This window comes from Microbacterium arabinogalactanolyticum, from assembly GCF_030268005.1.
In the GTDB taxonomy this organism is placed as follows: Bacteria; Actinomycetota; Actinomycetes; order Actinomycetales; family Microbacteriaceae; genus Microbacterium; species Microbacterium arabinogalactanolyticum.
In genome coordinates this window covers 169,098-225,265 of record NZ_BRZC01000003.1, presented here as the reverse complement: position 1 = coordinate 225,265, position 56,168 = coordinate 169,098, and the positions used below count along the sequence as shown (strand labels likewise).

The following is a 56,168-nucleotide window of genomic DNA, read 5'->3' as shown; positions in this document are numbered from 1 at the left end:
AGCATCGAGGGCAGGTAGAACGCCGACCGGTAGAACGACATCCCCCGCATGCCACGGTCCAGCAGCATCGCGAGGCCGAGCGCCACGACGAGCTGGAGCGGGACGGCCGTGACCACGTACGTGAAGGTCACGCCCAGAGAGTGCTGCAGGCGCTCGTCCTGCAGCATCTGCTCGTAGTTGCGCGTTCCGATCCACGTGGGCGGCTGCAGCAGGTTGTACTTCGTGAAGGAGAGCACGAACGAGGCGATCACGGGGCCGATGGTGAACGCGAGCATGCCGATGATCCACGGAGCGAGGAACCCATAGGCGGCGAGGGATTCCCGCATCCCCCGCCGCGCGCGGACACGGCGGGGGATGCGGGGGGCGGAAGTCGCAGTCATCGTTCCGTCAGCCCGCAGCGGCGAGAAGATCGGTCAGTTCCTTGTGGACGCGTTCCGAGGCCTGTGCCGGGCTGATCGTGCCGAACAGCACGTCGGAGATGGCGCGCTGGACGACCTGGTCGTACGTGCCGCCGCCGACGGCGGGCACAGCCGGAGCCTTTCCGAAGTCGTCGGCGTGGTCGACGGTGAAGGCGATCAGGCGCTGCTCGGGCTCGCTCACCTTGTCGGCGATGTACTCGCGGTTGCCGCTGTTGAGCGGCAGACCGCGCTCGGCCAGCAGTTCGTCGGCCGCAGCCTTGTCGTTGAGCAGGAAGTCGATGAGCTTGGCCGCCTCGGCGGGATGCTTCGAGGTCGCCGCCATCGAGTAGTACATCGCGCCGCGGAGGTAGAGGCCCTTGGACTTGCCGTCCGAGGGAAGTCGCAGCAGCTGCAGGTCGGAGCCGAGGGATCCCTCGATCGTGGTGAGGAGGTTCGACCAGGCGAAGCCCATGGCGCTCTTGCCGGTGGCGATCCCCCACTGATCGGGGGAGAGCACCATCTGCTCGGTGATCACGGATGCCTTCGGAGCGGCGCCCGACGTGCTCAGCTCGGACACCTCCGTGAAGTACCCCGTGAGCCCGTCGTCGTCGAAGCCGACCTTGCCGTCGCTGGTGAAGAGCGAGTCCCCGTGCTGCAGCAGCCAGGCGTTCGTCACCGGGTCGCCGATGATCGAGTCCGTGCCGACGAAGCCCTTGCCCGCTTCGGACAGCTCGGCCGCGATGCGACCGTAGTCGTCCCAGGTCCAGGTGGCGTCATCCGGCATCGGCACGCCGGCGGCCTCGAAGAGCGCGGGGTTGGCGAGGACCGCGGGGAAGTTCGCACCCGCCTGAAGCGCGTACAGCTTCCCGTCCACCCGGCCGCTCTCCACTCCGCCCGCATCGAGACCCTTCAGGTCGATGCCCGCGTCGTCGAGCGGCTGAAGAACACCGCGCCCGGCGTACTCCGCGAGGTAGGCGTCGCTCATCTGCACGACGTCGGGCGTGTTCCCACCCGCCGTCTGCGTGGCGAGCCGGTCCCAGTAGCCGCCCCAGTCGCCGAACTCCGTCTCGACCTTGATGCCCGGGTTCGCCTTCTCGAACGCGTCGACGGCGGCCTCGGTGGCGGTGTGCCTGGCATCCGAACCCCACCAGGCGAAGCGGATCGTGACGTCGCCGCCGTCGGCTGCGGGCTCGGCTCCGCTGGACGAGCAGCCCGCCAGCAGGAGGGCGCCCGCGGCGATACCGGCGAGGACTGAGGTGAGTCGTTTCTTGCTGTGCATGGTGCCTACCTCCGTTGGTGGCTTGGTGGACGGGAGGGATCCGTCCTGGTCGAGGGGATCGGGTGTCGGGTGGGGATCGTTCAGGAGAGCGCGACGGCTCGTCCGGTGCGAGCGGACTCGTAGACGCCGAGCACGGCGGCCAGTGCACGGCGCCCGTCGGCGAAGCCGATCGCGGGCGGACGGCCGGTCGCGACCGCGTCGAGGACATCGAGATACTGCGCCCGGTGCGCCCAGTCGATGCTGGTCCAGCCTTCCGGCGCTGCATCCTCGACGCCCTCGTCGCCGTCGGCGTATCGGATCGTGAGGCGGCCCTCGGCGATGGTCGCGGAGCCCTTGGTGCCGAAGACGGAGAGTCTGACGCCACTCTCGGGAAAGGCCGCCGTCGAGGCGAACAGCGTGCCTACGGCGCCGCCGTCGAACCGGAAGACCGCACCGGCGACATCCTCCACCTCGATGCGCTCGTGGGCGACGCAGGCGGTCGCGGCGCTCACGCCCACGGGGGTGCCCAGCAGCCACAGGAGCAGGTCCAGCGCGTGCACGCCCTGATTCATCAGGGCACCGCCGCCGTCGACGTCGACGGTGCCGCGCCAGTCGCCGGAATCGTAGTAGGACTGGGCGCGGAAGAACGGGGACTCCGCCGTGCCACCGGTGAGACGTCCGAGCCGGCCGGAGTCGATGGCGCGGCGCAGCGCGACGGAGGTCGGCAGGAACCGGCGCTGGCTGACCACGCTCAGCACGCGATCGGCCTTCTGCGCGGCCACGGACAGTCGGTCCGCGGCCTCGAGCGTGATATCGACGGGCTTCTCCACGATGACGTGGCATCCGAGTTCGAGTGCGCGGATCGCGAGGTCGGCGTGCCCCGCACTGACCGTGCAGATGCTCACGATGTCGGGCAGCGCCCCGGTCGCGGCGAGGGCGTCCAGAGAGAGCGCCGCTGTCGCCCCTCGGGGGCCTGCGAGGCCCTGAGCCCGGTCGAGATCGTTGTCGACGACGGCGCTCACCCGCGCTTCGTCAATGGCATCGATCAGCCGGGCGTGCACGCCGCCGATGAATCCGGCGCCGATGATGGCGATGTCGGTCATCTCATGCCCTCCAGTCGAGTTCGATACCGCCGGAGCGGGCGCTCTGCTCAGCGAGCAGGGCGATGCGACTCACCAGCAATGCCTCCCGCCCTGCCAGCACCGCGGCCTCTCCACCGGCCAGCAGCGCGTCCAGCGCATCCTCGGCGGGGCGCCGCCCGACGCCGTCACGATGCGTCTGCCTCGGCTGCTCCGTGGTGGTCAGCTCGATCTCGCCGCGACCCCAGTAGAGCTCTGCTGTTCCCGCGGTGCCGACGACACGCATGCGGTAGTCGCCGTGGATCGCCGAGCCGGCGGGCGTGAGCCAGTCGACTTCGGCGCTGAGCCGGGGTCCCGTCTCATCACCGAACACGACCGTCGCGCCGCCCTGCAGGTGGAACCCCGTGTCGATCGCAGGACCCAGCCAACCCCGTACGGTGCCGTGCTCGGCGCCCGTGATCTGCAGTGCGATGTCGATGTCGTGCACGAGCAGGTCCGACAGGATGCCGCCGTAGGACGCGGGATCGAGGAACCACGCGGCGCGCTGATCGCGCAGCAGCTTGTGCGGCGCCCAGGAGGCGAAGGCCACGGGCCGCCCCAGCGATCCGTCCCGGAGGGCATCGCTCAGGGCGATGGTCTCGGGGTATGTGCGCTTCTCGAGCATGAGCGCGACATGCCGGCCGGTGCGCTGCATCGCGGAGTCGATGCGGTCGAGCTCCTCGAGCGAGATGCACAGGGGCTTGTCGCAGAGCACGTCCGCGCCGGCGTCCAGCGCGGCGGTCACGATGTCGGCGCGTTCGCTGTAGACGCCCGCACAGGCGACGATCGAGGGCTTCAGTGCGAGTAGGTCATCGAGCGAGTCGAATGCCGGGGCCCCGGCGGTGTCCGCCACACGTGCTGCGCTCTCGGCGTCGGTGTCGTGGACGCCCAGCAGGTGCAGCTCATCACGCGCACCGATCTCGGCGAGGGCGTAGTCGACGTGCGAATGCGCCACGCCGGCGATCACGATGCCTGTCATACGTGCATTGAATCATGCAACCGCTTGCAAAGTCAACGACGGATGTGACGAGCAGGCGCGACGCTCGCACGGTGCACCAGATGGGCGTCGATCGCCGTCCGCTCGGGGGCCGTCGCCGAGTCGTCGATCAGCGCCAGGAGAGTCGACAGCGCCTCGGCGCCGCTGGCCGCGGATCCGCCGGACACGGTCGTGAGCGCCGGAAGCGTCGTCGCCGCCAGGACGTCGTCGCATCCCACGACACTGAAGTCGGCCGGGACGTTCAGCCCGACGAGGCTGAATCCGGCGAGGACGCCGTGCGCGATCACGTCGTCGAACGCGACGGCAGCCGTCGCCCCCGTCGCGATGAGCGACCCGACGCACTCGCGCCCCGCCTCGTAGCTCGGCCTGCCCAGCTCGATCACGCCGGCACGGACGCCAGCAGCCTCCGCAGCCCCGAGCACGGCCGCGCGGCGCTCCTGATCGGCCCACGTCTCCGCTGGACCGGCGAGGTACGCGATCGACGTGTGCCCCATGGCGGCGAGGAGGTCCACCGCCTCGCGGACACCGGTCGCAGCGTCGACCAGGACGCGGTGCACGCCCTCCACGTCCCGGTTGATCACCACGGTCGGCGTCCGTGCGGCGAGCTCCCTGATCTGCTCCTCCGGCATCCGCGGCGAGGCGAGGATGAACCCGTCGACCTGCCTGCTGAGGCGATCCACGAGCACCTTCTCCCTCGAGGCGCGCTCGTCGGAGTCCCCCAAGAACACGGCGAAATCCGCCTGCTCGGCACCCGACTCCACTTCGCGCACCAGCGGCGGGAAGAACGGGTTGGCGATGTCGGGGACGATGAGGGCGATGTTCTGCGTGCGTCCCGTCGACAGGGCCCTGGCATGCGGATCCACCGAGTACCCGAGCTCCGCCGCGAATCGCTTGATCCGCTCGACGGTGTCATCCCGGATGAGATCCGGACGGGTGAATGCGCGGGAGGCAGTCGACTCTGACACGCCTGCGGCTCGCGCCACGTCGGCGAGTGTCACCCCGCCCTTTCGTTTGGTGGTCATGGATCCACGATAGTGGCGTCCTACGACAACAGGGACTTGATTTTGCAACCGGTTGCATTATTGTGTTCCACATCATGAACCAGCCCTCGTTCACCCTGCACGTCCACTCCGACCGCTCCTCGATGGGAGCCGCTGCCGCGCGTGCGGCCGCCGCGACGCTTCGCGCCGCGATCACCGATCGCGGCGCGGCCCGGATGATCGCCGCGGCCGCCCCCAGTCAGCTCGATGTCTATCGCGCCCTGGCGAAGGAGCCGGGGATCGACTGGAGCAGGGTCACGGTCCTGCACATGGACGAGTACCTGGGGCTGCCGGAATCGGCTCCCCAGCGATTCGGCAACTGGCTGCGAGAGCACCTGATCGCCGGCATCTCCGGCGCCCGCTTCCACCCGCTTCGCACCGAGGCCGGCGCACAGGCGGCTATCGAGGAGTACACGGACCTGCTCTCCGCCGGCCCCATCGACGTGGTGTGCCTGGGAATCGGCGTGAACGGCCACATCGCGTTCAACGATCCGCCCGAGGCGGAGCTGGACGACCCGGAGGCCGTACGCGAGGTGCGCCTCGACGAGGCCAGCCGCGTGCAGCAGGTCGATGACGGCTGCTTCGATAATCTCGAAGCCGTGCCGACCCATGCGCTCACGCTGACGATCCCCGCACTGCTGCGGGGCGCGCATCTCGTGTGCGCCGTGCCGGACGCGCGCAAGGCCGAGGCGGTGCGCGCGCTCATGGAGGAGGCCATCAGCCCCGCCTGGCCGTGCACCGCGCTCCGGCGGCATGCTCATTGTGAAGTGCATGTCGACCGGGACGCCGCCTCCCTCCTTCCGGCGCGGCGCTGATGCTCACGCTGCAGGGCCGGGACCTCACCTCCGGCGCGGGCCTGGTCCTCGAGATCAGCGACGGCCTCATCACCGCGATGCGGACCGGCGACGAGGTCGCCCCTGACGCGCCATGGATCGCCCCGGGGCTCGTCGACCTGCAGGTGAACGGGTTCGGTGACGGCGACGCGAACGCGACACGTCCGTCCGCCGAGGAGATCACCCGGATGGCGCGTGCCCTCGCCGCACGGGGAGTCACGCGCTTCCTCCCGACGGTGATCACCGCATCGCGAGAGCAGATGCGCGCACGCATCGGTGCGATCGCCGATGCGTGCCGAGACCCCCTGACAGCGGCCATGGTCGCCGGCATCCACGTCGAAGGGCCGAGTCTTTCCGAGCAGGACGGCCCGCGCGGCGTGCACCCGCTGGAGCACATCCGGCCACCCGATGTCCGCGAGCTGGACTCGTGGCTGGAGGCTGCGGACGGCCTGCTCCGGATCGTCACGCTGTCACCGCACCACCCAGGAACGGTCGACGCCGTCACCCACCTCGTCCAGCACGGAGTGCGGGTCTCGGTGGGACACACGCATGCGGATGAGGAGCAGATCACGGCTGCGGTCGATGCCGGCGCGTCGCTGTGCACCCATCTGGGTAACGGCGCGCACGCGGCGCTGCCGCGGCATCCGAACTACATCTGGACGCAGCTGGCCGAGGGCCGGCTCGCCGCAGGCGTGATCGCCGACGGCCACCACCTGCCGGCCAGCACGTTGAAGGCGATGATCGCGGCCAAGCGCGATCACGGCGTCTTCCTGGTCAGCGATGCGGTGGCGACCCCTCGCACTCTCGTGGAGGACGGAGTCTCGACCGTCGGAGGCGGCGTCGCTCTCGCAGCGGACGGCGCCCTGCGGCACGTCGCATCGGGCTTCCTCGCCGGATCGGTCCAGGCTCTCGACATCGGCGTGGCCAACGCGGCGGGCATCCTCGGCTCGCTCGCCGATGCCGTCCGGCTGGCCAGCATCGTGCCGTCTCTGCTGCTGGACGGCCGCGACCCGTGGCGAGTCGGCGCCCGAGCGGATGTGCTCCGCTTCTCGTGGCAGCCGGGCGACATGGCCATCACGCCGGTGTCGGTGCACGTCGCCGGCGAGCGGGTCCGCTGAGGTCCGGACACGCGTCACCGTCGCGTTCGGCGCGTTCCTCGCGCCGCAGGCGCGCCCTCGAAGAGCTCCGGATGCTGCTCGCGCACGGCCTCGAGATCGGCGAAGACGAAGCGGAGGTGCTCGCGCAGCGCCGCACAGGCGGCATCCGGATCGCCGGCCGCGAGCGCGTCGACGACGCGCTCGTGGTCGTCCGCATAGTCCTGCACATCCCGCGTCGCGCTCATGCCGACGTAGCGGGCGCGGTCGAGGTGGCCCTTCGCGGCGCTGACCGCCGCCCACGCGTTCGCGTGTCCGGCGAGCCCCAGCAGCGCGCGGTGGAACTCTTCGTCCAGCGGGTAGAACTCCTCACGATCGCGCGCCTTGCGCTGGGCGGCGAGGATGCTGCGCAGCATCCGCTCCTGCTCATCCGACGGCGTCGCGCATGATGCGAGCGACGTCACCTCGATCGCCTCGCGGATGAACTGCGCCTCGCGCACGCGATCGGGGTCGATGGGCGTGACGTAGGTGCCGCTCTGCGGACGGATCTCGACCAGGCCCTCCTGCGCGATGAGCAGCAGAGCCTCGCGGACGGGCTGGCGGCTGATGCCGATGGTCGCGGCGAGCTCGTTCTCCGACAGCGAGGCCCCGGGCCGGAGCGCACCGCTGATGATCTCGTCACGGACGTGCGCGTAGGCGACGTCGCGGGCGGAGGGGCGAGCGGGCATGTGACGAGAGTATCCCGACTCTTGACAGAACTGGTATGGCAGTGCTTGCATTACTGCCATACCAGTTCTGCACCGAAGGTGTGCGCGGAGAGGAGAAGCGATGACCATCGACAAGGCCGAGGTGATCGTCACCAGCCCGAACCGCAACTTCGTGACGCTGAAGATCACCACTTCCGACGGCGTGACCGGCCTGGGCGACGCGACCCTCAACGGCCGCGAGCTGGCCGTGGTCTCATACCTGCGCGACCACGTCGTGCCGCTGCTGATCGGTGCCGACGAGAACCGCATCGAGGACACCTGGCAGTTCCTGTACCGCTCGGCGTACTGGCGCCGCGGCCCCGTCACGATGGCGGCGATCGCCTCCGTCGACATGGCGCTGTGGGACATCAAGGCGAAGAAGGCCGGGATGCCGCTGTACCAGCTGCTCGGCGGGGCGTCCCGCACCGGGCTGCTCGCCTACGGCCACGCGTCCGGCACTGACCTGCCCTCGCTCTTCGACTCGGTGCGCGACCACCTCGAGCAGGGCTACCGCGCCATCCGCATCCAGACCGGCGTCCCCGGCCTGAACGCGATCTACGGCATCGCCTCGCAGTCCGCCGCGGCCGGCGGTGGCGACGAGCGCTACGACCACGAGCCCGCACGTCGCGGCGCGAAGCCGGTGGAGGAGGACTGGGACACCCGCGCCTATCTGCGCCACCTGCCCGGCGTCTTCGAGGCGGTGCGCAACGAGTTCGGCCCCGAGCTCCCCCTGCTCCACGACGGCCACCACCGCATGACGCCGATCCAGGCCGCCAAGCTCGGCAAGGAGCTCGAGCCCTACGACCTGTTCTGGCTGGAGGACTGCACCCCTGCCGAGAACCAGGAGGCGCTGCGCCTCGTACGCCAGCACACCACCACCCCGCTCGCGATCGGCGAGATCTTCAACACGGTGTGGGACTTCAAGGACATCATCCGCGAGCAGCTCATCGACTACGTGCGCGGCGCCGTCACCCACATGGGCGGCATCAGCCCGCTGAAGAAGACCCTCGAGTATGCGGCGATGTACCAGATCAAGTCGGGCATGCACGGGCCGACCGACATCTCCCCGGTCGGCATGGCCGCCGCCATGCACCTCGGCCTGTCGATCCACAACTTCGGCATCCAGGAGTACATGAAGCACGGCGAGCGCACGAACCAGGTGTTCCAGCAGTCGTTCACCTGGCAGAACGGCCTGCTGCACCCCGGCGACGCCCCGGGTCTGGGTGTGGAGCTCGACCTGGACGAGGCGGGCAAGTATCCGTACGAGCAGGCGTACCTGCCCTACAACCGGCTCGCCGACGGCACGGTCCACGACTGGTGACGGGGGCGTGCCCGGCGAGGCCCGGGGGCCGGATGCGCCAGGATGGAAGCACCATCCCGACAGGAGCATCCGCGTGACCACTGACCTGACCCGCCTGCGCACCCTGCTCGACGAGGGCACGCCCGTGAACTGGGTGTGCACCGGCGATTCGATCACGCATGGACTCATCCACACCCAGGGTGCGCGCAACTACGTCGACCACCTGCACGAGCTGATCCGCGGCGACATGTCCCGCGTTCAGGACGTCATCATCGACACCGCCATCAGCGGCTGGCGCATCGTGCAGCTGCTCGAGGACTTCGACCGGCGCGTGGCCACCTGGCATCCGCACATCGTCACGCTCATGATCGGCACGAACGACTGCTCCACCGCGGGCGTGTTCCCGGTGATCGAGCCCGCCGAGTTCGCGGTATCCGTCACCGAGTTCGTCGCACGGGTGCGCGCCGTCGGCGCCATCCCCGTTCTGCAGACCCAGCCCGCGATCGACGTGCGCAACGCCCCGGAGCGCGCCCGCATCGCCGAGTTCGCCCAGGCGATCAGGGATGTCGCGGCCGCGCAGGACGTGATCCTCATCGACCAGTTCGCGCGCTTCGCCGAGATGGGCCGTGGCCACGTGAACGACGTCGCCTGGGGACTGCTGGGCGACCCGTTCCACCCGAACGCGGCCGGGCACGCCGTGCTCGCCCTCGGCGTCGCGACGGCGCTCGAGCTCGCGCCGCTGCCGGAGCGCGACCGCGTACTGCCGGCCCTGCGGGCCCTGGCGCACGCGGCGCGCTGAGCGCCTTCTAGTCGGGCCCGCCCAGCGGCACGACGAGCAGCTCCTCGATGCGGAGCCGCACGGCCTCGGCCATGTCGACGGACGTCGGATCGAGCAGCCACTGCAGCTGCAGGCCGTCCATGAGGGCGGTGAGCTCCGCGGCGGCGCGCTCCTCGTCGACGTGCTCGGCGAGGTAGCCCGCGGCCCTGGCATCCCGCAGGGCCTTCGCCGTGCCGGAGCGGATCCGCGCATAGCGTCGGACGAAGTAGTCGTGCGCGGGGTGGGTCGGGTCGGCCGCCTCCGCCGACAGCACCGCGTACAGCGCGATGATGCCGCCGACGCCGCTGTTGTGCCGGGCGAGGTCGACCATGCCGCGCAGGATCCCGATGCCGTCCTGCCCCTGTGACCCGTTGCGGCGGAACCGATCGCGGTCCTCGCGGTCGCGCGTCTCCAGCACCGCCTCCATGAGGGATTCCTTGGTGGGGAAGTGGTGCGCGAGGCCGGCGCGCGAGATCTCGCAGATCTTCGACAGTTCGAGCATGGTCGCACTGTTGTAGCCGACGCGGCCGAAGAGCGCGGTCGCGGCCGCGATGATCTGCTCCCGCCGGGCTCGGCCGGTGGTGTATCCGCGTTCAGTCGTCATCGATGTCCCATCGTAGGCGTCAGATGAAAACCTACACTTGTGCCGGTTTTCATGCTAGCGTGCCATCAATCGGCACCGAGCACCCTGTCCGGCCAACCGAACCCGCCCATACCCGCAAGGACTGACAATGTCGTCGACTTCATCTGACGCCCCCGAGCTGCGTCCCCCGATCACCGAGACCACCTTCGTCGCCACCGCCTCCGGCGAGGACGACCCGCCCGCGCCCCTCAAGGGCGTGCGGCGCCTGCTGTGGTGGATCGTCCCCGCCAACTTCGCGATCTTCGTGATCTGGGGCGCGGTCCCCGGCATCCTGCTCCAGGCCCAGCTGATCGCGATGTTCCCCGACGAGAAGACCCAGGTCGCGAACATCGCCATCGTCATGACGATCGGCGCCCTCGGCGCCATGATCGCCCAGCCCGCCGCAGGCCAGCTCTCCGACCGCACCCGGGCGAAGTCCGGCCGCCGCGCCGTGTGGATCGTCGGCGGAGCGATCGTGGGCGGCATCGCCCTCATCGTCCTCGGCTTCATGAACAGCCTCATCGGGATCATCGTCGCGTGGACCCTGATCCAGGTCGCCTACAACTTCGCGCAGGGCCCGCTCTCCGCGGTGCTTCCCGACCGCGTGCCGGTCGCCCGCCGCGGCACCTTCGCCGCCCTGTCCGGCATCGGACTCATGCTCGGTGCGCTGGGCGGCCAGATCGTCGGCTCCCAGCTCGCGCACACCATCACCCTCGGCTATGTGATCTTCGCGGCGTTCGCCGTCGTCGTGCTGATCGGCTTCGTCATCGCCAACCCCGACCACCCGAGCACCAACTTCCAGAACGAGCCGTTCAGCTTCGCGGAGTTCCTGCGCACCTTCTGGGTCAACCCGGTCAAGCACCCCGACTTCTTCTGGGCGTTCACCGGCCGCCTGCTGCTGTACACCGGCTACTTCGCCGTGACCGGCTTCCAGCTGCTGATCCTGAAGAACTACCTCGGCGTGAAGGACCCGTTCGCGGTCATCCCGCTCCTGGGCATCCTCAGCCTCGCCGGCGTGCTCATCGCCACGGTGATCTCGGGCCCGCTCTCCGACAAGGTCGGCCGCCGCAAGCCCTTCGTCTTCGGATCCTCGCTGCTCATGGCGGTCGCCCTCGTCGTGCCCTGGATCACGCCCTCGTACACCTCGTGGATGATCATGACCGTGATCAGCGGATTCGGGTTCGGCATGTTCCAGGCGGTGGACACCGCGCTGATGAGCCAGGTGCTCCCGTCAGCGAAGAACTTCGCGAAGGATCTCGGCGTCGTGAACATCGCCGCCACGCTGCCCCAGACGTTCGCCCCCGGCGTCGCCGGTGCGATCGTGCTGGCCTTCGGCTACGGCGCGCTCTTCCCGATCGCGATCGTGCTCAGCGTGCTCGGCGCGATCAGCGTCTGGTTCATCAAGTCGGTCAAGTAGTCAAGGAGAGAACACATGACGGACACCGAGGTGCGCTTCCCGTACCAGGACGCCGCGCTCGACATCGAGCAGCGCGTCGAGGACCTGCTCGGCCGGATGGATGCCGCCGACAAGGCCGGGATGCTCTTCCACACCATGGTCGGCATCGGCGACCCGTCCGAGGGCAATCCGACGTTCGGGCTGCCCTCGGCGCACTCGATGATCCGCAAGCGACGGATGAATCACTTCAACCTGCTCGGCTCGGCGCCCAGCGGCCGCGAGTTCGCCGCATGGAGCAACGCGCTGCAGCGCTTCGCCCGCGAGGACGGCCTCGGCATCCCGATCACGTTCTCGACCGATCCGCGGCACGCGTTCAGCGACAACCCCCTGACCTCGATGTTCGCCGGTCCCTTCTCGCAGTGGCCCGAGACGCTCGGCTTCGCCGCCCTCGCCTCGCCGGAGCGGCTCGAGCGCTTCGGCGACATCGCGCGGCAGGAGTACCTCGCGGTGGGGCTGCGCGTCGCACTGCATCCGCAGATCGACCTCGCCACCGAGCCGCGCTGGTCGCGGATCAACGGCACGTTCGGCGAGAGCGCCGACCTCACCAGCGAGCTCGTGGTCGGCTACATCCGCGGGTTCATGGGGTCGGAGCTCGGGCCCGAGTCGGTCTCGACCATGGTCAAGCACTTCCCCGGCGGCGGTCCGCAGCTCGACGGCGAGGATCCGCACTTCGAGTGGGGCAAGGAGCAGGTCTACCCCGGCGGCGAGCAGGAGTACCACCTGCGTCCGTTCATCGCGGCCATCGGCGCCGGCGCCACCCAGATGATGCCGTACTACGGCAAGCCGGTCGGCACCGATTGGGAGGAGGTCGGCTTCGGCTTCAACAAGGACGTGCTGACCACGCTGCTGCGCGACCGCCTCGGCTTCGACGGCATCGTCTGCACCGACTGGGGCCTGCTCACCGACGCCGACATCCTGGGGACGCCGATGCCGGCGCGGGCCTGGGGCGTGGAGCACCTCACGCGGCCCGAGCGGATGGTGAAGGCGCTGGACGCCGGCATCGACCAGTTCGGCGGCGAGCTGTGCACCGACGTGCTGCTGGATCTGCTCGCCTCGGGTGCGGTCGCGGAGGACCGTCTCGACGTCTCGGTGCGGCGTCTGCTGCGGGAGAAGTTCCGCCTCGGGCTGTTCGACGACCCGTTCGTCGACGAGGAGCACGCCGAGGCCGTCGTCGGCCGTGCGGACTTCGTGCAGGAGGGCCTGGACGCGCAGAGTGATTCGCTGACCCTGCTCACGAACGCGGATGCGATCCTGCCGCTGACCCGCGGCGTGAAGGTCTACGCCGAAGGCGTGGCATCCGACGTCCTCGCCGGGTACGCGACCGTCGTCGAGACACCGGCGGAGGCCGACGTCGCGATCCTGCGCATCAAGGCGCCCTTCGAGGACCGCGACCGCGGCGGGTTCTCGGCGATGTTCCACTCCGGATCGCTGGAGTTCCCTGCTGAGGAGCACGCCCGTCTGACGGCGATCGCCGAGGCCGTGCCGACGGTGATCGACATCTACCTCGATCGCCCGGCCGTGCTGGGCGGCCTGGAGGAGTCGGCTCGCGCCGTGCTCGCGGACTACGGCGCCTCGGACGAGGCCGTGCTGCGGGTGCTGTTCGGCGAGCGGGGTCCGCAGGGCTCGCTGCCGTTCGATCTGCCGCGTTCGGATGCCGCAGTCGTCGCGAGCCGTTCCGATGTCGCCTTCGACACCGAGGATCCCACCTTCCGCTTCGGCCACGGCCTGCGGTACTGACGCCGGGATCTCCGGACGCGTGAGGCCCCTGCCGATCGGCAGGGGCCTCACACGTCCCGGAACAGTCCCGGGTCAGCCGGAGACCGCGCTGCTGCCGGGGATGGCCGCGATGAGCTCGCGGGTGTACTCGTGCGCCGGGGCTCCCAGCACGTCGGCGGCGTCGCCGCTCTCGACGACCCGCCCCTTCTGCATCACGACGATGCGATCGGAGATCTGCCGCACCACGCCCAGGTCGTGCGAGATGAACAGGTAGCTCAGCCCGAACTCGGCCTGCAGGTCGACCAGCAGCTGCAGGATCTGCTCCTGCACGGAGACGTCCAGTGCCGAGACGGGCTCGTCGAGGATCATCAGCTCGGGGCCGATGGCGAGCGCCCTGGCGATCGCCACGCGCTGCCGCTGACCACCCGACAGCTCGCCGGGACGCCGATCCGCCAGCTCCGACGACAGGCGCACCCTCTCGAGCAGTTCGCGGACCAGCAGGCGCTGCGAAGAGCGGTCCCCCACGCGGAACGACCGCAGCGGCTCCGCGACGATCCGCTCGACCGTCATCCGCGGGTCGAGGGACGCGAACGGGTTCTGGTACACCACCTGCATCCGGCGGCGCAGCTGACGCAGGCTTTCACCGGTGGCACGGGTGATGTCCTCGCCGTCGAGCAGGATCGTGCCGGCATCCGGCTGCACGAGCCGCGCTGCGATCCGGGCGCTCGTGGTCTTGCCCGAACCCGACTCGCCCACGATCGACAGCGTCCTCCCCCGCGGGACCGCGAAGGACACGTCGTCGGCGGCGAGGAACGATCCGCCGCGAACGCCGTACGTCTTGCCGAGGCCTCGCACCTCGAGGATGCTCTCGGCGCGCGCCTCGGGCGCGGAGGAGCCCGCCTGCGCGGCCACCCGCTCGCGGAAGGTCGCGAACAGCGCGCTCTCCTCGCCCACCTGCACCTGCGGAGCCAGCCGCCCCTCGCGCAGGCCGGGAGCCGCTGCGACGAGGCGCCGGGTGTACTCGTGCGCCGGCGCGTTCAGCACATCGGCGGTCGCGCCGCGCTCCACGATCTCGCCCTGGTACATCACGATGATCTCGTCGGCGCGATCGGCGGCGACGGCCAGGTCGTGGGTGATCAGCAGCACGGCGGTGCCGTGCTGCTGCACGAGCTCGTCGAGCTGGTCGAGGACGTGCCGCTGCACCGTGACGTCGAGGGCGCTGGTCGGCTCGTCCGCGATGACGAACTGCGGTCCGCACGCCCAGGCGATCCCGATCAGGGCGCGCTGACGAAGGCCGCCGGACAGCTCGTGCGGGTACTGCGAGGCGCGCAGCGCCGGCTGCGGGATGCCGACCTCGTCGAGGATCTCCACGGCGCGCGCGGCCGCGGCGGCGCGCGGCATCCGCCGGTGGATGCGCAGCGTCTCCGCGATCTGCTCGCCCACGCGCATGAGCGGGTTCAGCGACGATCCGGGGTCCTGCGGCACGAAGCCGATCTGCGCACCGCGGATCTTCCGCAGCGCGCGCTCCGGCAGCCGCACGAGATCGTTGCCGGCGAAGCGGATGGAGCCGCCCGTGATCCGGCCGTTCTCGGGAAGACGGCGGATGAGCGCCTGAGACACGGTGGACTTGCCCGAGCCGGACTCGCCGACCAGTGCGACCACCTTGCCCGCCGGCACCTCGAAGGAGATGTCGTGGACGACCTCCTTCCAGCGTCCGCGCGTGCTGTAGTCGACGCGCAGGCCGTCCACCTGCAGCAGAGCCCCGCTCATCGCTCGCCTCCGATCGCTCGCGCCACGCGGTTCACGGCCAGCACGACGGCCAGGATCACGAGACCCGGGATGATGCTGAGCCACGGCTGCGCGGCGATGAAGTCCCGTCCGGCAGCCGACAGCGCGCCCCACTCGGGTGCGGGCGGCGGGGCGCCGAAGCCGAGGAAGGTCAGCGCCGAGACGCCCAGGATGGCCGTGCCCAGCTCGAGCGCGGCCACGGCGATGACGGGGCGCGCGGCATTGGGCAGCACGTGCCGGAACACCACGGCGGGCACGCGCGCGCCGAGGGTGCGCGCCGCCTCGACGTACTCCTCGTTGCGCACCCGCAGCACCTGCGAGCGCATCACGCGGGCGAAGCTGCCGGCGGCGCCCAGGCCGACGCCGAGCCCGATCGAGACCGGACCGAAGCCGAGAGTGGCGACGACGATGAGGGCGAGCAGGATGCCCGGGATCGCGACGAGCACGTCGACCACCCGCATGATCGCGAAGTCGACGGGGCCGCCGAGGAATCCGGATGCCAGCCCCACCAACCCGCCGACGACGACGCCGACCGCCACCGCGAGCGCAGCCGAGACGATGGAGAGCGCCGTGCCGTGCACCACACGGGAGTACAGGTCCCGCCCGAGGTTGTCGGTTCCGAAGAGGTACTCGGCACTGGGCGGCAGCAGCCGGTCCTTGGGGACCGAGAGGTAGGGGTCGTGGGTGGACAGCAGCGAGGGCGCGACGATCGCGACGGCGACCAGCAGCAGCACGAGCAGGCTGATCACGAATCCGGGCTGACGGAGCAGTCTCATGCGGCGACCTCCTTCGGCTCATCCGCGGGTTGCACGGTGCGCGCGGCCCGGCGTCCGGAGCGCCGCGTGCGGGGGTCGATCACGCCGTACGCCAGATCGACCACGAGGTTCACGGTCGCGTAGACCGCGGCGATCATCAGCACGATGCCCTGGATGACGTTGATGTCACGGGCGAGCACGGCGTTCACCGTCATCCGCCCGATGCCGTCGCGCGAGAACACCGTCTCGACCACGGCGGTGCCCGCCGCGAGGTAACCGATGGTCAGGCCGAGCACGGTGATCGTCGGCAGCAGCGCGTTGCGCAGCAGGTGCGCGGTGAAGATCCGCCACGGCGGCACGCCCTTGGCCACCGCGGTGAACACGTGCTGGCTCGCCTGCGCCTCGAGCACGGCCGCCGAGAACACCTGGAACAGGATGGCCCCGACCGGCAGAGCCAGGGTGACCGCCGGAAGGATGGCGCTGCCCGGCTGGCGGCTGCCCGAGGACGGCAGCCAGCCGAGCGTGAAGGAGAAGAAGCTGATCAGCAGCAGACCGGTCAGGAACGCCGGGATGGCGACTCCGAACGGCGGGATCTGCAGCAGCAGGTTGCGCAGCCAGCGCACCGGGGCGATGAAGGCGAGGAACGTGAAGAGCACGGCGATCACGATCGCGATCACGAGGGCGATGAGGGCGATCTCCACCGAGTTCGGCAGGGTCCGCGCGATCATCGTCGCCACGGGCTGACCGGTGGCGATCGAGATGCCCAGGTCGCCCTGCACGAGCATCCCGAGGCGATGCCAGTACTGCTCCCACGGGGTGCCGGCCAGACCGTACTGCTGCCGGAGCCGCTCGAGCACCTCCGGGTCGACGATCGTGTCCCCGCCGCTCTTGCTGGCGAGCGCCGCGAGCAGAGGATCGCCGGGAAGGAAGGTGATCAGGAGGAACACGACGGTGTACGTCGCGAGCACCACGAAGACGAACTGCGCCAGCTTCGGTGCGATGTAGCGCAGCACGCGCAGCGTCGCATTCACGGTTTCGCTCCCGTCATCCCGATCACCTTCCCGCCGTGTCCGGCTCAGCCCTTGACAGTGACGTCGTGCAGGATGATCCGCGACGAGGAGTCGAACTCGACGCCGGAGACGCCCTTCTGCGAGGCGTGCACCTGCGCGACCTCGAGCAGGGGCACGAGGTACGCCTTCTCGACGATGTGCTTCTGCACGTCCTCCAGGATGGCGGTGCGCGCCTTCGGGTCGGCGGTCTCGGCCTGCGCGGCCAGCTGCTCGTCGAGCTCGGGGTCGGTGACCACGGCCCAGCGCGCCTTGGAGGCGGACGAGAACATCACCCGCAGCACGTCGGGGTCGGTGCGCGTCAGGCCGGCGCCGAGGAAGTCGAAGTCCTTGGATGCGACGGCGCCGAAGAAGTCGCCGGCGGTGACCATGTTGATCTTCAGGTCGATCCCGGCCTTGGCCAGCTGCGCCTGGGTGGCCTCGAGCACGTCCTGACCGTAGAACGCCGTCACCGAGACGGACAGCTTGGTGCCGTCCTTCTCACGGATGCCGCCGGCCCCGGCCTTCCAGCCCGCGTCGTCGAGCAGCTTCTCCGCGCCCTTGAGGTCGTACGCGAGCGCGTCCTTCTGGGCGAGGAACGACGGGGTGGCGGAGCTGAGCACACCGGTCGCCGCCGGAACCTTGCTCGAACCCGTGAGGTCCTTGATCTCGGCGCGGTTCGTGGCGAGGATCATCGCCTCGCGCACGGCCGGGTCGGAGACGATCGGGCGGTCGGTGTTCGGCACCAGCGAATGCGGGACGCCAGGGTTGGCGCGCGCGTAGATCTCGTACTGATCGGTGCCGAAGCGCTTCTCGTCGGCCGCGGGCAGGTCCAGGATCATGTCGAACTCGCCGGTCTGCAGACCGCCGGTGCGGACACCGGGCTCAGGCGTCACGGCGAAGGTGATCTTCTTGACCGCGGCGTCGCCCTTGCGGGTGCGCAGCTGAGAGCCCCAGTCGTATCCCTTGCGGGCGGTGACGACGACGGAGTCGTTGGAGGTGTAGCTGTCCAGGACGAACGCACCGGATCCCACCGGGTGCTGGCAGCGCTCCTCGGCGGTCATCGCGGCGGACTTGTCGGAGAGCAGGCCGAGCGTGATGGTGCTGGCACCCTGCAGGAACTGCGCGTTCGGCTCGGCGAACGCGACCTTGACCGTGGAGGCGTCCACGACCGTGGTGCCCTGGTAGCCGGCCAGGTACTGCGACGCCAGCGCGGCGGTGCTTCCGAGGGCGGCGAGGGCGTCGAAGTTCGCCTTCACGGTCTCGGGCGTCAGCTTCGAGTCGTCGCTGAAGGTGACGTCGTCGCGCAGTGTGAAGGTGAACTCGGTGAGGTTGTCGTTCGCCTCGAAGCTCTTGGCGAGCCAGGGCACGATCTCGCCCGTCTCAGGGTTCTGATCGACCAGGGAGTCGACCAGCTGCCGCCCGATGTTCAGTGCGGTGGTCAGGGTCACCTGCTGCGGGTCCAGGCACACCGGGTCGTCCTGCACGGCGATGTACAGCTCGTCCTTGGTGGTGCCGCCACCGCCCCCGCCCCCGCCGTTGCCGGCGGAGCAGCCGGCAAGGAGACCGGCGCCGAGGGCGGCGGCGCCGAGGGCCGCGGCCCAGCGTGCGGATGCATGTCGTGTCGAGATGTTCACGATCTTCCTCTCAGAGTCCAGCAGTTTCGGGTACAGCGGATTCAGGCAGGCGGTCAGCCTGCGGTGGGCAGCTCGCCGTGCACGAGACGACCTCGTGACACGACGGCGACGATGTTCTCGAGCCTCAGGTCCTCGATGTCCTCCCAGGGCCGGCCGCGCAGCACGACGAAGTCGGCTCCGTGACCGGGGGCGAGCGAACCGATGCGGTCGGACATGCGGACCACGTCGGCGGCGTCGGAGGTGGCGGCGCGCAGCGCGCGCTCGGCGGTCCAGCCGAACATCCGCGCCATCAGGCGCACCTCCTCCATCTGGTCGCCGAACTGCACGAAGACGCCGTTCGCGTCGGTGCCGAGGACGAAGCGGATGCCTGCGCGGCCGGCGTCGCCGAACAGGGAGTCGCGGTAGGCGACGACATCCTTCGCCTTCGCCTGGGCCTCTTCGCCGACCGCGACGCGGCCGTCGGCGATGGCGTCGTTGATGAGCAGCGTCGGCGCGACCGAGATGTTCCGCTCGATGAGGCGATCCCACTGGTCGGGCTCGAGGCCGGTGCCGTGCTCGATGGAGTCGACCCCGACCGACAGGGCGATCTCGTTGCCCTCGGCGGAGTGGCTGTGCGCGGCGACGGGCATGCTCAGCGCGTGCGCCTCGTCGATGGTCGCGCGGATCTCGTCCAGCGTCTGGTTGCGCCAGCCGACCTTGTCGCCCATGGAGAGCACGCCGCCGGTGGTGAAGATCTTGATGCCGTCGGCGCCCATGCGCGCGTACTCGCGCACGAGCTTGCGGCACTCGTCGGGGCTGTCGGCGGTGCGTCCGCGGTGCGGGTAGTGCGGCGGGATGAACAGGTCGCCGTGCCCGGCGGTCATGCCGACGGCGCCGTGCACCAGGATGCGTGGACCCTGCTGGATGCCCTCGTCGAAGGCGCGCTTCACGGCCAGCTGCCGCTCGTCGCCGGACAGGTCGCGCAGGGTGGTCACGCCCGCGCGGGCGGCCTTCTGCGCGTTGTTGGCGATGTGGAAGACCTGCTCCTCCCACGGGGTGATGAGCGGCCACGACGACCAGTCGGCCCGGCCCGAGCCGGAGTAGGCGCCCAGGTGCACGTGCGTGTCGATCAGACCGGGGATGACGCTGTACCCGTCGAGCACCTCGTCGTGGGACTCGACCGCCTCGATGCGATCGCCCGACCACTCGAGGCTGCTCGCCCCGCGGTAGGCATGGCCGTCCCAGAGAGGGATACCTCGGATGCTGTCCGTCGTGGTCACTGCTGACTCCTCCGTGTGCGGGTTGACTGACGCTAGCAGATCTCCGCCCACTTGTTGATAGGTTTGGTCGATCATTACGCAACTTGTTGACTAGTTGTGACGATGGTGGCGACTGACGGCCCCGGGCCGAATATGCTTGCCTGGAGCAGGGGGACGGCGATGACCGACGGCACGATGGGCGCGTGGAGCGAGCGCAGGACGCGCACCCCGCTGACCGACAGCGAACGCATCCTCAGCGGCGTGCTGAGGCACGTCCGCGAGGCGGTCGCCTCCGACAGCACTCTGCCCGGCGAGCACCGGCTCGCCGAGGCGCTCGGATGCACCCGGCAGCAGATCCGCCATGCACTGGCCGATCTGGAGAACCAGGGCATCGTCGTCCGCCGCCAAGGGGCCGCCACGACCATCGACCCGTTGCTCCTGCGGCTGAGCGCCCGCTTCGAGGCGCGCGTCGAGTACGGCGACATCCTGGCCCGGATGGGGTACACCCCCTCGGTCGAGGTGCTCTCGGCATCCTTCGAGCCCATCCCGGACGAGATCGCCGCTCTGCTGCATCCGCAGATCGAACCGGTCGGCGCGCACATCCGGCTGCGCTGGTACGCCGACGACATCCCTGCGATGGTCGGCGAGTACATCCTGCCGCTCCCCGCCGGCATGGAGCGACCGTTCATCGACCCCACCCGCCCCGTCTTCGACATCGCGCAGGACCTCTGGTCCGAGGCCATCGCGTGGGAGGTCGTCTCCGCCGGCGTCACGGCCCTCACGGCCGAGGAGGCCGCGCATCTGGAGCAGCCGGAGGGAGAGGTCGCGAAGATGTGGACGATCGTCGGCGCATCGCTCAGCGGCAAGCGCATCTCGTACTCCCGCGAGGTGCATCACCGCGACCTCGTCACCTACTCGTTCATCCGCTCCGTGAAGGAGCCGTGGAAGATCGGACCGCGCTGACGCGCAGCCCTCAGCCGGGCAGGGACCCGGTCGCCTCCGCGGAGACCCCCGGGACCCCCGCGGCATCCGCACGTCCGTAGCCGCCGAGCTTCTCCACGGCGAAGTCGAGCAGCGCCGACGCACGCGGCGTGAGCTTCATGTCCGCCGGCCAGATCCCCACCACGTGCGACACCGTCACCGGCGGGTCGAACGGGCGGATCACGATGGGCCGCCCCTCCGAGCTCATCGGGAGCGCGTTCGGGCGCGACATGAGCAGCCCGTAGCCGAGGCCGCGCCCCACGAGAGCCTCGACGAGGATGATCTGGGTGACCTTCGCCGCGATCCGCGGCTCGAGACCGCGCGCGGTGAACGCGTCGGTCACGTTGCGGATCCCGGGCGTCGCGTCGTACAGGATGTAGGGCTCGTCGGCCAGCTCCGCGAGGTCGACGGTGGCGTGCGCCGCGAGCGGATGCTCGGGATGCAGGTGCGCCTCGAGCTCGGTCGCGTAGATCCGGCGACGCCGGTATCCGACGGGGAGCGACACGTCGTACACGAGCGCCACGTCCAGCCGGCCCGCCTCGAGCGCGGAGAGCAGCTCCTCGTTAGTGCCGACCATGATCTCGATCGTCACCCCCGGATGCCGCTTCGGGAACCCCTCGAGCAGCTCGGGCACGACGTTGGTGGCGAAGCTCGAATAGCATCCGAGCCGCACCGGCCCCTGCAGCTCCTGCTCCCGCCCCGCACCGAGGACGAGCTCATGCGTCTCCGCGACGATCTGCCTCGCCCGGCGGGCGAAGTCCTGGCCAGTCGGCGTGAGCGTGAGCCCCCTCGCCTTGCGCCGCACGCACAGCTGCTCGCCCACCGCGTTCTCCAGGCTCGTGATGGCCTGCGACAGCGCCGACTCCGAGATGTGCAGGTGTGCGGCGGCCGCGCTGAGCGTGGGGAAATGGGGCAGCGCGGCGAACAGCTCCAGCTGCCTCAGGCTCACATCGACCACGGCGACTCCTTCTCCGATTCTTCAGTCGAATCGAACTATATCCGCGAATAACTGTGATTTACACGCAGTCCTGCGCGCCGCACGATGGGAGAAACCCGCATCCCAGCCCTCACCCGGAGGGCGATGACAATGACGTTAGGGACAACGATGACCACCTCCTCCGCCCCAGGAAAGCGCGCCTCGCAGCGCCGTATCGCCTTCGCGACCATCATCGGCACGACCATCGAGTGGTACGACTTCTTCATCTACGCCACCAGCGCCGGCCTGGTGTTCGCCCAGCTCTTCTTCGAGCCCGCGGGCAAGGAGATCGCGCTGTTGCTGTCGTTCGCGACGGTCGGCATCTCCTTCCTCTTCCGCCCGCTCGGCGCCTTCCTCGCCGGCCACTTCGGCGACGTCATCGGACGGCGGGCGATGCTGGTCGTCACCCTGGTCCTGATGGGCGTGGCGACGACTCTCATCGGCACGCTCCCCACCTACTCGCAGATCGGCATCACGGCGCCCGTCCTGCTGCTCCTGCTCCGCATCCTGCAGGGCCTGTCCGCCGGCGGCGAGTGGGGCGGCGCGGTGCTGATGGCCGTGGAGCACGCGCCCGCCGACCGGCGCGGCCGTGCCGGCTCCTGGCCGCAGCTCGGGGTGCCCCTGGGATTCCTCCTGGCGTCGGGCATGACCGCGCTGATGACGGGCGTGATCTCCCCCGGCGAGGCCTACCTGCAGTGGGGCTGGCGCGTGCCGTTCCTGGTGAGCATCGTGCTGATCGTGGTGGGCTTCGTGATCCGCCGCTCCGTGGAGGAGAGCCCGGTGTTCGCCGAGATCGCCGAGCGCGGAAAGCAGGCCGGCCTGCCGATCGTCACTCTCTTCCGGCGCCACTGGCACCTCGTGCTCCTCGCGGCCCTCGTGTTCGTCGGCAACGGCACCCTCGGCTACATGACCACCGGCGGCTTCCTGAACAGCTACGCGATCAGCGTCGGCCACCTCGAGACCACCTCGGTGCTGCTCGCCGCTGTCTTCGCCGCCGTCGTGTGGTTCTTCTCCACGCTGCTGGCCGGATACCTCGCGGACGCGATCGGCCGGCGGAGCACCTTCCTCATCGGCTTCGGCCTGCAGGCCGTCATCGTCTTCCCGGTCTTCTGGCTCGTCGACGCCGGCGGACTTCCCGGACTCTACGTGGCGCTGCTGCTGATCTCGACGGGTCTCGGCCTCACCTACGGACCGCTGGCCGCGTGGTACGCCGAGATCTTCCCGGCATCCATCCGCTTCTCGGGCGTCTCGATCACGTACGCGATCGGCGCGGTGCTGGGCGGGGCGTTCGCGCCGATGATCGCCCAGATGCTGCTGGGCGCGACCGGCACCACCGCGGCGGTCTCCGCCTACCTGCTGCTCGCCACCCTGCTGGGGGCCGGCGCCACGCTGTGCCTGCGCGATCGCCGCGGCATCGCACTCGGCCCCGACAACGAGGACGAGCAGGCCGTCGGAGCCACGGTCTTCGCATCCGCCGCGCCCGCAGGCGAGGTCGCCGGCCAGTTCGCAGGAACGCGATGAGGCCCGCCCCGGCACGCACGTCAGTCAAGGAGAAGCAATGGTAGACAGCAGCACAAGGATCGCGATCATCGGCGGAGGGATGGGCGGCCTCACCGCCGCCATCGCCCTGACCAGGATCGCGGGAGTGCACGTGACGGTGTTCGAGCAGGCGAGCCGGCTGGGCGAGGTCGGGGCAGGGGTGACCGTCGCCCCGAACGCCGCGCGGGTGCTCGACAGGCTCGGCGTGCTCGAGCGCGTCCGGGGGTCGGGAGCCGTCCCCGACGGGCACGGCGTCTACCTGGATGCCATGGGGAACATGGTCACCGATGCCGCCTGGGAGGACTCGGCCCGGCAGTACCAGAACATCGGGATGTACCGGCCCGACCTCATCGACGCGCTCGCGCATGACGTCGACCCGCAGTCGATCCGGCTCGGCCACCGGCTGAAGTCGGTGGAGAAGCTCGAATCGGGTGTGCGGGTGGAGTTCGAGAACGGAACCGAGGACGTCTTCGATGCCGTCGTCGGCGCCGACGGCATCCACTCCGTCGTCCGGGGCGCCGTGGGTCAGCATCCCGAACCCGTCTACTCGGGCTACCTCGTCTACCGCGGAGTCATGGACGCGTCGCGCCTGCCGGCCGACTGGCCGATGATCAGCCAGGTGTGGATGGGGAACAGCCGCCACTTCATGGCCTACCCGCTGCAGCAGCGCAGGCTGTTCAACTTCGTCGCCGGTATCCCGAGCGACAGGCCGCTCCAGGGTGCCTGGTCGGGTCCGGCCGAGGTGAGCGAGCTCGCCGCGGAGTTCTCGGGCGAGGGATGGGACCCGCGACTGCAGCACTTCATCAGCCTGATCGACAAGACGTTCTGGTGGGGGCTGTTCGATCACGAGCCGCTCACCAACTGGTCGCGCGGGCCCATCACACTGCTCGGCGACGCGGCGCACACGATGCTGCCGCACCAGGGCCAGGGCGTCAGCCAGGCGATCGAGGACAGCATGGCGCTCGCCACGTTCCTCGCCGCCGCCGACACGGTCGCCGACATCCCGGAGGCGTTCCGTCGCTACACCGCGGTGCGCATGCAGCGCACGGCGATCCTGCAGAACGGCTCGCGCCGCGCCGGTGCGATGTTCGACGCGCAGTACGAGTTCGAGAACCTGCGCAAGCGCGACGCCGACATCCGCGTCGGGCGCGACTTCCGCCGCAGCGCGGTGTTCGACTACGACGCGCACAAGGTCGCCGAACAGGCACTCGCTCGATTCAGGAGGGTTCAGGTCGCATGACTTCGATCAGCATCATCGGCAGCGGCAAGATGAGCGGGGCGATCGCCGAGGTCGCCTCCCGCGCCGGGGCCGGCATCCAGATCATCAAGCGCAGCGCGACCAGCACGTCGGCTGCCCGGCCCGGGCTGGAGTACGGCGTCATGGGCGACGAGCTCACCGGAGACCTCGTGGTGCTCGCCGTCCCGTACGGCGCGTACGCGGGCATCCTGGAGCACTATCGAGAGCAGCTCAGCGAGAAGGTCGTGATCGACATCAGCAACCCGATCGACTTCTCCACCTACGACCGGCTGCGCTCCCCCGCGGACTCGTCCACCGCGGCCGAGCTGGCGAAGCTGCTGCCCGAGGGATCGGCGGTGGTGAAGGCGTTCAACGTCAACCTCGGCGACACCCTGGTCAGCGGCACCAACGGCACGACCCGCACCACGGTGCTGTACGCGGGAGACTATGCGGATGCCAAGATGAGCGTCGCCGCGCTGATCGAGGCCGCCGGGATGCGCGCCGTCGACGTCGGACCGCTGACCCGCGCCCGTGAGCTCGAGGCGATGGGCTTCCTGCAGATCATCATGGCGGCGCTGGGCCGGACGCGCTACGAGTCGGGGTTCACGCTGCTGGAGTGATCGCGCGCCCGGTCCCCTCAGGCCAGGGTGAGGAACAGCTTCTGCAGCTCCTCCATCGTCGGCGCCCCCTCCCGGGCGTCCTCCCCGTCCGCGACGCAGTGGCGCAGTGCGGTGCCGATCACCGCGAAGCCGGCGCGGTCGATGGCCTTGCCGACTGCCGCGAGCTGGATGACCACATCGCGGCAGTCGGCGTCCGTCTCCATCGCGTCGATCACGGCGGTGAGCTGGCCGCGCGCCCGCTTGAGGCGGTTCACGACCTTGCGGATCTCGTCGTCGGGTGCGGTGCTCATGCGGGCTCCTTCATGCTCGGGCGGGACGCGGCGAGCATCCGCGTTCCGGCGGACCAGGTGAGATACCCGCCGTCGAGGTTGCGCGCCGACCGGCCGTGCTGACGCAGCAGGCGCACGGCGGTGTGCCCGCGCTGGCCGACCTGGCAGTGCACGATCAGCTCGCCGGCGGGCAGGCGGCCGAGGTGCGCGCGCAGGTCGTCGACCGGGATGTTCAGCGCGCCGTCGATGGCCCCCGCCGCGTGCTCGGCGGCGGTGCGCACGTCGATCACGGTGGCACCGGCTGCGACGGCATCATCGACCTCGTGCCACTGGATGCTGTCGGTCAGTCCGGTCGCGGCGTTGTCGGCGATGTAGCCGAGCATGTTGACCGGGTCCTTGGCCGAGCCGAACTGCGGCGCGTAGGCGAGCTCGAGCCTGCTCAGCTGCGAGGCGGTGAGCCCCGCGTGCATGGCCGTGGCGATCACGTCGATGCGCTTGTCGGCTCCGCGCCGCCCGATCACCTGTGCGCCGAGGATCAGATCGGTCGCGGGGTCGACGAGCAGCTTCATGCTCAGCCGCTCCGCACCCGGGTAGTAGCCGGCGTGGTCGGAGGGATGCGCGTGGATCACGCGATGCGCGCGGCCGGCATCCCTCAGCCGCTTCTCGCTCCAGCCGGTCATCGCGACGGCCAGCCCGAAGACGCCGACGATCGCCGTGCCGAGGGTGGGCACGGCGTCTGCGGGAGCAGCCTCGAGCAGTCCCTCGGCGGCGGCGATCGCGTCGGCCGCGGTGCGGCCGTGCCGGTTGGCGAGCCCTGCCATGGTGACGAGCGTCGGCTCGTCGGAGAGCGCGTCGATCTTCTCGACGCCGTCGCCGACGGCGAGGATCCGCGGGTCGTCGGTGCGCTGCAGCGCGTCGACCGCGATGCCGCCGGTGGGCCCGAGCGCCAGGCCGGCGTCGACGGCGAGGGATGCCGCGGGACGGACGCCCCTGGCGTCGATGACGATGTCGGCGGCGACGACCGTGCCGTCGTCGAGGTGCACGCCGTCGGCATCCAGCAGCTCGACGGAGCTGTGCGTGCGCAGATCCACGCCGCGGGTGGTCAGCTCGTCCACGACGAGCGAGGCCATCTCCGGGTCGAGAGGACTGAGCGGATGCCCGCCGTGCTGCACGAGCGTGACCGCGAGGCCCCGGTGCACGAGGTTCTCGACGGCTTCGAGCCCGATGAACCCGCCGCCTGCGACGACCGCGCGGCCGGCCTCCGGCAGGTCGGCCAGAGCCAGAGTGATGCGGTCGACATCGTCGATCGTGCGCAGGGTGGACACGACCGGCCCGCCCTCGGCCGATGCGAGCGCGTCGCGCGGCACGGCACCGGTGGCGAGCACGACGTGGTCGTAGTGCTCGTCCGTCACATGTCCGGTCGACAGGTCCTGGATGCTGACGGTCCTGGCATCCCGGTCGATGGCCACCGCGCGGTGACCTGTGCGCACGTCGAGTTCGAAGCGCGAGCGCAGCGACGCGGGCGTCTGCAGGAGCAGGGCGTCGCGGTCGGCGATCACGCCGCCCACGTAGTAGGGCAGGCCGCAGTTGGCGAAGCTGACGTGGTCGCCCTGCTCGATCACGATGATCTCGGCCGTCTCGTCCAGGCGGCGCAGGCGGGTCGCTGCGGACATGCCGCCTGCGACGCCGCCGATGATGATCACCCGCATGCGTTCAGGACCTTCCGAACAGCTTCGCCAGGAAGCCGGCGCGCGGCTCGTCCTCGTGGCCGCGGCAGCGCTGCGCTGCCGGCACTCCGGCCATGACGCTGTCCACGTGCTGGCCGCATCCGGCCCAGGTGGTCTTGCCGCAGGAGCGGCATGTGACTGCTCGACACATCGATTCGGGTCCTCTCTGTCGTCGAGTGCCACCGTATCAGAAATACCCCCGGGGGTATCTTGGAGCTCGCCGGGAGACGAACGCAGGTCACGCGCACGTGCGGTCGGCCCTCAGGATCAGCCGGCGAGCGCGTCGCGTCCGGTCGTCCCGGCGTCCGAGGCCACGGCACGGCGCAGCGCGATGAAGAAGACGATCAGGCCGGCGGTGATGAGGATGTGCCCGAGGCCGGCGATCCCGGCGATCATCGCGCTGGACTCCTGACCGAGCACCGTGAGGATCCCGTGCCAGGTCATCATTCCCGCGGTCACGATCACCCCGGCGTTGTACAGCCAGAGGAACCAGGAGAACAGGCGCGGGCTGCGCGAGATCGTGAAGACCTTCTCGATCACCAGCACGATCAGCAGCATCACGAAGCCGAGGACCAGCAGGTGCGTGTGCACCACCGACAGCTGGGTGAACGTCGCGCCGGTGAAGTCGTTGGCCTTGGTGAACTCGCGGTAGAACAGGCCGGATGCGACCCCGGCGAGCATGTATGCGAATGCGGCGTTGACGAGTCTCTTCATGATGGTTTCCTCCAGGATGGGTCAGATCAGCCCGGCTTCGCGGGCGACGTGGATCGCGCGCGACCGGCTGTCGACGTCGAGCTTGGTGAAGATGTGGGCGAGGTGGCTCTTGACGGTCGCCTCGGTGACGAACAGGGTGCGGGCGATCTCACGGTTCGCGGCGCCGGTGGCGAGCAGCCGCAGCACCTCGGTCTCGCGGTCGGTGAGCCGCGGCAGCGGGCTGCGCAGACCCTCGAGCAGGCGCGCGGCCAGGTCCGGCGCGAGCACCATCCCGCCCGCGGCGGCCCGGCGGATGCCGTCCAGGATCAGCTGCGGGTCGACTTCCTTCAGCAGGTAGCCGGCGGCACCGGCCTCGATGGCGCCGCGGATCTCGGCATCCCGATCGAAGGTGGTGAGGATGAGCACGGCGGGTGCCGGGTCGAGCGCGCGCAGCGCCGCGGTGGTCTGGATGCCGTCGATGCCGGCGCCCAGGCGCAGGTCGCAGAGCACGACGTCCGGATGCAGGTGGGCCGTGAGGGCGAGCGCCTCCTCACCGGTCGCCGCCTCTCCGATCACCTGCACGTCATCGGTGTCGAGCACGGCGCGCAGTCCGCTGCGGACGACCGGATGGTCGTCGACGAGCAGCACGGTGACGGTCATCGCGTCTCCTCCTCGGGGGTCGGGGGTGCCGGGTCGGATGCCGGTGGCACGGAAGCGGATGCCGGTGGCGCAGGCTCCGGACGGATCGGCAGCTGCACCGAGATCGCCGTCCCCTCGCCCGGGGCGCTCTCGATGTCGAGTCCGCCGCCGAGCTCGCGCAGCCGCGCCCGCATGAACCGCAGCCCGTAGCTGGACGAACCGCTCCCGGCTTCCGCTTCCCACGCGGCCAGGTCGAAACCCGCACCGTCATCGATGATGTCCAGCCGCACCGAGCGCTCGTCGTCGATCAGGCTCATCACCACCCGGCTCGCGGCGGCGTGCAGGCGCACGTTGGCCAGTGCCGACTGCGCGGTGCGCAGCAGCGCCACCTCCACCTCGGTGGGCAGCACGGGCAGCGACTCGTCGACGTGCAGCTCCGCCTGCAGGCCGGCCTCGTCGTGCGCGCGGTCCAGCATGCGACGCAGGGCCGCCGCCAGCACGCCGTCCTCCAGCTCGGCAGGGGCGAGCGCGGCGACGATCCTGCGCACGTCCGCCAGGCTGTCGCCCGCGAGCGCCTCGACCTGCGACAGGGCACGCGCGGCATCGGCATCCGCGGTCCTGTCGGCGCCCGCGTGCGCAAGCAGGCGGATCGACGAGAGCGCCTGGGCGACGGTGTCGTGGATGTCGCGGGAGATGCGGGTGCGCTCGGCGACGGCACCCGACTCGCGCTGCGCGAGCGCGAGCTCGTCCTGCAGGTCGGCCATCTCGTGCTGCGCGCGGGTGAGGGAGTCGACCAGCCTTTCGCGCTCTGTCGCGTCGCGCAGCAGCTGCAGGTAGCCGCGCGAGACGCCGTACGCGAAGACGCCGCCGATCACCGGCCCGAAGACGTTCGCATAGCTGGTGACGCCGTGATGCAGGATCGGCGCGACGATCACGACCGCCAGCACCAGCGCTGAGAACAGCAGGCCCCATGGGACCGTGAGCAGATGGCCGGCGAGCAGCCAGAGCAGGAAGGCCACCCAGATGAACTCCGGCGAGACGGCCACGGCCGCCAGCCAGATGACGGCGAATCCGATCAGCCATCCCACCGCGAGGCGGCGGGACCGCAGCGGCAGCACGCTGCCCGTGGCGTGCGCGACGAGGATCGCGAGGCCGGCGACCACGGCGGCGGGCACGGGTGTGCCGTCGCCGATCGCGCGGATCACGCCGATCACGGTGAGGACCGCGGCCATGACGTGCTGGCCGATCTCCATCGCCCGCACGACCGGCGAGGCGTGCGCGGCCCGGTCTGCGGAGGAGGGTCCCGTCCGCTCAGCGCGCGCCAGCGGCGCTTTCACGACGTTCATGTGTCGATTCTCCCTGCGGGTCGAGCAGATCACCGGGTTCCTGCGTGGCGAGTGCGCCCGCGTCGGATGCCGCCTGCGTGGGCGTGCCCTGCGCGCCGGGAGCCTTCGACGCCCGCCCCGGCCACCAGATCCGTTCGCCCACCAGCGCGAAGATCGCAGGCACGATCACCGTGCGCACCACGAGGGTGTCGACGACCACGCCGACTCCGACGATCAGGCCCAGCTGCCCGAGGGTGACCAGCGGCAGCACCCCGAGCGCCGCGAACACGGCCGCGAGCACGATGCCCGCGCTGGTGATCACGCCGCCGGTGTGCGCGATCGCCTCGACCATCCCCGCCCGCGTGCCGCGGACGGCCGCCTCGCTGCGGGCGCGATGCACGAGGAAGATCGTGTAGTCGATGCCGAGCGCCACCAGGAACAGGAACGACAGCAGCGGCACCTGCAGGTCGAGGGCGTGCTGGCCGAACAGCATCCGGCTCAGCCATGCCCCGGCGCCGATCGCGGCGAGCGCGCTCGCGAGGTTCACGATCAGCAGCAGTACCGGGGCGACGAGCGAGCGCAGCAGCACGATCAGCACCAGCAGGCTCACGCCCAGCACGAGCGGGGCGACGAGCAGCAGGTCGCGCTGGTTCCCCGCGCGGGCGTCCAGGTCGGTGGCGACCGCGCCGCCCACCACGGCATCCGCCTCCGGGACGGCATGCACGGCGTCGCGCAGCGCGGAGATCTGATCCAGGCTCCGTGGCGTGCTCGGCGCGTACTCGCTGGTCACCATGATCTCGGTGAGCTGGCCGTCGTCGGTCTCACCGACGGGGTTCGCGCGGACCACGCCGTCGACATCGGCGACCGCATCGAGCACGGCGTCGGATGCCCCACTGCCGGCGACGATGAGGATCGGCTGCGCCTCTCCTGGCGGGAAGTGCGCCGAGAGCACCTCGAGGCCCGCGGCCGACTCGGACTGCACGCGGAACTTCTCCAGCTGGTCGAGCCCGACCGACGTGCCCAGCAGCCCTGTCGCCATCACCGCGAGCAGAGCCGCACCGGCCAGCAGGCTCACGAGCGGACGACGCACCACACCGGAGGCCACCCGCCGCCAGACGCGGCCCTGCCGCGGCGCCTCACCCGGACGGGGGATGAACGGCCAGAACGCCTTCCGACCGCACACCGCCAGCAGCGGCGGCAGCAGGAACAGCACGGAGAGCAGCGCGATCAGCAGGCCGATCGCCGAGGAGACGCCCAGGCCGTGCGTGCCGGGGATCACGGCCAGCACGAGCGTGAGGAGCGCCAGCACCACGGTGACGTTCGAGGCGACGATCGCCGGCGCCGTGCTGCGCCAGGCGATGCTGAGCGCGGCACGGTGGTCCTCCGTCTTCTGCAGCTCCTCGCGGTAGCGGGAGATCAGCAGCAGGGCGTAGTTCGTGCCGGCGCCGAAGACCAGCACGCTGAGGATGCCCGCGTCGAACTGCAGGTTCCACAGCGTGCCGGCCGCAGCGGTGAGACGCCCGGCCAGGCCGTCGGCGAGCGCGACCACCACCAGCGGGATCAGCCACAGCACCGGGGAGCGGTAGGTGACGATCAGCAGCAGCGCGACGATCAGGATCGTCACCAGCAGCAGCGTGAAGTCGGCACCCTCGAACGACGAGGCGACGTCGGCGCCGAACGCGGGACCGCCCGTCACCTGCAGCGTGACGCCGTCCGGGGCGTGGTCCGCGATGTCCGCGCGCAGGGCCTTCACGACCTCGGCCGTGTCGGCGTTGGTCTCGCCCACCTTGATCGGGGTGATCAGCACCGCGGCCTCGCCGTCGTCACTGATCAGGGGGCCCGTGGACGCGGCATCCGCCCTCTCGTCGAGGACGGGCAGCAGATCCTTCAGCTCGCCGGCCTGGGCGTCGGTGAGCTTCGCGCCGTCGTCGCGGGAGGCGACGACGAGCACCGACTGCCGGTCGGCGTCGGGGAACTTCGCGAGCAGCTCGCTCACGCGGGCGGACTCGGATGCCGCCGGCGCCTGCGCATTGCCCGCGGGCGCCTTCGCGGAGCCGAACGCCCCGAACAGCAGGACCATCACCAGCAGGACGAGTCCCAGCGACACCCATGCGCCGCGGCGCGAGGTGAGTCGGTCGGAGAGCGGATGCCGAGAGCGGAGTTCTGCCATGACATCCACTCCACCAGCGGCGCCGTCCGCGCACATCGCGAACGGGAGTGAACCCGGTCTCCATCAAAAGGATGAGAGGTCGGCATGTCCAGGTCGTCCGTTCGGGAGGAGAACTCTCGTTCGGGAGGAGTGCTCCCTGCTGAAGCTCCTCCGATCACGGAGTTCTCCTCCGATGAGGGCGCGGCGAATTAGGCTGAGCACATCATGGATCCAACCTTCTGGACGGGCTTCTGGAACAGTTTCGGCCACCTCTGGTGGCTGATCTTCCCGATCATGGGCGTCGGCGGCGGAATCGCCCGCCGTTGGCAGGTCGCGTCCCGCGAGCGCCACGAGCGCCGTCTGGAGACCCTGCGGCTGAAGAGCGAGCTCAAGACGGCGGAGCTGCAGGCCCGCGCGCTCACCGGTCCGGTCCGCACGAAGCGCGGCGCCCAGGCCAGTGCGGCGGCGACATCCGTCCCCTCCGACGAGCTCCTGGAGCGCCTGTTCAAGGAGCACGACGAGATCACGGCGCGCTGGCTGGACTACGAGCTCGACGTCGCCAAGCTCATCGCGTTCCCCGCCATGAGCGACGGCCGCCAGCCCCTCACCGCCGCATTCCTGCGCGCCAAGAAGACCGCCGACGCCCTGCGTCCGGCATCCGCCGATGCGAAGGTCTCCGAGCAGCGCGTGACCGAGTACCTCGACGCCGTCGGCAACTACGCCGTGGCCTTCGAGGTCGCCGAGCGCGACGCCCGCCGCCTGCGCGATTCGACCTTCAGCGAGGACGAGCGCAAGCGCCTCGATCGCGCGCAGCACATGCTGAAGGTCGCCCTCGACGAGTCGGCGACGCAGGCCGAGCGCCAGGTCGCCTACAAGCGCGTGCGCGACGAGCTCGAGGGACTCATCCTGCTCTCCGACGAGGCCGTGCAGGTGCTGGAGACCAAGGTCGCCGGCGAGCTGACCCCCGGAAGTTCCGCAGCGCCGCCCGCCGCCCCGGAACCCGAGCGGATGCCGTTGAAGCGGGACGACCCCTCCGTCTGACGCCGACACCACCACTTCTCGTCGAGACCCCCACCTGCGGACGTCTGCAGGTGGGGGTCTCGACGATATCCGGGGGTTTCGGCGAAGGAGGTCGGGTGCCGAGCCGGCAGGCGCCGACGTAGGCTCGGCCGTATGGATGACACTCCGCGGATCGGCATCGTCGGCGCCGGCGGCATCGCCCCGCCGCACATCGAGGGATGGCTCGCGCTCGGCGCCGAGGTCGACATCCTGGGCCGCGCCGGGGCGGACGCCCTCGCCGAGCGCTACGGTCTCCGCGTCGTCGATACCCTCGACGAGCTGATCGACGCCTGCGGGATCATCGACATCGTCAGCCCCACCGCGACGCACCTCGACATCGCGAAGGCCGCCTTCGCCCGCGGCAGGCACGTGGTGTGCGAGAAGCCCCTGGCCGTCACCGTCGCCGACGCACAGGCCATCTCGGATGCCGCGGACGGGGCGGGCGTTCGCGTGTTCCCCGCGCACGTGGTGCGCTACTTCTCCGGATACAAGCAGGTTCACGAGGCGGTCGGCGGGGCCGGCACCCTGCTGGAGCTGACCTTCCGCCGGACGGTCGCGGCCCCGGCATCCGCCTGGTTCTACTCGCAGGATGCCGGAGGCGGCCTCATCCGCGACCTCATGATCCACGACCTGGATCAGGCGCTGTGGCTGGCAGGCCCCGTGGTCGAGGTGTCCGCGACGCAGGATCCGCCGGCGATCGACGGAGTCGTGCAGCCGCCGGTGTCGGCGCACGTCGCACTCACCCACGCGAACGGCGCCATCAGCCATGTGCGCGCGGACTGGTTCGGGCCGGACACCCGGTTCCGTTCGAGCGCGTCGGTGGTGGGCTCGGACGGCGAGCTGTCGGTGGACACCGACGAGCTGTCCGGCGCACGGGAGGGGTACCTGCCACCGGCATCCGCCGTGGATCCGTACCGGGCGCAGCTCGCCGACTTCCTCGACGCCATCCGCACCGGTCGCGACGCACGCGTCACGCCCGCCGACGGCGTCGCCGCCGTCGCACTGGTGGAGGCCGCGTACGCGTCGCTCGCGACCGGGCATCCCGTCCTGCTCTGAGGGTTTGCCCCGGGTACACCTGCACGACCCGGGTACGGATGCACGGCCGGATGCCCGATTCGATCGTGCAGACGTTCCCCGGTCGTGCACCTGTGCCGGCGAACGAGCGGTCACCCGCCGAGCGGGCGCACCACCAGCCCCTGCCGCTCGCGCGCCCAGACATCGCCGGATGCCCGGTGCTCGGCGCGCGTGGTGAACCGGTAGCGGTACGCCACCACGCGCACCCAGCGGGGGCGTTCGCCCGCGAACGGGTCGTACCGCAGCATCCGCAGGGTCGGCGCGTCCGCCTCCAGCAGCCGCACGAGGAACATCGCGAACCAGTCCTCCAGTGAGCGCCCGAGCGGCAGGAACCACATCAGCCAGTCCAGCCGCAGGTGATACGGGGCGAACTGCCGCGGGATGCGGCGCAGGTCGCCGGGCTTGCCCTTGAACTCGTACTCGCGCCAGCGGGCGGCTTCCGGATCGGCATCCGTCGTGCCCTCGACGACGAACTCGATGCGCTGCTTCGTGACCGTGCCGAAGGCGCCGTAGGCGTTGGCGAGCTGCCAGCGGTTGAAGCTCGCGTTCATCAGCTGACGGTGCGCGAACAGGTTGCGCAGCGCCGGCCAGCTGATCGCGAGGTACAGGATGCCGACCGCCGAGGTGATCACGATCCAGTACGGATCGATCGGCTCGAGACGCTGCGGCGCTTCGACAGGCTCAGCGGCCCAGGACAGGGGCCGGCCGAACGGCACCGACACCGCCGAGAACGCGATCACGACCGTCGCCCAGTTCAACCAGGCGAAGTTGCCGGTCACGATCAGCCACAGCTGGGTGAGGATGACGATCGCCGCCGCGATCGTGCCGACGATCTGAGGCCCTTCGACGAGCTCAGGGGCCCAGCGCCGGAACAGTCCCAGGATCGGCGCGAACAGGAAGAACGGCACCACCAGCTGCGCGAAGTGATTGCCCAGCACCTCCCCCTTGTGGAACCAGCGGGGAAGCAGGTGCGCCTGCCGGCTGAGCGGCCCCGGCATCGGCTGCGTCTCATGGTGATAGGTCAGCGCGGTGAGGTCGCGCCACTCCCGTCCACCGCGGATCTTGATCATCCCCGCACCGAACTCCAGCCGGAACACCAGCCACCACAGCAGCACGATCACCACGGTCGGCGGCGGCTGGTCGCGGGATCCGAGGAACGCCGCGAGGAACCCCGCCTCGAGCAGCAGCATCTCCCAGCCGAAGCCGTAGAAGGTCTGACCGATGTTCACCACCGACATGTACCCGCCCCACAGCAGGAGGAAGGCGATCATCGGCACCCAGGGCGGCCCGAACTGCGGGATGCCGATCACCAGCAGCGCCGAGATCGCCATGCCCGTCCAGCACAGCGCCGCCAGGCGCCGGTCCGTGTAGCGGATCCGCGTGAACAGGGTCGGGCGCAGCATCCGCTTCCTCGCCTTCGACGAGGTCGCCCAGCTCAGCAGCTCGGGGGCGGGGAGCAGCCCGCGCTCACCCAGCAGCACACGGAACTGGTTCAGGCTCGACAGGAACGCGACGAGGTACAGCGCCGCGATGCCGCGCTGCACGACCTCGCGCGCGAACCCGAAGTCGATGGCCGCGAACCCGTCCATGCGACCAGGCTAGGCCGCGGCGGCCTGACGCGGCAGAGGCCTTGACAGCCCACTGCGACTGCGCCCGCATCGCGTCGAGGCCCCCTCCGAGCGGTGTCACTCGGAGGGGGCTCGACAGGCAGACGCGTCTCTGCGGAGAATTACTTCTTCAGCCAGTCGATCTTGTCGGAGTACTCCGAGATCCACTTCTTCACGGCCTCGGCCGACTTGTCCTTGTACTCGTCGGAGGTGACCAGGCCCTCGAGGGCGCCGTACTGCGCGTCGTCCAGCTTGATCTCCTTGATCAGTTCCGCGGCCTCGGGGTACTTCTCGGTGAAGCCCTCGGTGGCCAGGAAGTGCAGTCCCTCGGGCTCGCCCATCGCGCCCTTCGGGTCCTCGAGGTCCTTCACGGGGAACGCGTCGTTGGCCCAGAACGGACGCCACAGCGTGACGACGATGTCCTTCTGAGCCTCGGTCGCCTTCTTCAGTTCGGTGAGCATCGCGGCGGTCGACGAGGTGACGAGCTCGTACTCGCTGTCGAGCCCGTACTCCGGCAGCATCTTCTTCGTCTGCTCGGTGAGCCCCGCACCCGGCTCGATGCCGATGATCTTGCCGTCGAACTGCGCGGCCTTGCCCTTGAGGTCCTCGATCGAGGTGAGCTCGGAGTAATCCGGCACCGCGATCGTGAGCTTGGCGTTGTCGTAGTAGGCGCCGAGGTCCTCGATCTTGTCGCCGTACTTGTCCATGTACGACTTGTGCGTGAGCTCGGGCCATGCCGAGGGGTAGATGTCGACGTCGCCCTTGGCCAGGCCGGCGTAAAGCGGGCCCGCCTCGGTGAGCGTCTTCATCTCGACGTTGTAGCCCATCTCCTCGAGCTTGTTCTCGAGCAGGTAGGCGGTGCTCAGACCGTCGGTCCACGACGGCAGGAAGCCGAGCGTGATCGTGCCCTTGCCGCCGCCCGACGAGGGGCCGTCCGCGCCGGGTGCGCCGGTGCCGCCGGAGGCGTCGCCCGCGCACCCGGTCAGGGCGAGTGCGGATGCGACGCCGAGCGCCGCGAGTGCTGTGAACTTCTTCTTCATGATGCTTCTCCGGTTCCGTATGTGTGAATGCAGGTGTGACGCAGGTGGATCAGGCGGGCTGCAGGGCGGCATCCGCCGGCACAGCGGATGCCGCGGCGCGGCGCCGCTGATCCCGACGACGCGCGATGATGCCGAGCAGCGATGAGCGGCTGCCCGCGGGCGCGCCCAGTGCCGCGGTGACGCGGTCGAGGAACATGGCGATCAGCACCACGGCGAGGCCCGCCTCGACGCCCTTGCCGATCTGCACGTTGGCGATCGCCTCGACGACGATCTTGCCCAGCCCGTCGGCGCCCGCCATACCGGCGATGACCGCCATCGACAGGGCGAGCATGATCACCTGGTTGACGCCGGCCATGATGGTCGGCATCGCCAGAGGCAGCTGCACGCCGCGCAGGATCTGCCCCGGCGTCGCACCGAAGGCGTGGCCGGCCTCGACCGTCTCGGAGTCGACTCCGCGGATGCCGAGCTCGGTGAGCCGCACTCCCGGGGGCAGCGCGAAGATCACGGTCGCGATGAGGCCGGGAACGTAGCCGATGCTGAAGAACACGATCGCCGGGATCAGGTACACGAACGCCGGCATGGTCTGCATGAAGTCGAGCACCGGCTTGAGGACGGCGCGGACAGTGGGATTGCGAGCCGACCAGATGCCCAGCGGCACCGCGATCAGCACGGCCAGGACGGCGGCGACCAGCACCAGGGCGAGCGTCTGCATGGTCGGCACCCACAGGCCGAGGCCGAGGATCAGCACGAACGACACGATCGTGCCGACGGCGAGCTGCCAGGAGCGCAGCAGCCAGGCGATCAGCGCGAGGATCGCGATGATGCCGACGAAGTGCACCGACAGCAGAGCGCCGATCAAGCCGTTCACCAGAGCACCGACGACCATCGAGATGAAGTCGAGGACGCCCTCGAGGTTGATCTGGATCCAGGAGACGACGGTCTCGACCCAGTCGCCGAGGGGAATGCGGGGCATCAGCGCACCTCCTCGGTGTGGTCGGTCTCCGCGGCGGCCGACTCCACGGCGTCCTGCGCCTCGGCCAGCACCTCGTCGATCACCGCCTGCGGCATCGGGTTCAGCGGAAGGGTCAGCTCACCGGTGGCGCCCGGGCCGGGGCCGAGCGCGGCGAGCAGCGTGACGCGAGGGATGACGCCGACCAGGCGGCCGGCGGCATCCGTCACCGCGAGGGGCAGTGGCGACTCGACCGAGGGGATGAACAGGTTCATCAGCACCTCGTCGACGTCCACCGCCTGCGGCACCGGCTTGAGGATGCTCGACAGCGAGGTCTCGCCCTTGCGGACCAGCTTCACGGCATCCCGGTCGGTGACGATCCCGATCAGCTTGCGGTCGCGGCCGACCACGTAGGTGGCCGACATGTAGGCGTCGCGCATCTGGCGCAGCGCCGTGCGCGGGCCGGCGGTCTCGGCGACCACGGGACGCGGACGCTCCATGACGTTGGATGCGGTGAGCACACGGGCGCGGTCGACGTCCTGCACGAACTGCTCGACGTAGTCGTTGGCCGGGTCGGTGAGGATGTCCTCGGGCGTGCCGATCTGCACGATGCGTCCGTCGCGCATCACGGCGATCCGGTCGCCCAGGAACATGGCCTCGTTGAGGTCGTGCGTGATGAACACGATGGTCTTCTGCAGCTTGGCCTGCAGCTCGACGAGCTGCTCCTGCATCTCGCGGCGGATCAGGGGATCGAGCGCACTGAAGGCCTCGTCCATCAGCAGGATGTCGGTGTCCGCGGCGAGCGCGCGGGCGATGCCGACGCGCTGCTGCATGCCACCGGACAGCTCGCTGGGCAGCTTGTCGCCCCAGCCCTCCAGCCCTACCAGCGCGAGGATCTCCTCGGCCTTGGCCAGCCGTTCGGTCTTGCTGACGCCCTTGAGCTCGAGCGGGTATGCCACGTTCGCGGCCACCGTGCGGTGCGGCAGCAGCGCGAAGTGCTGGAAGACCATCGAGACGCGGTCGCGGCGGATCTCGCGCAGGGCGGCCGGGTTCGCCTTGGCGATGTCGTCGCCGCCGATGACCACCTCGCCGGAGGTGATGTCGTGCAGGCCGTTGAGCATGCGGATGATGGTGGACTTGCCGGATCCGGACAGTCCCATGATCACGAAGATCTCACCGCGGTTCACGGTGAAGCTCGCGTCGATCACGGCTGCGGTGCCGGCGTCCAGCACGTCGGTTCGGGATTCCCCGGTCTTGAGCCGCTTGACCGCCTGCTGCGGATTGCGGCCGAAGACCTTGTAGAGATGGTGCGCTTCAAGAGCGATTTCGGACACGTTTCCCCCGCGCGGCTCACCTGTCGCCAGGGTGCGTGTGAGCCGGCTTCGGTAACGCCCGGGTGATGATCACAGGGCCGTTTCGACAATCGCTGTACTGGCGGCGCGGTCGGGGATTTCGGATCCCCGCAAAGAACATCGACCGTACGCCCGCGCCTCTTCGTGTACAGCTCGAGTCGAAAGAAGGACGCGGCCGCGGACTGGTGTTTGTGGTCCCTCGACCACCTTTCCACGCTAACGAATGGCTGGTCGGGTGGCAAATCCGCGCTCGGGTTTCGCGGCCTCACCGGGGGTTATGCGCGTGTCGGAAAGTCGATCGCTGTGAGGTTTCCGGTGGCGATTCGACGGGTTTCAGCCCCGGCGGACGCTGCGGGTGACGGTGAACTTGGGGGTACGCGCGACCTGCTCCGTCGCCCCGACGTCACGGCTGAGGGCACGACGATGGTCGAGGTGCGAGTTGAACACCGTCCACACCTCGCCGCCGGGCTTCAGCAGGCGCGCGGCGGCCTGGATGAGACGCTGTCCGGCTCCCTCGTGCACGCTCGCGCCGAGGTGGAAGGGCGGGTTCAGCAGGACCAGGTCGGCTGAGGCATCCGGCAGTTCGGAGCCTGCGTCGTCGAGCGTGACCTGCACGCGGCCGTCGATGCCGTTGGCGGCCATGGTCTCGCGGGCGGAGCGGACGGCCGCGGCCGAGCGGTCGGTCGCGATGACCACGGCATCCGGATGGCTCAGGGCGAATGCCGCGGCGAGCGCACCCGTCCCGCAGCCCAGGTCGACGACCTGCATGGCATCTCCGGCCACAACTCCGGAGATCTGCCCACTGCCCTGCCCGCTTCCGGCTGATTCCACCCGATCTGCCCCGTTTCTCCGGAGTTGTGGCGCGAAGTGCGCCGAGAGACCGGGCATCGCGTCGAGCAGCGCGCGCGTGCCGATGTCGAGCCGCGCGCCGGCGAACGCACCGCCGAACGCGCACAGCGTGAGGCCGTCATGCACCTGTCGTACCGGGAAGGGCGGCTCCGTCGGGACGGCGAGGGGCTCGGATGCCACGATCAGCCGCGACTTGCGCTCCGCGCGCTGCGCCTGGACGGCGCCGAAGCGCCGCGCGAGCACCTCGTTCTGCGCGAGCGTCATGTGCTTGACGCGTCCGCCGGCGACCAGCGTCGCATCGGGCGCGGCCCAGCGGGCGACGGCATCCGCGATCTCCTCGAGCTCGGCGAGCGCCTTCGGCAGCTGCAGCAGCACCATGCGCGCGCCGGCCAGCAGATCGGCGCCGAGCTCGTGCGACGTCCAGCCGGAGAGGCCCAGCGCGGCGGCGTTATGCGCCAGCGCCCTGCGGCCGGTGATCAGGTCCTGATGCACGCGGATGCCGGGCACCCCGGCATCCGCCAGCGCGAGCGTGATCGCCCCGTACTCGTCGCCGATGACGGCGACCTCATCGCCCGGGACACCGGAGTCGAGCGCCCATCGCACGAGCAGTTCGTCGGTGGCGTCCCAGGCCTGCAGATTCGGCGCCTCGACGTCGGGGAATCGGCGCAGCGCGCGGAAGTCGAAGTCGGGCACCCGCTCACCCTACCGACACCGGCTAGGCGCCCTCCCTGACCAGGTGGATCTCGTCGGCGACCAGGCCGTGCGCCTCGCGGTGCACCGTGTTCGCGGCCTCGGGGTCGGGCGCGTCGACCAGGCAGAAGATCTTCCCGCCCGCCTCGTCGACCCAATAGCGCAGGTACTGCACGCCGTGCTGGTCCTGCAGGGCCAGGTCGGCGGCATGCGCTTTGGCGACATCGTCGAGGCTGACGGCGTCGCCGAGCGAATGGACATCCATGTAGAGCGGCATGATCGAATCCCCATCTGTGATCGCCGCCGCCTCGGCCGGTGGTCGGGGTGCGCCCCCAACGGCTTGTGAGAAGCGATGCTACGCCGGTGCGGGCCGCCGCGACAGAGCCGCTTGCACCGGATGCTGGGCGCCGGCGCGCGCATTGGCTAGCGTGAGCATCATCATGACTGCCACGCTCACGATCGCCTCGGTCCCGCTTCCCTCCGCACCCGTCGGCGAGGTGAATCCGCTGCCCGCGGTGGCGACGATGCCGCAGGCCCCGTACGAGGCGTCGACCGAGGGGCTTCCGGCCGAGATCGCGTCGAACATCGCGTACGGACGGGTCGACAGCATCCACCCGTACCTGCTGCAGGACCAGTACGGGCGCGAGCGCAGCATGTCCCCGATGCGGCTGGCCGTGCTGGAGAACGAGCACATGCGGGCGGAGTTCGCCCTGGATCTCGGCGGCCGGCTGGTGCGCCTGCTGGACAAGGCGGACGGACGCGACCTCGTCTATCGCAACGACGTGTTCCAGCCGGCGAACCTGGCACTGCGCAACGCCTGGTTCTCGGGCGGCGTGGAGTGGAACATCGGGATGCGCGGCCACTGGCCCCTCACCTGCGACCCGCTGTACGCCGCCGAGGTGACCGGGCCCGACGGCGAGCCGGTGCTGCGCATGTGGGAGTACGAGCGCGTCCGCGGACTGATCGTGCAGCTCGATGCGACCCTGGACGCGCATGCTCCCGCGCTGCACGTGCAGGTGCGGGTGCGCAACCCCCACCCGGTTGAGACGGGCATGTACTGGTGGACGAACATCGCCGTGGCGCAGACCGCGGAGTCGCGGGTGTTCACCAGCGCGACGCAGGCGTACCGCACCGACTACGACGGCCGCCTGTCGCTGGTCGACCTCGTCAGCGACGACGTGTCGTACCCGGCATCCGCCCCCGTGGCCGCCGACTGGTTCCATGTGCTCCCGGCGGGCGAGCTGCCGTGGATCGCGGCACTGGAGGCGGACGGGTCCGGCCTCGGTCACGTCTCGACCGCCCGGCTGAAGGGGCGCAAGCTGTTCGTCTGGGGCGACAACGCGGGCGGGCGCCACTGGCAGGACTGGCTGGGCGGCGACTACTTCGAGATCCAGGGCGGGCTGGCGACCACGCAGTACGAGCACCTGCGGATGCCGGGCGGTGCGACCTGGGAGTGGCAGGAGTCCTTCCTTCCCGTGCACGCCGGCGATCCGTCCGGAGCGTGGGCCGCGGCGAGTGATCGGGTCGCTTCGGCGGTGCGCGCGGCGGCATCGCGGGCGTCCGACGGTCCGGCTCGGCTTGAGGCCGTCGCCGATCTCGCACCGCGGCGCGTTCTGCAGGCGGGGTCTCCGTGGGGTGCGCTGGAGGCGGCGCTGTCGGCCCGGTACGGCGTCGCGTTCGAGGGTCTTCCCGGCGTGCGTTTCGACGCGGATGCCGGAGCGGATGCCGCGTACTGGCGCTCACTGCTCGGGTCGGCGGAGGCGGCTGACGACCCATCCGTGCCGCCGTCGTCATATGTGGCGGGCGAGCTCTGGGACCGGCTGCTGGCCGAGGTGCCGGCGAGCTGGCTCACGCACTACCACCGGGCCGTGATGGCGCACGCGCGCGGCGAGCTGCGCGCTGCCGTGGCCGGATACGAGGCATCGCTGCGGCTGCGCCGCTCGGCGTGGGCGCTGCGCGGACTCGGCCTGGTGAGGCTCGCCTCGGGCGAGACGGATGCCGGCCTCGCCGACCTCGTGGATGCCCGGATGCTCGCGCCCGAGATCGCACCCCTCGCGCTGGAGCTCGGCGAAGCGCTGCTCGCCGCAGGGCGGGCAGAGGACGCCCGCGACCTGCTCTCCGCGCTGCCCGCGCCGATGCGGGAGCTGGGGCGCTTCCGCGTGCTGGCCGTGCGCGCAGCGCTGGCATCCGCCGACCTCGCGGAAGCCGGCGGCCTGCTCGAGGAGGGCATCGAGGTGCCCGACATCCGAGAGGGCGAGCTGAGCATGTCGGAACTGTGGCGGCAGGCGTTCCCCGACCGCCCTGTGCCGCAGCGGTACGACTTCTCGATGAGCTGAGCGGAGGTTCCGGCTCAGCCGTCGAGATCCTCGAGCAGCTCCACCGCAGCGCGGGCGTAGTCGCCGATCCAGCGGTCGTGGATGCGCTTGATGGGCAGGGGCGCCAGCGACAGCCACCGCTCCCGCCCGACGCGACGTCCGATCACCAGGTCGGCGCGCTCGAGCACGCGCAGGTGCTGCAGCACGGTCGTGCGGTCCAGCTCGGGGAAGCGGCCGCACAGTTCGCCGGTGGTCAGTTCCGCGGGGCGCAGCGCGTCGAGCATCCGCCTTCTCACGGGGGCGGCGAGCGCCTTGAACACGAGGTCGTCATCGTCGGGGGCTTGATCTCTCGATGACATGTTGTAATCTTATAACATGTCTGAGCTCACCGAACTGTCGTTCACCGTGTCGGGCCGCATCTCCCGCCCCGTCGCGGAGGTCTACGAGGCGGTCGCCGATCCGGATCGCCTCTCGAAGTACTTCACCACCGGCGGGGCCCGTGGCCGACTCGAGGCCGGCGCCGAGGTCAGCTGGGACTTCGCGGACTTCCCTGGCCGATTCCCGGTGACCGTCGTCGAGGCCGAGGCCCCGCGACGGATCGTGATCGAGTGGGACGGCAACGAGACCGTCGACGATCGCAGCCGCGTCGTCTTCGAGTTCGCGCCGATCGACGATGGCACGCGCACGCTGGTGACGATCACCGAGAGCTCGTGGCGCGCGACGGATGCCGGAGCGAAGAGCGCCTTCGGCAACTGCGAGGGCTGGACCGGCATGCTCGCCGCCCTGAAGGCGTGGGTCGAGCACGGCATCAACCTGCGCGAGGGCTTCTACAAGTAAGCCCGCCTCAGATCGCCTCGTCGGCGGCGACGATGTCGATCTGCCAGAACCGCGAGTCCGGCGCGGAGCGGTCGTGCGCCGCTTCGGCCTCCGAGATCACGCGCCCCAGCTTCTTGGTGAGCTGCTCGTACTCCGCGTCGGTGAGGCGAAGATTGTGGATGGCGAGCGTGCCGTGCTCGACGTCGTCGCGCCCGCCTGCGAGGTTCTCCAGGGCATAGGACACGACCCGCTGGACGAGCTTCTGATGGTCCTCGGCGAGTGCCGCGATCACGACGTTCCCGAGCGCGACGTCGGCGACCGGCGCCTCGGGCGAGCCGACGTTCAGCGACTCCCGGATGGGCGTCCACACCCGGTCCCGACCGTCCCGGGCGTGCTCCGGCGCTTCGACGATGAGCCCGGCATCCGCCATGACTCTCAGATGGAAGCTGATCTTGTTGGCGGGCTGACCGAGCTCCTCGGCGAGATCGGCCGCGCGGAGGAACTCGCGCTTCGCGAAGACCCGCATCATGTCGCGCCGCAGCGGGTTGGCGAACGCCTTGAGCATCGCGGTGGTCATGGTCCGCGAAGGACGCTCCTCCTGCTGCTCGGTCATGCCCGCAGTATATCCAGTTGAATTTGCGCGACTTTACTTGCGCAAGTTTAGTTGCGTGGTTAGATTGAGCGTCATGACCTCGTTGTGGCGCAACCTTCAGTACGTGTCCTGGCTCGTCAGCGACACGAGCAAGGGCCTCGCCGGCGCACTGTTCGGCTTCGCGATCCCTCTCATCGCCCTGATCGTCACCAACGACCCTGCTCAGGCCGGGATCATCGGCGCCGCCGGAACCGCTGTGCGTGTGACGCTGACCCTTTTCGGCGGCGTACTGGCCGACCGTCACCGCCGCATCACGCTCATGGTGCTGGGCGGGTCGATCGGCGTCGCGCTCTCCGCCGCCTTCACCGTGCTCGCCCTCGGGGACGCGCTCACGTTCTCCACGCTGCTGGTGATCGACGTGCTGCTGGCGGCGCGCTCCGGGCTGTTCGACGTCGCCGGCGAGAGCGCGCTGAAGGACATCGTGGCCCCCGACACCATGGGCCGCGCCCAGGCCGCGAACCAGGCCAGGGATGCCGCGCTGCAACTGGCCGGCGGCCCGATCGGCGGTGCATTGCTCGTGGCCGGCGGGTGGCTCGTGGGCGCCGTCATGACGCTCTGCCATCTGGTCTCGGCCGTGTCGGCCGCGACCATCCCTCGGTTGCGCGGAGCGGATGCCGCCGCCGGGCCGGCTGGGCCGACCGAAGGCATGGCGACGGGCGCGGAGCCCGGTGGGGATGCAGCATCCTCCTCCAAACCGAACGCCCTCCGCGAGATCCGGGAGGGATTCGCCTGGCTGTTCTCGCGGCCCGACCTGCGCGGCGTGCTGCTGATCCTGACCATCATCAACCTCGGAATCAACACGGTGATGACCACGATCGTCTATTCGCTGCAGCAGACCGGGCATTCCCCCGCGGTGATCGGCCTGATCAGCGCCGGGATGGGCGCGACCATGCTCGTCGGCGCCCTCCTCGCCACTCCCCTCGTCTCGCGCATCGGCGCCGGCGTGCTGATGGTGGCCGGGCTGGTCGCCCTGAGCATCGGCTCGGCGGCGACGCTGTTCGTGCACGAGCCTTTCTGGATCGTGCTGGTGATGGCGATTCCCGGGCTGACCCTCGCCCCGCTGAACGCCGCGATGGGCGGCTACTTCATGGTCGCGACCCCGAGCGAGCTGATGGGACGAGCCTCGAGCGCGTCCGGCGTCTTCGCGATGGGCGCCATGCCGCTCGCCCCGCTGATCGCCGGCTTCGGCCTCACCTGGCTCGGCCGAGGTGGCACGATCCTGCTCGGCGCCGGTCTCTGCGCGATCGCGGCGCTGATGGCCGTCGCGAACCGCGGGCTGCGCTCGCTCCCCGCCGAGGCCGGCTGGGCCGAGCACGCCCGGCAGTTCGAGAACGCGAGGGTTCCGTCGCCCGTGCGCTGACGGCATCGCCCATCACCCCGGTGGAGAACCTTCTTCCCAGCCCGTGATCGCGCCGATAGGCTCCGCACAAGGCCGACTGGGGAGCGGGTCATATGACGGATCCTGAAGAGAGCGCAGAGGGGGAACGGATGCGGCTGCGCTACGCCGGCCGCTGCCGCCTGTGCGGCACCGATCTGCCCGCGGGGACGGATGCGGTGTACGAACGCTCCCGCAGTACCGTGCGCTGCGTGGAGTGCGCGCCCGCCGTTGATCAGGCTGATGCGCGTGGGGCTGTCACTGCCGAGGTCGCAATGCACCTCGGCATCCCGGCTGACGCCGACTCCGTCGACCTGATCCGTCCGGATCCTGACCTCGAGAATCCGATCCCGCCCGCATCGGCGTCCGTCCCTGATGCGCCACTGGAGCCTCCGGCGTCTGCCCCTGCCCCGCCGACGAGCTCGCTGAGGCTTCGCCCACCGGCATCCGCTGTCATCGCCGAGACGCTCCGCGTCCAGGCCCTGCACCCGCCCCGCACGCGTACCGCGCGGTTCTTCGGGAGGGACCCGCTCTCCACGGGCGCAGAGTCCTGGTACAGCGGAGCACTCGGTGAGCTCGAGGTCGGACGCGTTCTCGATCATCTCGGGCAGGGCTGGCACGTGATCCACGCGATCCCGATCGGCACCCGCGGCAGCGACATCGACCATCTGGTGATCGGTCCCGCCGGTGTGTTCACGATCAACACGAAGCGGCATTCGGGGAAGGTGTGGGTCGGGAATCGGATGCTGCTGGTCAACGGGCAGCGGACGAACCACCTGCGCAACGCCGAGCACGAGGGACGGCGTGTGTCGCGGATCCTGTCGACGCCGGTGACGCCGCTCGTCGTGATCGTCGGAGCCCGAGAGCTCGTGGTCAAGGAACGCCCGGAGAAGGTCGTCGTGCTTCAGTCGAGGGACCTCGTGCGGTGGTTGACCCGTTCGGCTTCCGCCCTGACTCCGCCAGAGGTTCGGGAAGTCTCGTCACGCGCCGCGGACTCTGCGACGTGGGGAGCGTCCGAGCCCGCGGAACCGGACTTCGCCGCCTTCGATGCGCTGCGCGCCTCACGAGCATCCGCTTACCGCCGCCGCCGCGTATGGGGCCTCGGCGTCGTCGCTGCGATCATCGCGTCCGCGCTGGTCGTCTTGCAGAACCTGGCGTCGATCGGCCCGTTCATCTCGGGCCACCTGTCCACCGTCCACTGAACAGCATCCGTGGTCGGCCAGACTTGACCCTGACACGGTGTGAGACGGGAGAACTGAACCATGTTGTCCATCGGAGCGTTCGCGCAGATCGGCCAGGTGACCCACCGCATGCTGCGGCACTGGGACACGGCCGGGCTGCTCGTGCCCGCCCACGTGCACGAGTTCAACGGCTACCGCTCCTACGACCCGTCGCAGCTCGACCGGCTGCACCGGATCGTGGCGCTGCGTCAGCTGGGATTCGGTCTCGACGAGATCGGCACCATCCTCGAAGAGGGGCTGGATGCCGATCGCATCGAAGCGCTGCTGCGCACCCACCGATCCCGCGTGGAGCGCGAGCACCGGATCGCGGCCGCGAGACTCGTCGACGTGGAACGGCGGCTCCATCTCATCCAGAAGGAGAAGCACATGTCCCGCATCGAGATCATCGAGAAGCCGCTGCCCGCCGTCCGTCTCGCCGCCCGCACGGCCGTCGCCGCCGAGCAGGCGGAGATCGGCACCATCGTCGGGCCGGCCTTCGACGCCGTGTCCGAAGCGCTCAGCAGGGTCGGCGCGTCCCTGGCGACGCCGATCGCGCAGTACTCGTCCGCCGAGGACGGGATGCTGCTGACCGTCGGCTACGAGTACTCCGGCCCCGACGTCGAGGGCGTGGAGATCGTCGAGCTTCCCGCCGTCGATACGGCGATCTGCGGCGTGCACCTGGGCTCGATGGAGCGCATCCCCGACAGCTGGGCGGCGCTGCACGAGGAGATCATCGCCCGCGGCCTCGTGCCCTCCGGCCCGTGCCGCGAACTGTACGTGCGCGCGGTCTCGGAGGACCAGTCCGACTGGGTCACCGAGCTGCAGCAGCCCGTCACTCAGGGCTGAACAGCCCGCACGGATCCACGTCGCGCGGCACGCAGCCCGCGCGACGTGGCCGGACGGATGACGGAATTAGTCCATAGTCTCTACTAATCCGGCGGGAAAGCGTATACCTTGGCCTCCAACCCCTCTTCCCACCCTTTGGAGGCCGATGATGTCCCCTCTTGAACTCAACCGCCGTTCCTTCCTCGCCGTGCTCGGCGCGGGTGCGCTGGTCACCCTGACCGGCGCACCCGCCAACGCGTCGACCGTGCGCACGGCGACAGACGATCCGCTCGCCGCCCTCATCGCCAAGCGCCGGATCATGCTCGCCGGCGACGGCAGCGCGGCATCCGTCCCCGAACTCGCCGGCGTGCTCAGCGACATGAGCAGCGCCGCCGCGGCGAGCTGGAGCGCGATGGTGCGCCCGGCGGCCGCGCCCGGGATCTGGGCCGACCTGCCGGTCGCCGGCGTCACCGGGACCACGCTCTCCGGCAACATGGGCGTCACGTTCGACCGCCTGTTCAGCCTGTCGCTCGCGTATGCGACCGCGGGGTGCACGCAGTATCAGGATGCTGCACTGGCGGCCGACCTCGTCGACGCGCTCACCTACCTGGCGGCCAACGTCTACGTGGCGGGCCGCTCGCCCGTCGGCAACTGGTGGTTCTGGGAGATCGGCGTGCCGCGCAAGGCCGCCGACATCCTCGTCCTGCTGCATGACGTCGTCCCCGCCGAGGTGCGCGGCTCCCTGCTGGCCGCCGCCCGCTACTTCACCCCCGACCCGAACTGGCGCGGACGCGGCACCAGCTTCGCCGAGACCGGCGCGAACCGCACCGACAAGGCGCTTTCGTGCGCGCTGCGCGGCATCCTCGACTCCCGCCCCGACGAGATCGCGCTCGCCCGCGACGCACTCAGCGACGTCGTGCGCAACGGCCGCAACAGCGTGTTCGGGTACGTCACCAGTGGCGACGGCTTCTACACCGACGGCTCGTTCGTCCAGCACACCTACCTGCCCTACGTCGGCACCTACGGCGTGGTCACGCTCGGCGGCATCGCCGAGATCCTCGGCCTGCTCGGCGGCAGCGAGTGGGACGTCGTCGATCCGAAGAAGTCCGTGGTCCTGGATGCGGTGGAAGGCGCCTACGCGCCGTTCATCTGGAACGGCCGCATGATGGACACGGTCCGCGGACGCGCGGTGTCGCGCCAGAAGGCCCCGGACTATGTGGACGGCGCCGGCGCCATCACCGCCATCCTGCTGCTGGCGCAGGGGGCGGGAGAGCCGTACCGCAGCCGTTACCTGTCGCTCGTGAAGGGCTGGCTGCTGCGCAGCAGCGAGAAGCAGTACGGCCTGCCGTCGCAGACCGTGGCGAAGTCGCTGCTGGTCACCTCCGTGCTCGGCGATGACTCGGTGGTCCCGGCGTCCGCTCCCGTCTACACGAAGGCGTTCGGCGACCAGGACCGCCTGGTGCACCACCGCCCGAACTTCAGCGCGGTCGTGAACGTGTCGTCCAAGCGGATCGGCCGCTACGAATGGGGCAACCGCGAGAACAACCTGGGCTGGTACCAGGGCGACGGCCTGACCTACTTCTACACGCCGGTGGCCCCCGATCAGTTCAGCGCGGACTTCTGGCCCACCGTCGACCCGTACCGACTGCCGGGCACGACGGTCACGGCCGAGCCCCGCGCGAACGGCGCGAACGACGGCACGGGCATCCCGCGGGCGTACCAGGCCTTCGGCGGCGGCCTCGCCCTGGACGAGCGCTGGGGCATCCAGGGCATGGACCACCTGAACTTCAACAAGACGCTCAGCGCCCGCAAGTCGTGGTTCTTCCTCGACGACAAGGTCGTGTGCCTGGGCGCGGCGGTCACCTCGGCATCCGGTCACGAGGTGTTCACGACCATCGACAACCGCTCCTTCGCGCCAGACTCCGTGCCGACGCTGCGCACCGACAACCGCTATCGCACCGTGGCCGCAGGCAGTGCGGCGATCCCGGTGCGCCGCAATGTGCACATCGACGGTCACGGCGGGTACGTGTTCCTGAAGGGCGAGAACGTCAGCGGCTCGATCGACGTGCAGGTGGTGCGGCGCACCGGCGACTGGAAGACCATCAACTCCGGCTCCGACACCGGCGGGACCGACGAGGCGAAGACCCGCGACTACGTCACCCTCACGCACCACCACGGCACGGACCCGTCCGGCGGCGGCTATGCGTACATCGTGCTGCCGAACGTCCACCACTCGGTCACGTTCGACGAGTCCGAGACGCCGACCGTCGAGGTGGTCGCCAACAACGCGCAGACGCAGATGATCCGGGTGGCGGGCTCGGGACTGACGTTGGCGAACTTCTTCGCCGCGGCGTCGGCCGACGGCATCCAGGCGAGCGGCCCGTGCTCGGTCGCGGTGCGGACGGATGCCGGGCGCACGACGGTCGCGCTCTCCGACCCGAGCCGTACGCAGACCGTCGCACGGGTGACGGTCCCGGACGCGGCGGGCGCATCGATCGTGGAGGCCGATGCCGGTGTGCGGGTCGTCTCGACGGCGCCTCTCACCCTGGAGTTCGATCTGGACGGCCACGGCCACGCGAAGCGGGTCGTGCTCGGGGCCTGACGCCTCACGCTCCTGCGGCCCGGACCTTCGAGGGTCCGGGCCGCAGGAGCTCGAGCACCGGCATCCGCTCCGCCCCGCGCACCGGGCCGGATCAGAAACGCATCAGCCAGCCAGGCCGGATCAGAATAGCCTCGGGGAATCGCGCTTCCGAGGCGTTTCTGATCCGGTCTGCGGATGCGGCGCCCAGGAGGGCCCGGACGCCGCTCAGCGCAGCGGGTCGAAGGGCTCGATCGCGGGGTGGATGCGGCCGGTCGTGATCTGCTCGGCGAGCAGCTTGCCGGTCGCGGGCCCGAGCACGATGCCCCACATGCCGTGGCCGCCGGCGACGTACACGTTCGGCGCCTGAGTCGCACCGACCAGCGGCAGGCCGTCGGGCGTGACCGGGCGCGAGCCCATCCACTCGTCCTGGCGCTCCTCGAAGTCGATCCCCTGGAACATCTCGCGCGCCTGGGCGATGATCGCCTGGATGCGGCGCGGCTGGAACGGCTCGTCCGGCCCGCGGAACTCCATGGTGCCCGCGATGCGGAAGCGCCCCTGGTACGGGGTGCAGGCGATGCGCTGGAACGGGAAGTACACCGGATGCTCCTGCGGCTGCGCGGTCGCGACGGTGAACGAGTAGCCGCGGCCGGCCTGCACGCGGGTGCGCACCCCGAGCCTGCGGGCGAGTCTCGGCATCCAGGCGCCGGTCGCGATGACCACCGAGTCGGCCTCCATGCGCTCGCCGTTCGACAGCGCCACGACCGGGCGACGGGTGGAGGACACGTCGGTGACCTCCAGTCCCGTGATCAGCTCGGCGCCGCGGGCGACGACCGCCTCGCCGAGCGCCTCGACGAAGGGCGCCGGCTCGAAGAAGCGCTGCCCGTCCAGCCGGTAGACGTGGGTGACGGCATCCGACAGCACCGGTGCGAGCTCACGCGGGTTCTCCAGGCGCTCGAACGGCACCTCCTGCCCGTGCCGGACGACGCCCTCGATCTCGTGCAGGAAGCCCTTCGAGTCGGCCTCCTGCTTGAAGCCGATCACGAACGGCCCCTCGCGGGTCCACGAATCCACGCCGCCGTCGAGCAGCTCGTCGAAGCACTCCAGCGCCATCTTGTCGATCGGGGTGAGGGATGCCATGGTGCGATCCCACGCCCTGTTCGTGCCGTGCGCGGCGAACTGCGCCAGGAACGACCACAGGCCGGCGTCCACGCGGAACGGCACGTGCAGGGCCGCATCCGGGTCGAGCAGCGCCTTCGGCCCGTAGGTCCACAGGCCGGTGTCGGCCAGCGGGATGGTCTTGCCGGGCGTCAGCCAGCCGGCGTTGCCCCACGATGAGCCGGCGGCGACACCGACCCGGTCGATGACCGTCACCTCGACCCCGCGCTCCTGCAGGTGCCATGCCGTGGCGAGACCGACCATTCCGGCCCCGACGACGATCGTGCGCGTCATTGCGTCCTCCTGAAGAACACGTCGTTCGACTGAAAGAGGAGTCGAGGCACGACGAAGCCCCGCTCATCCACGATTATGCAGATCTCGCTCATCAGCTTGGCCAAGGTCGAAAGTTCCTGCGTAAGATCGATGCGCACACCGCAGAATCTTCACTCCGAATGGGAACGCGAGCATGCCGGCATCCGATTCTTCGACGGCCCACCGCACAGCGATGGCCGACGCCGGGCTCGACGCTGTCGACCGCACGATCATCGCCGAGCTCAGCCGCAACGGGCGGCTGTCCAACACCGAGCTCGCGGCGCGCGCCGGGATCGCCGAGTCCACCTGTCTCAAGCGCGTGCGCGCGCTGCAGGCGAACGGGGTGATCGTGGGCTTCCACGCCGAGATCTCGCCCGCCGCGATCGGCCTGCATCTCGAGGCGCTGATCACGATCCGGCTGCACGCGCACGCGCGGGGCGACCTGCGCCGCTTCCAGGCCTACGTGGAGGATCTGCCCGCCACGCAGCGGGTGTACTTCCTCGCCGGTGACCGGGACTTCCTGGTGCACGTCGCGGTTCCGGATGCTGCCGCGCTGCGCGAGCTGGTGTCGGACACGCTCAGCCTTCGGCCGGAGGTGGCGTCGACCTCGACGAGCCTGATCTTCGCGCACGCCGCCGGATCGCAGGTGCTGTAGCGCTGCGCGCTGATCCACGCGACCAGGTCGTGCTGGTTGCCGCCGCGGGGTCAGCCCGCGGTGCGCACCTCGAAGCCGGCATCCGCCAGCGCCGCGCGATCGGCATCCGCGACACCGGCATCCGTGAGCACCAGCGGGAACAGCGCCGGGCCGCCCACGTGCGCGAACGACGCGCGGCCGAGCTTGGACGCGTCCGCCACGACCACGGCGCGCGCAGCGCGCTCGGCCATCATCCGGTTCACGGCGGCCTCGGCCTCGTCGTGGGTGGTCGCGCCCTCCGCGGCCGACAGCCCGTTCACGCCGATGAAGGCGATGTCCAGGCGGATGCCTCCGAGCAGCTGCTCAGCGAACGGGCCGACCAGCTCGAAGCTGCGGGCGTGGATCGCACCGCCCGTGACGACCACCTTGAACTCGGGCCGCATGGCGAGCTGGGCCGCGATGTTCACCGCATTCGTCACGACCGTCAGCCCCTCGGCACCGAGGTCGTCGCGGGCGGCGAGCGCGGTGGCGATCGCGGTCGTCGTGGTCCCGCCGGAGAGCCCGACCACGTCGCCGGGCGACACGAGCTCGGCCGCCAGAACCGCGATCTGCTCCTTCGCGCCCGTGCCGAGGTGGCTCTTGTACCGGATCGGCAGCTCGTAGGCGACCGACTGCGCAACGGCACCGCCGTGCGTGCGGGTGAGCAGGCGCCGCTCGGCGAGACTGTCCAGATCGCGGCGGGTGGTCGCGGCGGATGCGCCGAAGCGGTCGACGAGCTGCTCGACTGACACCTCGCCCTGTGCGGCGAGCAGGTCGAGGATCGCGGTCAGGCGGGCGGCGCGGTTCATGCTCATCACGCCCGCTCGGCGAGGGCGAACAGGCGCAGCATCCGAGCGGCCTCCTCGGCGACGGCCTCACGGCCGGGAGCGACGTACTTGCGCGAGTCGACGAGCTTCTCGTCGGCGGCGAGCGTCTCGCGGATCGCGCGCGTGAAGAATCCGTTCAGGTGCGTGGAGACGTTGATCTTCGTCATCCCGGCCTGCACGGCGCGCACGATCACGTCGTCGGCGACACCGGACGATCCGTGCAGCACGAGCGGCACGTCGCCGCCGTTGCGGCCGATGCCGCGCAGTGCGCTCTTCAGGCGTCCGATCAGGTCGATGTCGAGCGCGGCCGAGCGGTCGAGCATCGCGTGCGAGGATCCGACCGCGACGGCCAGCGAGTCGACGCCGGTGGCCTCGACGAAGGCGCGCGCCTCGTCGGGGTCGGTGCGGACGCCGGGTGCGTGTGCTCCGTCCTTGCCGCCGACCTCACCCAGCTCGGCTTCGATGTAGACACCTGCGGCGCGAGCCCGGCCGGCGATGTCGGCCGTGAGCTCGACGTTCTCCTCGTAGTCGAGCTTGCCGCCGTCGAACATCACCGATCCGAAGCCGAGTTCGATGGCCTCGTCGACGAGCTCGGGGCGCTCGGCGTGGTCGAGGTGCACGGCGACCGGGGTCTTCGCCCTGCGGGCGATGGCGAGGGTCGCCCAGCCGATCGGCTCCAGCCCGCCGTGGTAGTCGGCGCAGTTCTGCGAGATCTGCAGGATCACGGGCAGCTGCGCCCGCTCGGATGCCGCGGCGAGCGCCTCGGCGGTCTCGAGGTGGATCACGTTGAAGGCGCCGAGGCCGGTGCCGGCGGCGGCGGACGCGCGCATCAGGTCGCGTGCTGAGACGAGGGTCATCGGGTTTCCTTCGGGTCGGACTCTGCGGTGCCGGGGTCGGCGGCGCGGGATTCTCGTTCGGGAAGCTGTCGCTCGGGGCCCGGGTGCGCGTCCACGGAGTCGGGTCGGGCGGTGACGGTGAGGGCGTGCTCGAGCTCGGGCCAGGAGGGGTGGATGTCGCCGGCGAGAGGCATCAGCACGGCGGCGGCCGACCAGGCCGTCGCCCGGCGCAGGATCGCCTCAGGGTCATGGTTGCCGGCATCCATCAGCACGGCGCAGGCGGCCACGCCCGCGTCGCCCGCACCGGTCGGGTTGCCGGCGAGCGCCGTGTCGAGCCGGGCGTGCAGGATGCTGACCGGAGCGGCATCCGCGCGCAGCTCGCCGTCGTGCTCCCGTTCCTCGCCGGGGGTCCCGGATGCCCGAGGCTCGGAAGGCGCGGCGGACACCGCCAGCATCCCGTCGGCGCCGAGCGAGAGCAGCACCAGCTCGACGCCGCGGCGCAGCAGCTCGCGCGCGCCCTCGATGGGGTCGTCCAGGCCGGTGGCGTCGCGGAGCTCATGCTGGTTGGGCTTCAGGACGGATGCCCCGGCATCCGCCGCCGTGAGCATCGCCGGCCCGGAGGTGTCGACGATCACGGCCGCGCCGGCATCCCGCCCGAGGCGGATGAGAGACGGCAGCAGGTCATCGGGCGTGCCGGGCGGCAGACTGCCCGAGATCACGAGCACGTCCTGGCCGCCGGCATCCGGACCGGCGGCGTCCCCGAGCCCGTCGGCCCGTGCGTCGGAGGCCGACACCCGCGCGAGCGCGCGCGCCACAGCATCCTTCAGCGCGGTCCATTCGACATCCGTCGGGGCCTCGCCGCGCTCGTTCACGATCGTCGTGTCGCCCAGAGCCTCATCGACCAGCGCGATGCTGCGGCGTGTGGAAGCGGTCACGGGCACCAGCACGTGCGGCACACCCGAAGCGTCCAGCTCCGCGGCGAACTCCGCACCCGTCGCGCCGCCCGAGGTCGTGATCGCCACGGCGGACGCGCCCTGCGCGTGCGCGACCCTGGCGACGTTCAGGCCCTTGCCTCCGGCGCGCGACTTCCCGGCATCCGCTCGGTGCACCCCGCCGATCTCCAGCGCGGCGACGTGCCAGGTGAGGTCGAGGGCGGGGTTCGGCGTGACGGTGATGATCATGCGGCCACCGTCGCTTCGTGCGAGCACACCTGCACGATCCGGGAACGGATGCACGACGCATCCGGCGATCCGATCGTGCAGGTGTTCCCGGATCGTGCATCCGTGCCCGGCAGCGCGGAGGTCATGCGTGCGCCGCCTCGCGAGCGCGCAGCGCGGAGCCCAGGATGCCGGCATTGCCGGAGAGCTCGGCGGGGACGAGGACCGGGATGCGGTGGAAGCTCAGGCGGTCGGCCAGCCGCGTCCGCAGCTCGTCGAACAGCGCCCCGCCCGCGCGCGACAGGCCGCCGCCGATGACCACGGCCTGCGGCGCCATGACGGCGGTCAGCTGCGCGATCGACATGGCGAGGGCATCGAGGGCCTCGTTCCAGATCCGTGCGGCGGTCTCGTCGCCGGCGGAGGCCAGGGCGATCACCTCGCGTGCGCCGTCGACGACCGTGCCCGTCTCCTCCGCATAGCGCCTGGAGATCGCGCCGGCGGATGCTCTGGCCTCCAGGCATCCGCGGGCTCCGCAGGGGCAGGGCCATTCGCCGATCGGCGAATGGCCGATCTCACCGGCGTAGCCGCCCGCGGTGTACGGCTGTCCGCCGACGAGCAGCGCGCCGGCGATGCCGGTGCCGATGATCAGCACGACCGCGTCGGCGTAGTCCCGAGCGCCGCCGAGCACACGCTCCGCCCAGCTCGCCGAGCGCACATCGTGGTCGAACGCGACGGGCAGCCCGAACCGCGCGGCCGTCAGGTCCCGGATCGGGGCGTCCCGCCAGCCGAG

Annotated in this window: 52 protein-coding genes (2 of these 52 cut by a window edge); 19 read left to right on the top strand and 33 right to left on the bottom strand. The window is 70.3% G+C overall.

The features are described from left to right. The 5 genes from MIAR_RS03475 to MIAR_RS03455 all read right to left on the bottom strand — a co-directional run. On the bottom strand, positions 1-380 hold the start of the coding sequence (locus MIAR_RS03475; RefSeq protein ID WP_285631352.1) for a carbohydrate ABC transporter permease. It extends 544 nt beyond the left edge of the window; only the first 380 of its 924 coding nucleotides appear in the window; its start codon is at positions 378-380; the stop codon falls past the left edge of the window. 7 nt (positions 381-387) lie between these two features. Further along, positions 388-1,677: an ABC transporter substrate-binding protein gene (locus MIAR_RS03470; protein WP_285631349.1), complete on the bottom strand. Its 1,290-nt coding sequence runs from the start codon at positions 1,675-1,677 to the stop codon at positions 388-390. 80 nt (positions 1,678-1,757) lie between these two features. Continuing rightward, entirely contained in the window at positions 1,758-2,759 is a 1,002-nt protein-coding gene (locus MIAR_RS03465) for a Gfo/Idh/MocA family protein (protein WP_285631346.1), read from the bottom strand. A 1-nt stretch (position 2,760) separates the two neighbouring features. Further along, positions 2,761-3,753, bottom strand: a complete 993-nt coding sequence (locus MIAR_RS03460; RefSeq protein WP_285631343.1) for a Gfo/Idh/MocA family protein — start codon at positions 3,751-3,753, stop codon at positions 2,761-2,763. A gap of 32 nt (positions 3,754-3,785) precedes the next feature. Further along, positions 3,786-4,793 carry a LacI family DNA-binding transcriptional regulator gene (locus tag MIAR_RS03455; protein WP_285631340.1) on the bottom strand — a complete coding sequence of 336 codons (1,008 nt, stop codon included), beginning with the start codon at positions 4,791-4,793 and terminating at the stop codon, positions 3,786-3,788. 74 nt (positions 4,794-4,867) lie between these two features. Here MIAR_RS03455 and MIAR_RS03450 point away from each other — a divergent pair, with 74 nt between their 5' ends. Next, complete coding sequence (locus MIAR_RS03450; protein WP_285631337.1) at positions 4,868-5,626, top strand: 6-phosphogluconolactonase; 759 nt, start codon at positions 4,868-4,870, stop codon at positions 5,624-5,626. After that, complete coding sequence (locus MIAR_RS03445) at positions 5,626-6,762, top strand: N-acetylglucosamine-6-phosphate deacetylase (RefSeq protein WP_285631334.1); 1,137 nt, start codon at positions 5,626-5,628, stop codon at positions 6,760-6,762. The genes MIAR_RS03450 and MIAR_RS03445 overlap by 1 nt, the downstream gene beginning before the upstream one ends. A gap of 14 nt (positions 6,763-6,776) precedes the next feature. Here MIAR_RS03445 and MIAR_RS03440 read toward each other — a convergent pair whose 3' ends face one another. After that, positions 6,777-7,466, bottom strand: a complete 690-nt coding sequence (locus tag MIAR_RS03440; RefSeq protein WP_285631331.1) for a GntR family transcriptional regulator — start codon at positions 7,464-7,466, stop codon at positions 6,777-6,779. Positions 7,467-7,566: 100 nt separating this feature from the next. Between MIAR_RS03440 and manD the strand changes: the two genes are divergently transcribed. After that, on the top strand, positions 7,567-8,805 hold the full coding sequence (gene manD / locus MIAR_RS03435) for a D-mannonate dehydratase ManD (RefSeq protein ID WP_285631328.1): 1,239 nt from the start codon (positions 7,567-7,569) through the stop codon (positions 8,803-8,805). A 73-nt stretch (positions 8,806-8,878) separates the two neighbouring features. After that, positions 8,879-9,583: an SGNH/GDSL hydrolase family protein gene (locus MIAR_RS03430; RefSeq protein WP_285631325.1), complete on the top strand. Its 705-nt coding sequence runs from the start codon at positions 8,879-8,881 to the stop codon at positions 9,581-9,583. Between the two features lie 7 nt (positions 9,584-9,590). Here the strand turns inward: MIAR_RS03430 and MIAR_RS03425 are convergent, their stop codons facing one another. Next, entirely contained in the window at positions 9,591-10,205 is a 615-nt protein-coding gene (locus MIAR_RS03425; protein WP_285631322.1) for a TetR/AcrR family transcriptional regulator, read from the bottom strand. 127 nt (positions 10,206-10,332) lie between these two features. Here MIAR_RS03425 and MIAR_RS03420 point away from each other — a divergent pair, with 127 nt between their 5' ends. Both MIAR_RS03420 and MIAR_RS03415 read left to right on the top strand, forming a co-directional pair. Beyond that, positions 10,333-11,640 carry an MFS transporter gene (locus MIAR_RS03420; RefSeq protein ID WP_285631319.1) on the top strand — a complete coding sequence of 436 codons (1,308 nt, stop codon included), beginning with the start codon at positions 10,333-10,335 and terminating at the stop codon, positions 11,638-11,640. 15 nt (positions 11,641-11,655) lie between these two features. Continuing rightward, positions 11,656-13,416 (top strand): glycoside hydrolase family 3 protein, encoded by a 1,761-nt coding sequence (locus MIAR_RS03415; protein WP_285631316.1) that lies wholly within the window; start codon positions 11,656-11,658, stop codon positions 13,414-13,416. Between the two features lie 72 nt (positions 13,417-13,488). On the opposite strand, the gene MIAR_RS03410 is transcribed toward MIAR_RS03415, so the two are convergent. Genes MIAR_RS03410 through MIAR_RS03390 form a run of 5 tightly spaced genes read right to left on the bottom strand, consistent with a single transcriptional unit; the run spans position 13,489 to position 19,880 of the window. After that, complete coding sequence (locus MIAR_RS03410; protein WP_285631313.1) at positions 13,489-15,165, bottom strand: dipeptide ABC transporter ATP-binding protein; 1,677 nt, start codon at positions 15,163-15,165, stop codon at positions 13,489-13,491. Next, positions 15,162-15,959: an ABC transporter permease gene (locus tag MIAR_RS03405; RefSeq protein WP_285631310.1), complete on the bottom strand. Its 798-nt coding sequence runs from the start codon at positions 15,957-15,959 to the stop codon at positions 15,162-15,164. The genes MIAR_RS03410 and MIAR_RS03405 overlap by 4 nt, the downstream gene beginning before the upstream one ends. Further along, positions 15,956-16,969 (bottom strand): ABC transporter permease, encoded by a 1,014-nt coding sequence (locus tag MIAR_RS03400; RefSeq protein ID WP_285631307.1) that lies wholly within the window; start codon positions 16,967-16,969, stop codon positions 15,956-15,958. Before MIAR_RS03400 ends, MIAR_RS03405 begins: the two co-directional genes overlap by 4 nt. Positions 16,970-17,013: 44 nt before the next feature. Continuing rightward, positions 17,014-18,621 (bottom strand): ABC transporter substrate-binding protein, encoded by a 1,608-nt coding sequence (locus MIAR_RS03395; protein ID WP_285631304.1) that lies wholly within the window; start codon positions 18,619-18,621, stop codon positions 17,014-17,016. 53 nt (positions 18,622-18,674) lie between these two features. Further along, positions 18,675-19,880: a metal-dependent hydrolase family protein gene (locus MIAR_RS03390; RefSeq protein WP_285631301.1), complete on the bottom strand. Its 1,206-nt coding sequence runs from the start codon at positions 19,878-19,880 to the stop codon at positions 18,675-18,677. A gap of 159 nt (positions 19,881-20,039) precedes the next feature. On the opposite strand from MIAR_RS03390, the gene MIAR_RS03385 reads away from it, so the two are divergent. After that, positions 20,040-20,822 carry a GntR family transcriptional regulator gene (locus MIAR_RS03385; protein WP_285631298.1) on the top strand — a complete coding sequence of 261 codons (783 nt, stop codon included), beginning with the start codon at positions 20,040-20,042 and terminating at the stop codon, positions 20,820-20,822. A gap of 10 nt (positions 20,823-20,832) precedes the next feature. Here MIAR_RS03385 and MIAR_RS03380 read toward each other — a convergent pair whose 3' ends face one another. Further along, complete coding sequence (locus MIAR_RS03380) at positions 20,833-21,798, bottom strand: LysR family transcriptional regulator (RefSeq protein WP_285631295.1); 966 nt, start codon at positions 21,796-21,798, stop codon at positions 20,833-20,835. Positions 21,799-21,945: 147 nt separating this feature from the next. Between MIAR_RS03380 and MIAR_RS03375 the strand changes: the two genes are divergently transcribed. The 3 genes from MIAR_RS03375 to MIAR_RS03365 are packed head-to-tail and all read left to right on the top strand — an operon-like array spanning position 21,946 to position 25,212. After that, positions 21,946-23,337: an MFS transporter gene (locus tag MIAR_RS03375; protein ID WP_285631292.1), complete on the top strand. Its 1,392-nt coding sequence runs from the start codon at positions 21,946-21,948 to the stop codon at positions 23,335-23,337. Between the two features lie 37 nt (positions 23,338-23,374). Beyond that, the gene (locus MIAR_RS03370) at positions 23,375-24,595 is read left to right on the top strand and encodes an FAD-dependent monooxygenase (protein ID WP_285631289.1); all 1,221 of its coding nucleotides are present in this window, start codon (positions 23,375-23,377) and stop codon (positions 24,593-24,595) included. After that, the gene (locus MIAR_RS03365) at positions 24,592-25,212 is read left to right on the top strand and encodes an NADPH-dependent F420 reductase (RefSeq protein WP_285631285.1); all 621 of its coding nucleotides are present in this window, start codon (positions 24,592-24,594) and stop codon (positions 25,210-25,212) included. The genes MIAR_RS03370 and MIAR_RS03365 overlap by 4 nt, the downstream gene beginning before the upstream one ends. 17 nt (positions 25,213-25,229) lie before the next feature. Here the strand turns inward: MIAR_RS03365 and MIAR_RS03360 are convergent, their stop codons facing one another. The 7 genes from MIAR_RS03360 to MIAR_RS03335 all read right to left on the bottom strand — a co-directional run bounded on the left by MIAR_RS03360 (position 25,230) and on the right by MIAR_RS03335 (position 32,035). After that, positions 25,230-25,502 carry a metal-sensitive transcriptional regulator gene (locus MIAR_RS03360; RefSeq protein WP_285631282.1) on the bottom strand — a complete coding sequence of 91 codons (273 nt, stop codon included), beginning with the start codon at positions 25,500-25,502 and terminating at the stop codon, positions 25,230-25,232. Continuing rightward, positions 25,499-27,190, bottom strand: coding sequence for an FAD-dependent oxidoreductase (locus MIAR_RS03355; protein WP_285631280.1), 1,692 nt, complete (start codon positions 27,188-27,190; stop codon positions 25,499-25,501). The genes MIAR_RS03360 and MIAR_RS03355 overlap by 4 nt, the downstream gene beginning before the upstream one ends. A 4-nt stretch (positions 27,191-27,194) precedes the next feature. Next, positions 27,195-27,359 (bottom strand): DUF8730 family Cys-rich protein, encoded by a 165-nt coding sequence (locus MIAR_RS17525; RefSeq protein WP_344289743.1) that lies wholly within the window; start codon positions 27,357-27,359, stop codon positions 27,195-27,197. A 116-nt stretch (positions 27,360-27,475) separates the two neighbouring features. Further along, positions 27,476-27,922: a DUF2871 domain-containing protein gene (locus MIAR_RS03350; RefSeq protein WP_285631277.1), complete on the bottom strand. Its 447-nt coding sequence runs from the start codon at positions 27,920-27,922 to the stop codon at positions 27,476-27,478. Positions 27,923-27,943: 21 nt separating this feature from the next. Next, positions 27,944-28,561 carry a response regulator gene (locus tag MIAR_RS03345; RefSeq protein ID WP_285631274.1) on the bottom strand — a complete coding sequence of 206 codons (618 nt, stop codon included), beginning with the start codon at positions 28,559-28,561 and terminating at the stop codon, positions 27,944-27,946. Continuing rightward, the gene (locus tag MIAR_RS03340; protein WP_285631271.1) at positions 28,558-29,886 is read right to left on the bottom strand and encodes a sensor histidine kinase; all 1,329 of its coding nucleotides are present in this window, start codon (positions 29,884-29,886) and stop codon (positions 28,558-28,560) included. The genes MIAR_RS03345 and MIAR_RS03340 overlap by 4 nt, the downstream gene beginning before the upstream one ends. Then, entirely contained in the window at positions 29,852-32,035 is a 2,184-nt protein-coding gene (locus tag MIAR_RS03335) for an MMPL family transporter (protein WP_285631268.1), read from the bottom strand. The genes MIAR_RS03340 and MIAR_RS03335 overlap by 35 nt, the downstream gene beginning before the upstream one ends. Before the next feature lie 204 nt (positions 32,036-32,239). Between MIAR_RS03335 and MIAR_RS03330 the strand changes: the two genes are divergently transcribed. Continuing rightward, positions 32,240-33,055: a hypothetical protein gene (locus tag MIAR_RS03330; RefSeq protein ID WP_285631265.1), complete on the top strand. Its 816-nt coding sequence runs from the start codon at positions 32,240-32,242 to the stop codon at positions 33,053-33,055. Between the two features lie 132 nt (positions 33,056-33,187). Then, entirely contained in the window at positions 33,188-34,129 is a 942-nt protein-coding gene (locus MIAR_RS03325) for a Gfo/Idh/MocA family protein (protein ID WP_285631262.1), read from the top strand. Between the two features lie 110 nt (positions 34,130-34,239). On the opposite strand, the gene MIAR_RS03320 is transcribed toward MIAR_RS03325, so the two are convergent. From MIAR_RS03320 to MIAR_RS03295, 6 genes are all read right to left on the bottom strand, one after another. Continuing rightward, positions 34,240-35,736, bottom strand: coding sequence for a lipase maturation factor family protein (locus MIAR_RS03320; RefSeq protein ID WP_285631259.1), 1,497 nt, complete (start codon positions 35,734-35,736; stop codon positions 34,240-34,242). Positions 35,737-35,876: 140 nt separating this feature from the next. Beyond that, positions 35,877-36,794, bottom strand: a complete 918-nt coding sequence (locus MIAR_RS03315; protein WP_285631256.1) for a glycine betaine ABC transporter substrate-binding protein — start codon at positions 36,792-36,794, stop codon at positions 35,877-35,879. Between the two features lie 49 nt (positions 36,795-36,843). Next, on the bottom strand, positions 36,844-37,767 hold the full coding sequence (locus tag MIAR_RS03310) for an ABC transporter permease (RefSeq protein ID WP_285631254.1): 924 nt from the start codon (positions 37,765-37,767) through the stop codon (positions 36,844-36,846). Continuing rightward, a complete protein-coding gene (locus MIAR_RS03305; protein ID WP_285631251.1) occupies positions 37,767-39,077 on the bottom strand; it encodes a quaternary amine ABC transporter ATP-binding protein in 1,311 nt (436 codons plus the stop codon). Before MIAR_RS03305 ends, MIAR_RS03310 begins: the two co-directional genes overlap by 1 nt. 351 nt (positions 39,078-39,428) lie before the next feature. Continuing rightward, entirely contained in the window at positions 39,429-40,637 is a 1,209-nt protein-coding gene (locus MIAR_RS03300) for a class I SAM-dependent methyltransferase (protein ID WP_285631249.1), read from the bottom strand. Between the two features lie 22 nt (positions 40,638-40,659). Beyond that, positions 40,660-40,911 carry a DUF4242 domain-containing protein gene (locus MIAR_RS03295; protein ID WP_285631246.1) on the bottom strand — a complete coding sequence of 84 codons (252 nt, stop codon included), beginning with the start codon at positions 40,909-40,911 and terminating at the stop codon, positions 40,660-40,662. A gap of 163 nt (positions 40,912-41,074) precedes the next feature. Between MIAR_RS03295 and MIAR_RS03290 the strand changes: the two genes are divergently transcribed. Further along, entirely contained in the window at positions 41,075-42,970 is a 1,896-nt protein-coding gene (locus tag MIAR_RS03290; RefSeq protein WP_285631243.1) for a DUF5107 domain-containing protein, read from the top strand. Between the two features lie 14 nt (positions 42,971-42,984). Here MIAR_RS03290 and MIAR_RS03285 read toward each other — a convergent pair whose 3' ends face one another. Further along, positions 42,985-43,308 (bottom strand): ArsR/SmtB family transcription factor, encoded by a 324-nt coding sequence (locus MIAR_RS03285; protein WP_285631240.1) that lies wholly within the window; start codon positions 43,306-43,308, stop codon positions 42,985-42,987. Between the two features lie 16 nt (positions 43,309-43,324). Here MIAR_RS03285 and MIAR_RS03280 point away from each other — a divergent pair, with 16 nt between their 5' ends. Further along, complete coding sequence (locus tag MIAR_RS03280) at positions 43,325-43,786, top strand: SRPBCC family protein (RefSeq protein ID WP_285631237.1); 462 nt, start codon at positions 43,325-43,327, stop codon at positions 43,784-43,786. Positions 43,787-43,793: 7 nt separating this feature from the next. On the opposite strand, the gene MIAR_RS03275 is transcribed toward MIAR_RS03280, so the two are convergent. After that, positions 43,794-44,378, bottom strand: coding sequence for a helix-turn-helix domain-containing protein (locus tag MIAR_RS03275; RefSeq protein ID WP_285631234.1), 585 nt, complete (start codon positions 44,376-44,378; stop codon positions 43,794-43,796). A gap of 73 nt (positions 44,379-44,451) precedes the next feature. Here MIAR_RS03275 and MIAR_RS03270 point away from each other — a divergent pair, with 73 nt between their 5' ends. The 4 genes from MIAR_RS03270 to MIAR_RS03255 all read left to right on the top strand — a co-directional run bounded on the left by MIAR_RS03270 (position 44,452) and on the right by MIAR_RS03255 (position 50,439). Next, positions 44,452-45,777, top strand: coding sequence for an MFS transporter (locus MIAR_RS03270; RefSeq protein WP_285631231.1), 1,326 nt, complete (start codon positions 44,452-44,454; stop codon positions 45,775-45,777). A 290-nt stretch (positions 45,778-46,067) separates the two neighbouring features. Further along, positions 46,068-46,994, top strand: coding sequence for a nuclease-related domain-containing protein (locus MIAR_RS03265; protein ID WP_285631228.1), 927 nt, complete (start codon positions 46,068-46,070; stop codon positions 46,992-46,994). Positions 46,995-47,054: 60 nt separating this feature from the next. Further along, positions 47,055-47,858, top strand: a complete 804-nt coding sequence (locus tag MIAR_RS03260; RefSeq protein ID WP_285631225.1) for a MerR family transcriptional regulator — start codon at positions 47,055-47,057, stop codon at positions 47,856-47,858. A gap of 145 nt (positions 47,859-48,003) precedes the next feature. Beyond that, positions 48,004-50,439 carry a polysaccharide lyase 8 family protein gene (locus tag MIAR_RS03255; RefSeq protein ID WP_285631223.1) on the top strand — a complete coding sequence of 812 codons (2,436 nt, stop codon included), beginning with the start codon at positions 48,004-48,006 and terminating at the stop codon, positions 50,437-50,439. Between the two features lie 204 nt (positions 50,440-50,643). Here the strand turns inward: MIAR_RS03255 and MIAR_RS03250 are convergent, their stop codons facing one another. After that, the gene (locus MIAR_RS03250; RefSeq protein ID WP_285631220.1) at positions 50,644-51,867 is read right to left on the bottom strand and encodes an NAD(P)/FAD-dependent oxidoreductase; all 1,224 of its coding nucleotides are present in this window, start codon (positions 51,865-51,867) and stop codon (positions 50,644-50,646) included. Positions 51,868-52,039: 172 nt separating this feature from the next. Here MIAR_RS03250 and MIAR_RS03245 point away from each other — a divergent pair, with 172 nt between their 5' ends. Then, a complete protein-coding gene (locus MIAR_RS03245; protein ID WP_285631218.1) occupies positions 52,040-52,540 on the top strand; it encodes an Lrp/AsnC family transcriptional regulator in 501 nt (166 codons plus the stop codon). 50 nt (positions 52,541-52,590) lie between these two features. On the opposite strand, the gene MIAR_RS03240 is transcribed toward MIAR_RS03245, so the two are convergent. From MIAR_RS03240 to MIAR_RS03225, 4 genes are all read right to left on the bottom strand, one after another. Next, a complete protein-coding gene (locus MIAR_RS03240; protein ID WP_285631883.1) occupies positions 52,591-53,367 on the bottom strand; it encodes a DeoR/GlpR family DNA-binding transcription regulator in 777 nt (258 codons plus the stop codon). Positions 53,368-53,372: 5 nt separating this feature from the next. Further along, complete coding sequence (locus MIAR_RS03235; RefSeq protein WP_285631215.1) at positions 53,373-54,242, bottom strand: class II fructose-bisphosphate aldolase; 870 nt, start codon at positions 54,240-54,242, stop codon at positions 53,373-53,375. Next, positions 54,239-55,402 carry a 1-phosphofructokinase family hexose kinase gene (locus tag MIAR_RS03230; RefSeq protein ID WP_285631211.1) on the bottom strand — a complete coding sequence of 388 codons (1,164 nt, stop codon included), beginning with the start codon at positions 55,400-55,402 and terminating at the stop codon, positions 54,239-54,241. Before MIAR_RS03230 ends, MIAR_RS03235 begins: the two co-directional genes overlap by 4 nt. A 121-nt stretch (positions 55,403-55,523) precedes the next feature. Beyond that, positions 55,524-56,168, bottom strand: partial view of an ROK family protein gene (locus tag MIAR_RS03225; RefSeq protein WP_285631208.1) — the 3' portion only. The gene runs 342 nt beyond the window's last position; only the last 645 of its 987 coding nucleotides appear in the window; its start codon lies beyond the right edge, outside the window — the gene reads right to left on this strand; it ends in the stop codon at positions 55,524-55,526.

Bases quoted from the DNA above. Each gene is read 5' to 3' on its own strand.
- MIAR_RS03365 (WP_285631285.1), top strand. From the start codon at position 24,592: ATGACTTCGATCAGCATCATCGGCAGCGGCAAGATGAGCGGGGCGATC.
- MIAR_RS03290 (WP_285631243.1), top strand. From the start codon at position 41,075: ATGACTGCCACGCTCACGATCGCCTCGGTCCCGCTTCCCTCCGCACCC.
- MIAR_RS03285 (WP_285631240.1), bottom strand. From the start codon at position 43,308: ATGTCATCGAGAGATCAAGCCCCCGACGATGACGACCTCGTGTTCAAG.
- MIAR_RS03330 (WP_285631265.1), top strand. From the start codon at position 32,240: ATGGATCCAACCTTCTGGACGGGCTTCTGGAACAGTTTCGGCCACCTC.
- MIAR_RS03265 (WP_285631228.1), top strand. From the start codon at position 46,068: ATGCACCTCGGCATCCCGGCTGACGCCGACTCCGTCGACCTGATCCGT.
- MIAR_RS03440 (WP_285631331.1), bottom strand. From the start codon at position 7,466: ATGCCCGCTCGCCCCTCCGCCCGCGACGTCGCCTACGCGCACGTCCGT.
- MIAR_RS03310 (WP_285631254.1), bottom strand. From the start codon at position 37,767: ATGCCCCGCATTCCCCTCGGCGACTGGGTCGAGACCGTCGTCTCCTGG.
- MIAR_RS03415 (WP_285631316.1), top strand. From the start codon at position 11,656: ATGACGGACACCGAGGTGCGCTTCCCGTACCAGGACGCCGCGCTCGAC.
- MIAR_RS17525 (WP_344289743.1), bottom strand. From the start codon at position 27,359: ATGTGTCGAGCAGTCACATGCCGCTCCTGCGGCAAGACCACCTGGGCC.
- MIAR_RS03405 (WP_285631310.1), bottom strand. From the start codon at position 15,959: ATGAGACTGCTCCGTCAGCCCGGATTCGTGATCAGCCTGCTCGTGCTG.
- MIAR_RS03245 (WP_285631218.1), top strand. From the start codon at position 52,040: ATGCCGGCATCCGATTCTTCGACGGCCCACCGCACAGCGATGGCCGAC.
- MIAR_RS03295 (WP_285631246.1), bottom strand. From the start codon at position 40,911: ATGCCGCTCTACATGGATGTCCATTCGCTCGGCGACGCCGTCAGCCTC.
- MIAR_RS03470 (WP_285631349.1), bottom strand. From the start codon at position 1,677: ATGCACAGCAAGAAACGACTCACCTCAGTCCTCGCCGGTATCGCCGCG.
- MIAR_RS03235 (WP_285631215.1), bottom strand. From the start codon at position 54,242: ATGACCCTCGTCTCAGCACGCGACCTGATGCGCGCGTCCGCCGCCGCC.
- MIAR_RS03375 (WP_285631292.1), top strand. From the start codon at position 21,946: ATGACCACCTCCTCCGCCCCAGGAAAGCGCGCCTCGCAGCGCCGTATC.
- MIAR_RS03315 (WP_285631256.1), bottom strand. From the start codon at position 36,794: ATGAAGAAGAAGTTCACAGCACTCGCGGCGCTCGGCGTCGCATCCGCA.
- MIAR_RS03460 (WP_285631343.1), bottom strand. From the start codon at position 3,753: ATGACAGGCATCGTGATCGCCGGCGTGGCGCATTCGCACGTCGACTAC.
- MIAR_RS03320 (WP_285631259.1), bottom strand. From the start codon at position 35,736: ATGGACGGGTTCGCGGCCATCGACTTCGGGTTCGCGCGCGAGGTCGTG.
- MIAR_RS03250 (WP_285631220.1), bottom strand. From the start codon at position 51,867: ATGACGCGCACGATCGTCGTCGGGGCCGGAATGGTCGGTCTCGCCACG.
- MIAR_RS03355 (WP_285631280.1), bottom strand. From the start codon at position 27,190: ATGCGGGTGATCATCATCGGCGGCGTCGCAGGCGGCATGTCCGCAGCG.
- MIAR_RS03465 (WP_285631346.1), bottom strand. From the start codon at position 2,759: ATGACCGACATCGCCATCATCGGCGCCGGATTCATCGGCGGCGTGCAC.
- MIAR_RS03425 (WP_285631322.1), bottom strand. From the start codon at position 10,205: ATGACGACTGAACGCGGATACACCACCGGCCGAGCCCGGCGGGAGCAG.
- MIAR_RS03345 (WP_285631274.1), bottom strand. From the start codon at position 28,561: ATGACCGTCACCGTGCTGCTCGTCGACGACCATCCGGTCGTCCGCAGC.
- MIAR_RS03370 (WP_285631289.1), top strand. From the start codon at position 23,375: ATGGTAGACAGCAGCACAAGGATCGCGATCATCGGCGGAGGGATGGGC.
- MIAR_RS03240 (WP_285631883.1), bottom strand. From the start codon at position 53,367: ATGAACCGCGCCGCCCGCCTGACCGCGATCCTCGACCTGCTCGCCGCA.
- MIAR_RS03335 (WP_285631268.1), bottom strand. From the start codon at position 32,035: ATGGCAGAACTCCGCTCTCGGCATCCGCTCTCCGACCGACTCACCTCG.
- MIAR_RS03255 (WP_285631223.1), top strand. From the start codon at position 48,004: ATGATGTCCCCTCTTGAACTCAACCGCCGTTCCTTCCTCGCCGTGCTC.
- MIAR_RS03280 (WP_285631237.1), top strand. From the start codon at position 43,325: ATGTCTGAGCTCACCGAACTGTCGTTCACCGTGTCGGGCCGCATCTCC.
- manD (WP_285631328.1), top strand. From the start codon at position 7,567: ATGACCATCGACAAGGCCGAGGTGATCGTCACCAGCCCGAACCGCAAC.
- MIAR_RS03350 (WP_285631277.1), bottom strand. From the start codon at position 27,922: ATGAAGAGACTCGTCAACGCCGCATTCGCATACATGCTCGCCGGGGTC.
- MIAR_RS03455 (WP_285631340.1), bottom strand. From the start codon at position 4,793: ATGACCACCAAACGAAAGGGCGGGGTGACACTCGCCGACGTGGCGCGA.
- MIAR_RS03360 (WP_285631282.1), bottom strand. From the start codon at position 25,502: ATGAGCACCGCACCCGACGACGAGATCCGCAAGGTCGTGAACCGCCTC.
- MIAR_RS03270 (WP_285631231.1), top strand. From the start codon at position 44,452: ATGACCTCGTTGTGGCGCAACCTTCAGTACGTGTCCTGGCTCGTCAGC.
- MIAR_RS03410 (WP_285631313.1), bottom strand. From the start codon at position 15,165: ATGAGCGGGGCTCTGCTGCAGGTGGACGGCCTGCGCGTCGACTACAGC.
- MIAR_RS03325 (WP_285631262.1), top strand. From the start codon at position 33,188: ATGGATGACACTCCGCGGATCGGCATCGTCGGCGCCGGCGGCATCGCC.
- MIAR_RS03275 (WP_285631234.1), bottom strand. From the start codon at position 44,378: ATGACCGAGCAGCAGGAGGAGCGTCCTTCGCGGACCATGACCACCGCG.
- MIAR_RS03260 (WP_285631225.1), top strand. From the start codon at position 47,055: ATGTTGTCCATCGGAGCGTTCGCGCAGATCGGCCAGGTGACCCACCGC.
- MIAR_RS03385 (WP_285631298.1), top strand. From the start codon at position 20,040: ATGACCGACGGCACGATGGGCGCGTGGAGCGAGCGCAGGACGCGCACC.
- MIAR_RS03230 (WP_285631211.1), bottom strand. From the start codon at position 55,402: ATGATCATCACCGTCACGCCGAACCCCGCCCTCGACCTCACCTGGCAC.
- MIAR_RS03420 (WP_285631319.1), top strand. From the start codon at position 10,333: ATGTCGTCGACTTCATCTGACGCCCCCGAGCTGCGTCCCCCGATCACC.
- MIAR_RS03445 (WP_285631334.1), top strand. From the start codon at position 5,626: ATGCTCACGCTGCAGGGCCGGGACCTCACCTCCGGCGCGGGCCTGGTC.
- MIAR_RS03450 (WP_285631337.1), top strand. From the start codon at position 4,868: ATGAACCAGCCCTCGTTCACCCTGCACGTCCACTCCGACCGCTCCTCG.
- MIAR_RS03340 (WP_285631271.1), bottom strand. From the start codon at position 29,886: ATGAACGTCGTGAAAGCGCCGCTGGCGCGCGCTGAGCGGACGGGACCC.